This is a genomic window from Gordonia sp. YY1 (assembly GCF_009872315.1).
Taxonomy (GTDB): domain Bacteria; phylum Actinomycetota; class Actinomycetes; order Mycobacteriales; family Mycobacteriaceae; genus Gordonia; species Gordonia amicalis.
The window spans coordinates 57,204-113,169 of record NZ_WXYI01000014.1 but is presented as its reverse complement, the minus strand read 5'-3'; the positions used below and the strand labels follow the sequence as shown (position 1 = coordinate 113,169).

Below are 55,966 nucleotides of genomic sequence, written 5' to 3'. Positions count from 1 at the left end.
CCACCTGGTCCCGCCCGGCGACCCGGTCACGGTATCGCTCCTCGACGACGATCAGAGGATGGTCGAAGTCGTCGACGAGATCGCCGAGCACCTCGTCGCCCAGACGGTAGTTGACCGGGACGAAGGGCACGCCGGCCATCGCCGCGGCGAAGAACACCTGCGGATATCCGGGGCCGTTGCGGCCGAGATAGATGACTTCCGAGGGCGGACGCCCGACAGCGCCATCGGAGGGGAAGACCCGGAGATGACCGCCGCACCGCCACGGGCGGTGGCGACCACGTCGCCATGGGTGAGACCCGAGGCACGGTCGCCGAGCGCGACTCGATCACCGAGCCCGGATTCCACCATGTCCAGAAGAAGGCCGACACCCATGTTTCCGCCAATCCACGTGAGCTCACGAATGGTGCGCAGCGTCGAGCAGCGCACACCGCTCATCGTCGATGATTAAGTGTAATCAGTTCACCGTTTTGCGTCCCTCAGTTGAAGAGGTCGACCACGGATTCCGTCGCGAACCGACCCCACAGCATCTTCTTGGCAGCCGTCTTCATATGCCGGCGCCAGTGAGCCTCGGCCGCTTCGGCGTCGCGGGCCTCGACCAGCGTGATGAGCTTGCGGAATGCCCGGATCGTCTTCTTGAACTGCGCGGCGACCTCGCCGGTGTCCGTGGATCGGGATACGACACGCGACATGTGCGTCGCGACCACGTCGGCGAGAACCTGACCGATGAGTCCGATCGCCTGGTTGCCCGCGCGCTCCAGGATCAGATCGTGGAAGCGGAACGCGGTCCGCGACCACTGGTCGAGGTCGGCGGCATCGGCCCCGGCGTCGACCAGGTCCGCGAGTTCGTCGATCACCACGACGAGAGCCTTGAGGTCGTCGTCGGTCCGGCGTGCGGCGAGCATCCGAACCGCGGCCGGCTCGAGGACCATCCGGGCCTCGTACAGATCGGAGAGCGTGGTGTTCTGGATCTGCAGCAGCAGCCCGATATAGCGGGCGGCAACGGACACATCGGGCGAAACCACCTGCACGCCACCGCGCGAGCCGCGGCGGACGACGATGAGCGATTCGTTCTCCAAGATGCGGAATGCTTCTCGTAGCGTGGGCCGCGAGACATCGAACCGTTGTCCCAGCACGGTTTCCGGCGGCAACATGTCACCCGGCTTCAGCACCCCGCGCACGATCTGACCGCGCAGCTGTTGAGCGATGAGTTCAGCGGTCTTGGGGACCTGAATCCGCTTGGGCAATCCGTTCTCGTCGAACGAGCTGTTGGCCAATTCCCACACCTTCCGGAAGCCGGCGACTGCCGAGCGGGATTCAGCCTAGCACCCGGCCGAATAACACCCCGGTTTTGACCAAACCGACATGAAGATGATCACACCCATTGTACGGTTCAATCATCTAACTCATCTAGTGATCCTGCGGGACGCAGGGGAGGTACCCACAGCATGTCGGATGCATCAACCCAGAGCACACGTACCGGGCAGCTCTTCATCAACGGCAAATGGGTCGACGGCCGCGGCGCCGAGACGATCACCGTGATCAACCCCGCGACCGAGGCGGTGATCGGGACGGTGCCGCAGGCAACTGTCGCCGACGTCGAGGACGCGGTCGGCGCCGCACGAGCTGCGTTCGACGAGGGCCCGTGGCCGCGGATGTCCGTGCGCGAGCGAGGCGCGGTGTTGCGCCGGATGGCCGAGGGTTTCGCCGACCGCCGCGCCGAGCTGGTGGACCTCTCCGTCGCCGAAGCGGGATCCACCCGTGCGCTGGCGGAGTTCCTGCAGGTCGGCACCCCGATCGACCACTTCTTCGACCTCGTCGACCGCATACTCCCCGGCTTCGAGTTCGAGACCCCGCTGCCGCCGATGATCGGCAACGGCATCGGTCAGGGTGTGGTGGTCCGCGAGCCCTTCGGTGTCGCCGCCCAGATCACGCCGTTCAACTTCCCGCTGTTCCTGAACCTCTGCAAGGTCGCGCCGGCACTGGCCGCGGGCTGCACGGTTGTTCTCAAATGCTCGCCGTACACGCCGTTCGAGGCCCTCGTGGTCGGCGAGATCGCCGAGGCCGCGGGACTGCCGCCGGGCGTCCTGAACATCATCACCGGCGACGTCGAGGCGGGCGAAGCGCTGACCACCCATCCCGGCGTCGACATCATCAGCTTCACCGGCAGTGACACGGTGGGCACGAAAGTGTATGGGCAGGGGGCACAGTCGCTGAAGAAGGTGGTGCTCGAGCTCGGCGGCAAGTCGGCGAACATCCTCCTCGAGGACACCGATCTGGACAAGGTGATGCAGAGCGTGCTCGGGGGCTTCCTCACCCATGCCGGACAGGGATGCGCACTGATGACCCGCATCCTCGTGCACGAATCGCTGCACGACGAGCTCGTCGGCCGCGTCAAGATGGCGCTCGACTACGTCCCGGTGGGCGATCCGGCCGATCCCAACGTGGTGATGGGTCCGCTCATCCGTGAGGCCCAGCGCCCCCGGGTGGAGGAACTGATCCGGGTCGGCCAGCAGGAAGGCGCCCAGATCGCCTACGGCGGTGGACGACCCGCCGGACTCGACAAGGGGTTCTTCGTCGAGCCCACCCTCTTCGTGGGTGTGGACAACGGTATGAAGATCGCCCAGAGCGAGATCTTCGGCCCCGTCGGTGTGGTCACCCCTTCTCCTTCGATGCCGAGGCCGTCCGGATCGCCAACGACAGTCCGTACGGACTCTCCGGCGGCGTCTGGTCGGCCGACCCCGTACGCGCACACGGCATTGCCCGCCAACTCCGCACCGGCATGGTCGTCGTCAACGGCGGCGGAGGCGGATTGATGCCCGACGGACCGTTCGGCGGCTACAAGCACAGCGGCATCGGCCGCGAGTTCGGCGCGCATGGACTGTCGGAGTACTTGCAGCACAAGACGATTCAGTGGGCAGCCGGTCGATGAGGGTCGTCGTCGACCAGGACAGGTGCGGCGGTCACGGTCGTTGCATCGCCGTCGCACCCGATCTCTTCGACCTCGACGACGACGGAGTGAGTTTCCCGATCACCGAAGAGATCGGGACCGATCAGGAAGCAGCGGCCAAGGAGGCCATCGCCAACTGTCCGCAGAGCGCGATCCGCATCGAATGAGACCGTTACCGGTCATCGGGAGGACTGAACAAGCAATGTCGAGTTCACTTGGGGAGAAACCCGATTCGGGTGCGGTCGGGCAGACCTCACCGGATGACCGGTCGCCGCACCGGTGGCCAAGGAGTCGCCGCCGATCGTGTGGCTCGCCCGGCTGGGGGCGGTCTTCGTCGCCATCCAGGCCTACGTCTACATCCGGTGGATCTTCTCCGACTCCTTCACCCCCATTCCGACCGGCCCCGACGATGTACCGACCCACACGCTGGTCATCATCCGGGCGTCGGAGGTCATCTGCGTCGTCGGCGTGATCGCCTCGATCATCTGGCTGGTGCGCCGGACACGACGCGACGGACAGTTCCCCACCATCGGCGTCTTCATGATGGGCTGGCTGCTCACCTGCTGGCAGGACGTCGGCGTCAACGCGGTGGTACCCGTCTTCTCCTACAACTCGGCCTTCCTCAACATGGGCACATGGGGCGAGTTCGTTCCGGGTTGGGTCAGCAAGGGACCCGAGACCCCCGCCCCGATCCTGTACGAGCTGGCCGACTACATGCTCTTCCTCCCGCTGGCCGTCGTCGGCATCGACAAGGCCGTGAAGGCCGCGCGAGCACGCTGGCCGCGGCTCAACAAGGCCGGCATCATCGCGGCCCTGCTGCTGATCTTCCTCGTGCTGGACACCATGAGCGAGCAGATCCTGCAGCGCCAGGGGCTGTGGTCGTACCTGCGGGTGAACGAGACCTGGTCCATCTTCACCGGCACGCTCAACCAGTTCCCGCTGTACGAGGGCATCGTCTTCGGTTCGGTCGTCATGGTGGCGTCGATGTGCTTCTACCTGTTCCGCCGCGACGGCGACCGGCTGATCACCGACGCCGGCATCGAACGGCTCAAGATCACCCGCGGCGTCGCCGTCGTGCGCATCCTCGCGTTCTCGGCGGTGATGAACGTGATCCTCGCGGTCTTCTTCCTCGGCTTCAACCTGGTCAACATGCACGCCGACGTCGCGCCCACCGATGTACCGAGCTACCTGCACCAGAACATGTGCGGACTGGCCGAGAACCCGCCCTGTCCGCACCTCAAGTAGCCGAACGCCGAATCACGGGATGGCCGTCAGCGCTGCACGCCCAGCGCGACCGGCCGATCCGGGTCCGACGACCACTGCGAGAACGACCCGGGAAACAGGGTCGCGTCGATGCCGGCGACCGCCAGGGCGGCGATCCCGTGGGTCGCGTTGACCCCGGAGCCGCAGTAGACCACCACCTCGCGCTCGTCACCGGGTACGACGCCGACCTCGGCGAATCGGCGCCGCAGTTCGTCGGCCGAACGGAAGCGCCCCGTCTCGTCGATGTTGTCGACCGTCGGGGCGTTGACCGCACCCGGGATGTGTCCGGCCCGTGGATCGACCGGCTCGACGTCACCGCGATACCGTTCTCCCGCACGAGCATCGACGAGCAGCGCGTCACCGTCCGCTACGTCGTCGATCGTGGCGACCGGGAGGTTCCCGGCGGTCAGCGTGACCGTGCCGGCGCGCGGTCGCCCACCGTCTCCCGTCGTCGTGCGCAGACCCTCGGCACACCAGGGGCGAGACCACCGTCGAGCAGGCGGACGTCGGCGTGCCCCGCCCAGCGGAGCAACCACCATGCCCGCGCGGCCGCGAGGTTGCCCGAATCGTCGTAGACGACGACGGGCACGCCGTCGTTGATCCCCCACCGACGAGCGGCTGCCTGCAGATCGTCGATCGCGGGGAGCGGATGCCGGCCGCCGGCCGCCGGCCGGCCCGGACGGCGGGGCGGCCAACTCGGTGTCGAGGTCGACTTACACCGCGCCCGGAATGTGGCCCTGCCGGTAGTGCTCGCGACCGTCGGGGTCGCCGAGCCGCCAGCGCACGTCGAGGACGACCGGGGGCGTGCTCAGAAGATGTTCGGCCAGGTCGAGCGGCGCGATGAGGTACTCGTGCATGGCGCGAGGATACCGATCGGCAGAATGGTCCGGTGGCGCTCATCCCCGCGGTCTTGTTCGGCCTGCTCACCTTCTGGTTACACCGCCGGATCGTCCGCGCGACCGCACTTGCCCGGCCCTGGTCGATCGTCGCCGATGGTGCGCTGGTGGTGCTGTGGGCGCTGGCGCTCGTCGGGTTCGAGAGCGGACGATCACTGGATCCGTCGTGGGCGCGTCCCATCGGCACGATCGGACTGATCTGGCTCGCCACCTTCTTCTACCTGTTCCTCGGCCTGACGATCATCGGCCTGCTCTCGTTCGGGGCGCGCGTCATCCGTTGGGCGCGACGCCGTCTCGCGGGCGCACCGGACACCCCGCAGTCGGCCGCGCGCCGGTTGCGCCGGATGCGGATCGCGACCGCCGCGGTGGTCGCCGCCGCCGTCGGGGTCACCGGGTACGGGGTCGTCGAGGCGTCCCGGCCGCAGGTGATCGACGTCGACGCCACGCTCGCGAACCTGCCCGCACGGTTCGACGGCCTGCGGGTGGCGGTCGTCTCCGACCTGCACGTCGGCCCGGCGCGCGACGCCGACTTCACCCGCGGCGTCGTCGACCAGGTCAACGCGCAGAACCCTGATCTGGTGGTACTGGTCGGTGACCTCACCGACGGCACGATCCCCCACGTCCGCGACACCCTCGAGCCCATTGCCGGACTACGAGCCCAGCTCGGCGTGTACGGCGTCAGCGGAAACCACGAGTACTACTCCGACGACGGCGGACGCTGGCTGGATGTGTGGGAGGAACTCGGCGTGCGCACGCTTCGGAACGCGCGGGTACCGCTGACGGTCGACGGCCAGACCATCCAGCTCGCCGGCGTCCACGACGCCACCGCTCCCGAACCCTATGAGCCCGATCTCCCTGCCGCCCTGGCGGGCTCGTCTCCCGATGACTTCGTGCTCCTTCTGGCACACCAGCCCAATCAGGCCGTGGAGGCCTCCGGTCTCGGAGTCGATCTGCAGTTCTCCGGGCACACCCACGGCGGGCAGCTGTGGCCGGTCCGCTACCTGGTCCCGGCTCAACAACCCACGGTCACCGGTCTGGACACGGTCGGCGAGACCGTCATCTACACGACCCAGGGAGCCGGCGCTTGGGGGCCGCCTGTCCGCGTGCTCGCCCCGCCGGAGATCACGGTGCTGACGCTACGGACGAAGTCGTGACGTTCCACGTAGGCTCCACACGATGACGGAGTTCAGGTTGGACATCGGGGGACGACTGATAGCGGTTCGGGAAGCCGGAGAGTCGTCCGGACCTACCGTCGTACACTTTCACGGCACTCCGGGATCCCGCCTCGAGGCCGCCTTCGGCGATCAGATCGCCCAGCGCGCCGGGATCCGGGTGGTGAGTTTCGATCGCCCCGGGTACGGCGGGTCGGACCCTGCGCCGATCGGTCTCACGCCGGTCGCCCGCGATGCCGAGGCCCTGGCCGACCACCTCGGACTGGACCGGTTCGCCGTCTTCGGATGGTCGGGCGGTGGGCCCTTCGCGCTTGCCGCCGCAGCACTGATGCCCGACCGGGTGACCTGCGTCGGTGTGTCCGGCGGCCCCGGACCCGCGCTCGACGTGCCCGGGGCGCGTGAGCTGCTGACCGACAACGACCGGCTGGCACTTTCGCACCTGCCGGCAGATCCAGCTCGGGCGGCCGAGGTCTTCCTCGCGGGCAACCGGGACATGCTCGATGCGATGATGTCCGTTCGGACCGACCCGACAGCGCCCTGGATCGACTGGATGTGGGGCACCAGCGACGCCGCGGTCATCGCGGACCCCTCGGCAAGACAGACGCTCTTCGAGTCCTTTTCCGAAGCGATGAAAAGGGGTCCGGGTGCCATCGCATGGGACAACGTCGCATTCGTCGGTCCGTGGGATTTCCGGCTCGCCGACGTCTCGGCGTCGGTGTGTCTGTGGTACGGCGCCGACGACACGATGACGCCCCTGCCGAACGGCGAATGGCTGGCCCGCCACCTACCCGACGCCGATCTCACCGTCTTCCCGGGTGAAGGTCATCTGCTCCCGCTGAGACACTGGGACGCAATGCTTTCCGCGTTGATCGCCGAGTGAGGACCGTACCCGGACCGGAACGCGACATGCCCCGGCGACACGGTGCGGTCGGCGGGGCATGTGGCGCGTGTGCGTCAGCTGTTGATGTCCGACGGATGCGTCGCCAGCGGCGTCACCTTGATGTCCATGTACGGGAACAGCGGCAGACCCGACAACAGCGTGTGCAGCTCATCGTTGGAGTTGACGTCGAAGATCGAGTAGTTGGAGTATTCGCCGACGATCCGCCAGATGTGGGGCCATTTGCCGGATCGCTGGAGATCCTGCGAGTACGCCTTCTCCCGGGCGACCGTGTCGGCCCGGACGTCCGGGTCGAGGTCGTCGGGGATCTTGACATCCATACGGACGTGGAACAGCATCACTTCTCCGGATCGAGCACGAAGTCGTAGGCCACGGTGAAGCCACCCTTGCCGTCTTCCTTCGGGTCGAGCACGAGTTCGGGCTTGACCGCGCTGGCGACGTCGTCGTCGTTGTGCGGGTCACCGGGGAAGTAGAGCTGCGCGGTCAGCTGCTCGTGACCGGGCGCCGACACCTTGAGGTGCAGGTGCGCGGGACGCCACGGGTGCCAGCCGGCGGCGGCGATCATCTTCCCGCATGAACCGTCGGTCGGGATCATGTACGGCGCCGGGCGGATCGTGGTGATCTCGAAGCGACCCTCGTCGTCGGTGGTGAAGGTGGCCCGCAGATTCCATTCCGGGATGCCGGGCGCGAACTGGGAGTAGAAGCCGTCGTCGTCGGCGTGCCACAGCTCGACCTTGGCCCCGGCGAGCGGGGTGCCGTCGCACGAACGGACCTGGCCGTTCCACAGCAGCGGATCGCCCTTCTCGTCTTCGCGCATCGGCACCGAGCCCGTGGAGCCCTGGTCCGGCGCATTCGGCACGTAGTACGGGCCCTCGATGCTGCCCTTGTTGCCCTCGCGGTGCTCGGTGGCGACATCCTCGACGACGTGCTCGACCCAGACGTCGAGGAACAGCGGCCACTCGCCGTCCTCACCGACATTGATGAGCCACGCCTTGAGGGCGTTGTACTCGTCGTAGGTGACCTTGTGCTCGCGGATCGTCGCGTGCACGGCGGCGAGTACCTCGTTGATCAGCGTGGCCACGCGCTCCGGCGGGGTGTCCCTGACGGCCTCGAAGGGCGACTTGTCGGCGTGGAACCGTTCGGTTGCGGAGGCTCCGGAGGCTGCTGCGGTCGCGACCTCGTTCGGGTGCTCGGTGGTGGTCATGATCTTCTCCTTGTACTCACTGCTCGTGGGGCTGCCACGAAACGCTTTGTGGGAAAGCTCTTTCAGTTGTCGGTGCGGTAGCGGTCGAGTTTGGCCGGATCGATCTCGAAGCCGATGCCGGGTGCGGTCGACCGATGCAGATGGCCGTCGCGGATCTGGAGCGGTTCGGCGAGCAGGTCGTCGCTCATGTCGAGGAAGTTCGACAGTTCGCCCGCGTACCGCGACGTCAGTTCGAAGGCACTGCCGAAGGCGAGCGCACAGGCGGTGCCGACCTGGCCGTCGATCTGATTGCCCATGACCACCGGGACGCCGAGTCCCTCGGCGAGGTGATGTGTCCGGCGTGAGGTGGTGAAGCCGGTTCGGGCGGTCTTGATGCTGATCGCGGTGGCCGAACGACCGAGGATCTCCCGGGTCACGTCGGCGGGAGTGGGCACCGACTCGTCGGCGATGAACGGTACGTCGAGACGCTCGACGAGCCATCGGCGACCGAGCACATCCGCTGCGTCGCAGAGCTCTTCGGCGAACAGCAGATCGAGATCGGCCATCTCCTTCATCGCCCGCGCCGACTCGGCGGCGGTCCAGCCGCGGTTGCCGTCGACATACAGTTCGATCTCGTCGCCGAACCGCTCCCGCAAGGCGCGCACGACCGCCGTGTCGAGGGTCACCGGATGGCGGCCGACCTTCACCTTGAAGGTCCGGATGCCGTACGTGTCGACCATCTTCTCGGCCTCGGCGACCATCGCCGCCGGTTCGGCGAAACCGAGCATATGGCTGACCCGCATACGGTCGGTGAAGCCACCGAGCATGTCGCCGACGGGAAGTCCCTGGATCTTTCCCAAGGCATCCCAGATCGCCATGTCCACTGCGGATTTGGCGGCCGGGTTGCCGATCGTCTTGGCCAGGCGCGCCGCCACGACCTCACGTTCGAGCAAGGTGAGACCGACGACTGCCGGCGCGAAGATCGTGTTGATCACGGCGATGATGCCGTCCTGCGTCTCACCGTAGGTGAACGGGCGTGGTGGGGCCTCGGCCACCCCGATGACACCGACGTCGGTGTGCACGCGCACGAGCACGTGATTGGCGACCTGCACCTCGCCCGACGCGAACTTCAGCGGCTTCACGTAGGGAATCGCGAATGGAATCGCTTCCACCCGAGTGATCTTCATGGTTCATCTCCGTATCGAGCGCTCGCGTGAGCGCCGGCTTGGGTTGGTTCGACGGCGAAGGCGGCGGCGATGACGTCGGCCACCGCGGCCGTGACGGGGTCGTTGTTGCCGGCGCGCCAGGCCAGTGCGACCTCGACGGTGTCGGCGTCGACCAGGTCCCGGACGACGAGTCCGTCGAGCGGCAGCGAGCGCACGGACGCCGGCAGCACCGAGACACCCAGACCGGCCGCGACGAGAGCGAGGAGTACCGCGGTTCCCGGCGCCTCATGGGCGCGATGGGGCACGAAACCGGCTGCGCGGCAGGTCCTCATCGCCGCGTCGTTGACGGCGGAGTCGCGGCTGTCGTACATCACGAAGGGTTCGTTGCGCAGGTCGGTGACCGAGACGACCGGCTCGACCGCCAGGCGGTGGTCGATCGACACGGCGAGCACCATCGGCTCGACGTCGATGACCCGTGTCTCGATGCCCTCGCCGACCGCCGGCGGTCGCAGGACGCCGAGGTCGAGTGCGCCGGCGCGTAATGCGTCGCACTGGCTCGGGGTGAGCATGTCCGACTGGATGTGCAGGTCGACGTCCGGCAGCTCACGCTTGACCACCCGCGCGATCCGTGGCAGATGCGAGAACGCGGCGATACCGGTCAGTCCCACCCGAACCAGACCGCTCCGCCCGGCAGCGATCCGACGCACGCCGTCGACCGCATCGTCCACGCCCGCGAGGATTCGCTCCGCCTGACCCTTCAGGTAGGCCCCGGCCGGGGTCAGCGCCACCTGGCGGGTGGTCCTGGTGAAAAGCGTGACGTCGAGTTCGTTCTCGAGCTGACGGATGGCGTAGGAGAGGGCCGGCTGCGCGACGTGCAGCGACGCAGCGGCCTGACCGAAGTGACAGGTGTCGGCCACTGCGGCGAAGTAGCGCAAGTGCCGTAGCTCCATGACCTGGCCTTATCTCGATCTCGGTGGATGTCGGCCCCGGTGCTGTGACCGGGAACACGTCTCCACGGTAGGACCTCGCTTAGATACAGACAATGACCCGTTTTCCATTTATTGATGTCTTTTGTTTATCAATCTGGGCCTAGGTCAGGACTGGTCATTACCCCAGTGTGATCGGCACCACGTGGTGCCACAGTGCACATACAGCCCACATCTGGAGGAACACGACATGACCGCGTCCGTAACGGAACATCTGCACCACGTGAACTCGGTTCTCGGCGACGCGGTCGTCGACGACCGCGAGGCCGGCATCTACCGGGCCAACCGGCGGATATTCACCGACGAGGACATCTTCGAACTGGAGATGAAGCACATTTTCGAGGGCAACTGGATCTACCTCGCCCACGAGAGCCAGGTGGCGAACCCCGGTGACTACTTCACCACCTACATCGGACGGCAGCCGGTCGTGATCACCCGGGACAAGAGCGGTGAGCTGCACTGCCTGATCAACGCCTGCGCCCACCGCGGCGCGATGATCTGCCGCCGCAAGACCGACAACCGGATGACGCTCACGTGCCCGTTCCACGGGTGGACGTTCCGCAACGACGGCACCCTGCTCAAGGTCAAGGATCCCGAGGGCGCCGGATACCCGGACACGTTCGACGTCGACGGTTCCCACAACCTGACCAAGGTCGCACGTTTCGACTCCTACCGCGGATTCCTGTTCGGCAGCCTCAACGACGACGTGGCCTCGCTCGACGATCATCTCGGCGACACGCGTCTAGTCATCGACATGCTCGTCGACCAGTCGCCCGACGGCCTCGAGGTGCTTCGCGGTGCGTCGACCTACACCTACGACGGCAACTGGAAGGTCCAGGCCGAGAACGGTGCCGACGGCTACCACGTCACCGCGACCCACTGGAACTATGCCGCAACCACTTCCCGCCGCGGCACCGGCGAGTCCAAGAACGACACCAAGGCGCTCGACGCCGGCGGCTGGGGCAAGTCCGGGGGCGGCTACTGGTCGTACCCCAACGGCCACCTGTGCCTCTGGACCTGGGCGGCCAATCCGCAGGATCGCCCGCTGTGGGACAAGATGGACGACCTGAAGAAGACCCACGGCGACGCCAAGGGCGAGTTCATGGTGAAGGGTTCGCGCAACCTCTGCCTGTATCCGAATGTCTATCTCATGGACCAGTTCTCGACGCAGATCCGCCACTTCCGGCCGATCGCCCCGGACAAGACCGAGGTGACCATCTACTGCATCGCCCCCAAGGGTGAGAGCGATACCGCACGCGCGCACCGCATCCGCCAGTACGAGGACTTCTTCAACGCATCCGGGATGGCGACGCCGGACGACCTCGAGGAGTTCCGCAGCTGCCAGCTCACCTTCCGGGCCCAGGCGGCACCGTGGAACGACATGAGTCGCGGCGCGCAGCACTGGCTGACGGGTCCCGACGAGGTCGCCGATTCACTCGGCATGACCGGCGTCATCTCGGCCGGCGTGAAGAACGAGGACGAGGGTCTCTACCCCGTCCAGCACGGCTACTGGCTCGAGACCATGCGCGCCGCAGTCGCCGCCGAAGAGGCAGCAGCCGCCCAGACCAACGGCCGACGGTGAACCGGCCACAAGCGATTACGGGGAACACACGATGACCACCTCAGAGACCACATCCGGCGCCACCGGCACACCCGCGAGCAGCCGGGCGGACGGCGGAAAACTGATCACCCAGAACATGATCGAACAGTTCCTCTATCGCGAGGCGCGTTACCTCGACGACCGCGAGTTCGAGAAATGGCTCGACTGCTATGCCGACGACGTCGTCTACTGGATGCCGTCGTGGGACGACGCCGACCGGCTCACCGAGGACCCGCAACGAGAGATCTCGCTGATCTACTACGCCAACAAGGGCGGCCTGGAGGACCGGGTCTTCCGGATCCGGACCGAACGCTCGTCGGCGACGTCGCTACCCGAACCGCGGACCAGTCACAACATCTCCAACGTCGAGGTCATCGAGCGGCGCGGCGAACTCGTGGACGTCCGGTTCAACTGGCACACGATGTATTTCCGGTACAACGCCGTCGATCCGTACTACGGGACCTCGTTCTACACGATCGACTTCTCCGGGGAACAGCCGCTCATCCGGCGCAAGACGATCGTGCTGAAGAACGACTACATCCACCACGTGGTGGACGTGTACCACTTCTGACCCGAGCTCAATTCTGACCCGAGCCCACTTCTGACCCGACCCCACTTCGAGGAACCTCTCCATGACTGTCACCACCGACGCGGACACCGGCATTGGCGCCGGCACCGCCACCAGCCACCAGGTGGCGCTGTCCTTCGAGGACGGGGTCACGCGCTTCATCACCTGCCGCGAGGACCAGACCGTCGCCGACGCGTCGTACCGGCAGCGCATCAACATCCCTCTGGACTGCCGCGACGGTGCATGCGGAACGTGTAAGGCGTTCTGCGAGTCCGGAGATTACGACGGTGGCATCTACATCGAGGACGCGGTGTCCGACGCCGAGTCGTCGGAGGGCTATGCACTCCCCTGCTGTATGAAGCCGAAATCCGACCTCGTGCTGCAGATCGCGTCCACGTCGGATGTGGCGAAGACCCAGGCGGCGAGGTTCACCGGGACGATCGCCGGGCTCGACCGGCTCTCCGACTCGACGATGCGCCTGGAGATCCGCATCGAGAACCGCGGCGAGCTGGCGTTCCTGCCGGGCCAGTATGTGAACATCGAGATCCCCGGCAGCGATCGTGGCGACGGTGAACCGGTTAGCCGCTCGTACTCGTTCGCCAACGGCCCTCACGAGGACCGGCTGATCTTCCTGATCAAGCTCACCCCCGGCGGCGCGATGTCGACCTATCTCACCGACCGTGCGACACGCGGCGAGGAAATCTCCTTCACCGGTCCGCACGGGTCGTTCTTCCTGCGGGAGGCCACCCGTCCGGTACTGCTGCTCGCCGGTGGCACCGGGCTGGCACCGATCCTGTCGATGTTGCGGAAGATGCACGCCGACAAGAGCCTTCGCAAGGTCCACCTGATCTACGGCGTGTCCAGCGACACCGACCTGGTCGCCACCGACGAGATCGAGTACTTCGCCGACAAGCTGCCGGGCTTCACCTGGGACCACTGCGTGTCCGATCCGGCCGGCACCGCGGCGAACAAGGGCTATGTGATGAGCCTGATCCGGCCCGAACACCTCTACGACGGCGACGTCGCCATCTACCTCTGCGGTCCGCCGCCCATGGTCGAGGCCGTGCGCAAGCACGTGGCAGAGGTCGGGATCGAACCCACCGGCTTCTACTACGAGAAGTTCGCGCTCGCCGCGAAGCCGGCGACTGACCGTGATCGCACGGCGATGCCGGCGGTCGAGCCCGAACCGGAGGCGGGCAGCGTCACCGAAACCGAGGCGATCAGCGACGAGGCCGCTGCTCCTGCTGCCCCGACCCCGGTCGGTCGGGACGGTGACGACCCCATCCTCGAGGTCGCCGACGCCCGCGCCATCGCCGGCCGGATCGCCTTCCCGCCGACCGGTCTCGACACCTGGTCCGGCTCGAGACCCGCACCGCGCGAGGATGACTCGCTGGCCCGCATCGGTGGGCAACGGATGTGGGACGGACGGACCGGCGATGCCGGACTCGACGTCGACGCGGGTACGCTGCGTCCCGCCGGGACCGCACGGTCGATCGCCGGGCAGGAACTCTTCGCGCCCGACGGCATCTCGCAACTCCACGAGAGTGCGCCCAGCACAACCGAACCCGACTCCGTCGAGGCACCGCCGCTGCCCACCGTCGTCGGCTCACAGGGTTATCAGATCGGCGAGGAACACCCCGAGATCCACGAGTCCGACGCACTTTTCGAGGCACGCGCCGCGCTCGAACTCGGCGCTCTGGAGCTCACCTTCGGCCGGATGACCCATCAGCAGCTCACCGGCTATCGGCTGCTCGCCGAGGCCACGGTCCCCTACGTGGACGGCGACCGCTTCGTCGACGCCGCGCAGTACACCGAGACGAACGCGGCCTTCCACGACTACCTGTTCAGCCAGACCGGCAACGACCATCTCCTCGAGGCCTACAAGGCCCTCGGCGTGAAGGGCCGCATGACCGAGGTGCTGCGCAACGCGACCTGGTGCCACCCGCTGTGCGCACAGGACCACCTCGACATCGTCTCGGCGTTCGAGTCCGGCGACCACGATGCCGCCCGCGCGCTCATTTCGGCACACGCCGACCGGTCCAAGCAGACCATGCGCCGGGCGATGGCCGACGAGATGGCCTCGCGCCGGCCGCGTTTCATCACCCCGGGACGCTTCGCGAACAAGGTCGTCGTGATCACCGGTGCCGCACAGGGGATCGGCGAGCAGACGGCACGACGGATCAGTGCGGAAGGCGGTCGGGTCGTCCTCGCCGATCGTTCAGATCTGGTGGAGGAGGTCGCCCGAGACCTCGAGACCGCCGGTCCCGGTGCGGTGGCGGCGATCGCCGACCTCGAGACCTACGACGGTGCCGAATCGGTGATCCGGCGCGCTCTCGAAACCTACGGCCGGGTGGACGTGCTCATCAACAATGTCGGCGGGGCGATCAACTTCAAACCGTTCACCGAGTTCACCCACGAACAGATCCGGGCCGAGATCGACCGCTCACTGCTGACGACGCTCTACGCGTGCCGCGCGGTGCTGCCGTCGATGGTCGAACGCGGCGGCGGGGTGATCGTCAACGTCTCCTCCGCGGCGACGCGTGGCATCCACCGCATCCCGTACTCGGCGGCCAAGGGCGCTGTCAACGCGATGACCGCCTCGCTTGCCATGGAGTACGCCGAGTACGGCATCCGCGTGGTCGCGACCGCCCCGGGTGGGACGGAGGCCCCACCGCGTCGGATCTCCCGCGGTACCCCCGAACCCCGCAACGAGGTGGAGGCCGGGTGGTTCCGGGCCCACATCGATCAGACGTTGTCCTCGTCGCTGCTGAACCGGTACGGGACGCTCGACGAACAGGCCGCGGCGATCTGCTTCCTCGCCTCGGACGAGGCGGCCTACATCACGGGCAGCGTCCTGCCGGTCGCCGGCGGCGACCAGGGCTGACCACCCACGTCGGGAAGACGCGGGCGAGTCTGTACGACCCGGGGTCTGTGACCTGGGTCCTAGTATGGAGCGATGATGGTCACTGCCGTGTGCGTCGGGCGGGACCGTGAGGTCGATGCGCTGTGGTCGCGGCTGCGGCACGCGACGGGCGCGGAGTTCCTCGCCGTCTCCGGTGACCCCGGGAGCGGGAAGTCGACCCTGCTCACCCATCTGGTCGCGCGGCATCGCGCCGAGTCGCACGGTACCGACGACACCGGGGCGACCCTGTGGGCGCGCGTGTCACCGTGGCAGGCGTCGACGCCGGGTGCCCTGGTCCGGCAACTGCTGCAGGATCACTCACCCGCCGGCACAACCGATGTCGAAACACTGGTCGGCGGCCTGCTCGCCGCACTCGGCCCGGCCGCCGACACCCCGTCGCTCATCGCCATCGACGACGCCGATCTCGCGGACGAGATGTCACTACAGGCATTGCTCACGCTCACCCGCGACCATCGCGCCTGCCGGGTCCTCGTCGTCGCCACGACATCCCGGCCCGGGGCGCGTCTGGTGGGGCAACCCCTCGACGAACTGCGGCTCGAGGGCATCGACCCACAGGGCACCGCCGAGATCGCGGGCCGGCGGGGCATCGTGCTGCACCCCGCGATGCGGGAGGAGTTGACCCGTCACACCGCGGGCAACCCGCGCGACATCGTCGCTCTCCTCGACGAGGTGCCCGCCGGTACGTGGTCGCGCAGCGGCGCCCAGCTACCGGCCCCCCGATACGTCGTCGCGCAGGTCCGCGACCGGTTGCCCGACACCGGCGTACCCGCGCGCTCGCTCATCGAGGCGCTCGCCATCCTCGACGACGCCGAACCGCTCTCCACCGCAGTGGAACTCGCCGAGATCACCGACCCCTTGGACGCCATCGACGAGGCGCGACGCACCGGACTCGTCACCTGTGACGGGGCGCTGACACCGGCCGAGGCCCGACCTCGGATCGTCACGCCCCTCGTCCGTGCGGCAGTGCTCGAGGTCCTCGGGATGGGAGCGGTCGGCGAGGCCCATCGTCGTGCCGCGCAGATCGTCGCCGACCCCGCCCGACGACTCCACCATCGAGTTGCCGCGACGCCGACCGCCGATGCCGCACTCGCCGACGACCTCGCCGAACTCGCGCGCGCCCGCGGCGCCGACGGGGCGTGGGCCGAGGCGGCTGGCCTCTACCGCCAGTCCGGTCGGCTGACCCCCGACCCGCTCGAACGCGACACACGGGTGACACTCGCGGTGGATTCGCTTCTGGCCGCGGGTGATTGCACGGGCGCCGGCGCACTGGTCCCGACCGTCGAGAGCCTACGGGAGACGCCGCTGCGCAACGCGACCCTCGCCTACCTGGCGATCCTGCGCGGGCGTTCTGCGGAGGCACAGCTCCGCCTCGACCGTGCCTGGGGAATCGTCAACGTCGAACGAGAACCCGACGTCGCGGCCCTCATCGCGCAACGCCACGTGCTGCACAACCTGGTGCGCTGCCAGGGTTCCGAGCTCGTCGCCTGGGCAGATCGTGCGATGGAGATGGCCGGGGGCCGTTCGGCGGCACGGGTCGAGGCGGCCGTCATCCGTGGTCTCGGCCTGGCGTGGTCGGGTCAGCCGGAGGCCGCACGCGCCGAGTACGAGTCGGTCTCGGCGACCATCCGCTACGGCGCGCAGGCACAGCGAGCCGTCATGGGTCGCGGCTGGCTGCAGCTCGGACTCGACGAGATCGATGCCGCGCGTACGAATCTCGAGGCTGCGGTCTCGATGGCGCAGCTGGGCGGTTCGACGCGGATCTCGTTGTGGGCGCTGGCCTGGCTGGCGCGCGTGCAGTTCCTCACCGGGGACTGGGCCGATGCGATGCGCAGCGTCGAGGCCGGCCGGGCGCTCGCCCGTAGCAGTGGAATCGCACTCACCACACCGCTGCTGAACTGGACTGCGACGCAGATTCATTCGCTTCGCGGCGACTGGGAGGAGGCGCATCGCAGCATCGCCGCATCGGCCACGTCGATCGGCGACTACGAGATCATGCGGATACCGGAATTACTGGCGCGGGCGCAACTCGCCGAGGCCGCAGCCGATTACGGCAAGGTGCGTCGAATTCTCACACCGCTGGTGACGATGGCCGAATCCGTCCCCGCCCTCGCCGAGCCCGGGCTGTGGCCGTGGGTCGACGTCCTGGCCAACGCGCAGGTTCTCGAGGGCCAGTTCGACGAGGCCGACCGGTTGCTGCGCACCTACGAAGCCCGTTCCGCCGAACGCGGCCACCGGTCGTCGGCCGCCCGGATGAAGTACGCGCGGGGCCGCCACCTCGGTGCCACCGGAGACATCCACGGGGCAAGGAGGGCGTTCGAGGAAGGACTCGAACTCCTCGACGGACTGGGGTTGCGTTACGACCAGGCACGGGTGAACTTCGCCTACGGACAGACACTGCGACGCGCGGGTAAGCGCCGCGCCGCCGATGCCGTCATCGGTACCGCGCGAGACCTGTACCTATCGCTCGGGGCGACCAATTACGTCGACCGTTGCGACCGTGAACTCAAGGCAGGCGGACTGGCCGGGTCGCGAACCGAGAACCGGGGCTCGCCGAGAGACGCCGGCGAACTCACCCCGCAGGAGGAGGCCGTCACCGCACTGGTGGCGCGCGGGCTGTCCAACCGCGAGGTGGCGGCGGAGCTGTTCATCTCGCCCAAGACCGTGCAGTACCACCTGACCCGGATCTACGCGAAACTCGGCCTGCGGTCGCGGTCGGAGCTGGCGGCCTCGCGCCGTTGAGTGGCCGCCGGCTCAGACCGCGGCGTGCACCGCGGTGCGATCGGTGACCGGCGCTCCGGTCTTGGCCTCGACGATCTCGAGATCGACACCGGGAGCGAACTCCACGACCTCGAAACCTGTTCCCGCGACGTCGAACACACCGTGATCGGTGATCACCCGGCTCACCACGCCGCGACCGGTGAGCGGTAACGAACACGCCTCGAGGAGCTTCGGCTCACCCGCCTTGGTGACATGCTCCATCAGGACGATGACCCTGCCCGCCCCGTTGACCAGGTCCATGGCACCGCCGATCCCCTTGACGAGTGCGCCGGGAACCATCCAGTTCGCGAGGTCGCCGTTCATCGCGACCTGCATGCCGCCGAGGACGGCGACGTCCACGTGGCCGCCGCGGATCATCGCGAAACTGGTCGCTGAGTCGAAGTACGACGCCCCCGGCAACACCGACACGGTCTGCTTGCCCGCGTTGATCAGGTCGGGATCGACCTCGTCGTCGTACGGGAAAGGGCCGACGCCGAGGATGCCGTTCTCGGCGTGCAGGTAGATCCCCGAGTCGTCCGGCAGCTGGTCGGGGATCATCGTCGGCAGACCGATCCCCAGGTTGACGTAGTCACCGCGGGTCAGTTCCCGGGCCGCGCGGGCGGCCATCTCGGTACGGGTCCAAGTCATCTGAATCTCCTGGCTCAGTGCGCCGCGACGGGACGCTCGCGGACGGTGCGCTTCTCGATGCCCTTGCGAGCGGCCTGCTCGGGGGTCAGCTCGACGATCCGCTTCACGAAGATCCCAGGCAGATGGATCTCGTCGGGACCGAGCTCGCCGACGTCGACGACCCGTTCCGCCTCGACGATGGTGATCCGCCCCGACATCGCCGCGGGCGGGTTGAAGTTGCGTGCGGCCGCGTGGAATCGGCAGTTTCCGGCGGTGTCGACGACCGCCGCGCGGATCAGGGCGTAGTCGGTGACGATGGCTTCTTCGAGGACCATGTCCACCCCGTTGAAGGTGCGGACCTCCTTGGGCGGGGACGCTTCGGCCACCGAACCGTCGGGGTTGTACCGCCACGGCAGACCACCCTCCGCGACGAGGGTGCCCACGCCGGTCGGGGTGAAGAACGCCCCGATTCCGCTGCCGCCGGCGCGCATGCGCTCGGCCAGAGTGCCCTGCGGGGTGAGTTCCACGGTGACCTCGCCCGCGAGGAACTGGCGGCCGAATTCCTTGTTCTCGCCGATGTAGGAGGCGATCACCTTGTCGATCCGGCGGGCCTCGAGCAGCAGACCGAGGCCGGCGCCGTCGACACCGCAGTTGTTGGAGACGATCGTCAGGTTCTTCGCACCCTGCTCGAGGAGGGCGTCGATCAGGAACCCGGGGATGCCGGCCAGGCCGAAACCGCCGACTGCGAGGCTCGCGCCGTCGGGGATGTCGGCGACCGCATCCGCCGGCGACGCGGCCAGTTTGCTCACCGCACCGGTGGCGGCGGTCTCGTCGATGGTCATGGCTGCTCCAGGTGTTCGATCAGTGCGGGGTTGATGATGTCGGGCTGCTGAGCGTTGGCCAGGTGCGCCGAGTCCGGCACCACGAGCAGACGGCCCTGCTGCACGTTGTCGGCGATCTCCTCGAGTTTCGCCGGTGGGGTGGCCGGGTCGTCGGCGCCGGCGATGGCGAGCGTCGGCGCGACGATGGACGGCAGGTCGTCCCGCAGATCCATGGCCGCGATCACCTCGCAGCACGCGGCGTACCCCTCGGCCGGGGTCGCGGCCACCATGTCCTCGTGATACTTCCTCGACGCCTCGTATGTGCTCCGGTACTCCTCGGTGAACCAGCGCTGCACGACGGCTTCGGCAACTGCCCCGGTGCCTTGTGCCCGGACCGTCGCGGCCCGGTCGAGCCAGGCCTGGGCCGGGGGGAGTTGCGCGCCGGTGCAGAGGACGGCGAGACGCCGTACCCGTTCGGGATTGCGTGCGGCGACCCGCATCATGGTCATTCCGCCGAGCGAGAGGCCGACGAGATGTGCCTGCGTTATCTCGAATCGATCGAGGAGGGCGATCACGTCGTCGGCCAGATCGTCGATCGTGTACGGCCCCTGGGGAACCGGGGATTCGCCGTGCCCGCGGGTGTCGTACCGGACGACGCGGAAGCGGTCCTCGAGTGCGGCCAGCTGCGCGTCCCACATCCGGTGCGTCGAACCCAGCGAGTTCGACAGGATCACCGCGGGGCCGTCCTCGCGACCGGTGACGACGGCGTGCACCTCGACCGCGCCGGTCTCGCGCCCGCTCATCGGGTCGCCTCGAAGATCGCGGCGAGTCCCTGGCCGCCGCCGATGCACATGGTCTCCAGGACGTGGCGCGCCTCACGACGGCGCGCCTCATGGGCGGCGGTGGCCAGGATTCGCGCACCGGTGGCACCGATCGGATGCCCCAGGGAGATGCCGGAACCGTTGGGGTTCAGGCGTTCATCGCTCGCGTCGATCTTCCACTCGTCCAGGCAGGCGAGGACCTGCGCGGCAAAGGCCTCGTTGAGTTCGATCAGGTCGATGTCGTCGAGGGTCAGCCCGGCCCGTGCGAGCACGACGGCGGTCGCACTGACCGGACCGAGACCCATGGTCTCCGGCGCGCACCCGGTGACCGCCCAGGAGCGCAGTGCGAGAAGGGGGTCCAGACCGCTGCGTCGTGCGTGTGCACGCGTGGTCACGACACACATCGCCGCGCCGTCGTTCTGGCCGGAGGCATTACCGGCGGTGACCGTGGACTCCGCGTCGACCTTGAGCCGGATGGGACGCAGCTTCGCGAGCGAGTCCGCGGTGGCGTCGGCGCGCGGATGCTCATCCCGGTCGACGACCGTGGCGGGTTTCCCGCGGCGTCCGGGAATCGCGACCGGGACGAGTTCGTCGGCGAAGCGGCCTTCCTCATGGGCGGCGACGGCACGGTGGTGCGACCGTGCGGCGTACTCGTCCTGGTCGGCACGGGAGATGCCGTACTTCGCGCGGAGGTTCTCGGCGGTCTCGATCATCCCGCCGGGGACGGGGTGGGATTCCCCACCGGCGGTGAGACGACCGCGGTCGAGCCGGTCCATCAACTCGACGCCGCCCTGCTTGATCCCCGAGCGGAGTCCGAGTGCGTAGTGTTCGACCGTCGACATCGATTCGGCGCCGCCGGCGACCACGAGTCGCGCTCCGCCGGTCGCCACCGAGGACGCGGCGGTGAGGACGGCCTGCAGACCCGATCCGCACCGGCGGTCGACCTGCATGCCCGGGACGCCGACACCGAGCCCGGCATCGAGAGCGGCGATCCGGCCGATCGCCGGCGACTCCCCGCTCGCGTAACCCTGCCCGAGGATCACGTCGTCGATGTCTCCCTCACCCAGCCCGGTGCGCGCGGTCAGTTCCCGCAGCAGATCGGTCGCCAATCGGGTCACCGGCACGGTGGACAGCGCTCCGCCCATGCGGCCGACGGGCGTACGCAGGGGCGAACAGATCACGATGTCGGTGTCCGAGGTGCCAGAGGATGCCATGCCACCAGCGTAAGGACCTGCAGCGATATGGAGAAGTATCCATTTGTCGAGTTTTGATATCTCACACATATCAATCGGTAGAGTGGGTGCATGGAACTACGCCACCTGCGGTACTTCCGCGCGGTCGCCGAGGAACTGCACTTCGGCCGTGCGGCCCAACGGCTCCACATCGCCCAGCCGCCGCTGTCCCAGCAGATCCGGCAACTCGAGGACGAACTCGGGGTCCCCCTGCTGGTCCGGTCGACGCGCCGCGTCGAGCTGACCGCCGCGGGTGAGGACTATCTGCGTCAGGTCGAGGCGATCCTCGACTCCGTGGATGCCGCGGCCCGTCGCGCACAGCGCATCGCCGACGGCCGGCAGGGCAATCTGGCGATCGGCTGCGTGGGGTCGGCGACCTACTCACTGCTGCCCCGCTTCGTGCGCGCGCTGCGCGACGAGTTGCCCGACGTGGACGTGAGCGTCCGCGGCGAGATGCTGGCACCCGAACAGATCGGCGCGCTGGCGTCGGGCGACATCGACCTGGCGTTGCTGCGCATGCCCGTGGAGACACACGGTCTCATCGTCGAATCGATCCGGAAGGACCGGCTGATCGTCGCACTCCCCGCCGACCATCCGCTCGCCGACACCCCCGAGGAGCAGTTCGTGGAACTCGCCGCACTCCGCGGCGAGGACTTCATCTCCCATGTGGGCGGTGGTCGGTCGGTGATCGCCGGGGTCCTGGCCGCCGCGTCGGACCGCGCGGGCTTCGTGCCGCGTGTGCGCCACGAGGTCGAGGAGACGTCGACGCTCGTGACGCTGGTCGCGGCCGGACTCGGCGTCGCGATCGTGCCAGAGCCGACCTCGGCTCTCGGCGTGGCCGGCGTCGTCTACCGACCGCTGGCCGCACCGATCGACCACGTCGACCTGACGGCCGCATACGCCGCGGCCCGCCGAACCCCGCTCATCGAGCGGGCGGTGGCGGTGCTGCGTACCCTCTCCTGAACGCCGCACCTAGCCGCTGCCGAGCGAGCCAGCGCAGCGCAACCCCCGCTCCCTGAGGAGTGAGCTTGCGAGCGTCCGCCCCGTGCTCCCTGAGGAGCGAGTTTGCGAGCGTCCGCCCCGTGCTCCCTGAGGAGCGAGCTTGCGAGCGTCCGCCCCGTGCTCCCTGAGGAGCGAGCTTGCGAGCGTCCGCCCCGTGCTCCCTGAGGAGCGAGCTTGCGAGCGCAACCCCCGCTCCCTGAGGAGCGAGCTTGCGAGCGTCTCGAAGGGCCTGGCGAGAATCTCTCACCATGCCCTTCGAGGCTCGTCGCTATCGCTCCTCGCACCTCAGGGAGCGAGAGATCGGTTGCGACGCAGCGATGTTCGCGAACTATCAGCGGTGCGTGAAGTTCGGGTCCCGCTTCTCGACGAAGGCGGCCATGCCCTCGGTCTGATCGTCCGTGGCGAAGGTCGAGTAGAACAGGACCCGCTCTGCGTGGACACCCTCGGCCAGGCTCGACTCGAAGGCGCGGTTGACCGCGTCCTTGGCGAGCGCGGAGGCGATGAGCGACTTGGAGGCGATGACCTCGGCCACCTCGATCGCGGTGGCCAGGGCGTCCTCCTTGGGCACGACACGCGAGACCAGGCCCGCACGCTCGGCCTCGTCGACCTTCATCTGACGACCGGTCAGGACCATGTCCATCGCCTTGGCCTTGCCGACGGCGCGGGTCAGGCGCTGCGAGCCGCCGATGCCGGGGATGACACCGAGGTTGATCTCCGGCTGACCGAAGACGGCGTTGTCGCCGGCGATGATGGTGTCGCACAGCATCGCGAGCTCACAGCCGCCGCCGAGCGCGTAGCCGGTGACCGCGGCGATGATCGGGGTGCGCGCACGCGCCAGCTCGTCCCAGGCGCCGAAGAACTGCTCGTTGACGACGTCGGCGTAGGTCTTGGAGGACATCTCCTTGATGTCGGCGCCGGCAGCGAAGGCCTTCTCCGAGCCGGTGATCACGATGGCACCGATGCCCTGGTCGACGTCGAGTTCCTTCACGACGCCGACGACTTCGTTCATGAGCTCGGAGTTGAGGGCGTTGAGCGCCTTCGGGCGGTTGAGGGTGATGATGCCGACGCGGCCGCGGCGTTCGACGAGGATGGTCTGGTATTCGGTCACGTGATTCCTTCTTCCGGTTGTGGTGGTCGGTCAGGCAGTGACGTCAGGCAGGGAACGTCAGGTCGTGCGGCAGCGGCGCGAAGAACGCGTCGACGCCCGCCTCCGAGAATTCTGCCCAACTCGGGTTGCGGTCCTTGTCGATGACCTGTGCGCGGATGCCCTCGGCCATGTCGGGATGCAGGAGGCACCGGAGGGATACGCGGTATTCGCGCACCAATGTGTCCTCCAGGGTCGCGTCGGCCGCGGCCTCGCGCAGCGAGCGCAGCGTGACCGCGAGTGCGGTGGGGCTCTTGGCCGCGATGGTGTCGGCAGTCTTGGCCGCCGCCTCGGTGCCGACTGCGCGGCAACGGTCGATGATCTCCGAGATCGTTTCGGCAGCAAAGGCTTCGGCGATCCAGTCACGCTGCGCGGCGAGCTCCGACGCGGGAGCGTCGGTGGCGTACTGCTCGATCGCCGCGTCGACCCCGGAGGTCCCGATGGCCTCGATGAACGCGGGCAGCGAGTCCGAGGGGACGAAGTGGTCGGCGAGACCCATGGCCAGCGCGTCGGCGCCGCGGAGGTGAGCCGCGGTGAGGCCGGCGTAGAGGCCGAGCCCGTCGGGAACACGCGAGAGCAGGTGTGTGCCACCGACATCGGGGACGAATCCGATGCCGACCTCGGGCATGGCGAGGCGGGTGCGGTCGGTCACGATGCGGATGTTGCCGTGTGCGGAGACGCCGACGCCGCCGCCCATGACGATGCCGTCCATGATCGCGACGTAGCTCTTCGGGTAGCGGGAGATCGCGGCGTTGAGCCGGTACTCGTCGAACCAGAACTTCGCCGACGGCGAGTTCTCCGCGTCGACATCGGTCGAGTCCGGGTTCCCGCTGAGAGCGGAGGCGTCGCGATGGATCGCGACGATGTCGCCACCCGCACACAGGCCGCGCTCGCCGGCACCGTAGAGAACGACGGCCTCGACGGCGTCGTCACCGGACCAGGCGTCGAGGCGTTCCGCGATCTCGGTGACCATCTCGTGGTCGATCGCGTTGATCGACTTCGGACGGTTGAGGATCAGCGACCGCGCCGACCCGTTCTCCTCCGTCAGGACAGACGGGACCAGCACTGATTGTTCCGACACGACCGAAACTCCTCTCCACACCGACAGGCCTCCACAGATGGTTGCATATCCTAGTAACAGAGGCCAGACCCCGGGTGCCCCTCCATTACGAGGTTAGGGTGGCCTCATGGGCTACTCGAGAGCACGCGTCCGCGGGGTCGACGACCTGACGCCCAACCTGCGCCGCCTGACGTTCGACGTCGATGACCTGACCGGCCTGGGACTGCCCGGCGTCGCCGACGAGGCGGTGGGCATCTACTTCCCCTTCGAGTCGCACCGCTCGACCCCGGACATGGAGTGCCGGGACGGGACCTGGGCCTACTACGACACCGACCCCGCGCCGGCCGGGCGCAACTACTCGATCCGCGCAGCCGACCCCACGGCCGGCACCGTCGTCGTCGATTTCGTCATCCACGCCGCGGGACCGGCGACCACGTGGGCCCAGCGGGCCGAGCCGGGTCATGAGGTGGTTCTGACGCACGCGCGTAGTTGGTTCACGCCACCGGCCGGTACGAGCCGACTCGTCCTGGCCGCCGACCTCGCCGGACTCCCCGCCCTCGCCCGGATTCTCGAGGAACTCTCGTCGACCGTCGGCGTGACGGTGGTGGTCGAGGTGCCGGCGCCGACCGACCTCGCCTACCTACCCGAGCGGGAGGTCGAGACGATCACGCTGGTCGGCGGCAATGGACGGACGCCGAGCCGGCTCGCGCAGACGGTCGCCGAACTCGACCTTCCGGCACCAACTGACACCTCCGCGTACTGCTGGTTCGCCGGCGAGGCCGCCGAGTCACGTTCCGTCCGTAAGCATCTGCGCAGCGAGCTGCGATGGGGCCGTGATTCCTACGACGTGATCGGCTACTGGCGAGCGGACAGCGAACGCTGGACCCGACGCTATACCGAGCGCAGCACCGAACTGTTCGCGGTGTACCGGCAGGCGCTCGCCGACGGCAAGACCGAGAAAGAGGCGTCCGAGGAGTTCGACGAGGCGCTCGAGCGCGTCGGCCTGTAACCGACGATCCGGACCGCGCAACCGGCACTGCTCAGGTCCGGTCTGCCCGAGTTCGGGGACCGCGCTCCACGTTGCGGGTGATCCGCCGCAACAGCTCGATGAGGGTTTCGATCTCCTCGTCGTCGAGGCCGTCGAGCATCTGCCGTTCCGACTCGAGACGACGCGGGAACTGCTCTTCCACCAGCTCCCGTCCTTCGGGGGTGAGTGACAGCAGGACCACCCGCCCGTCACGTTCGAGCCGCTCGCGTTCGACCAAACCCATCTTGACCAGGCGCTCCACGTTCTTCGTCGTCGACGCCCCGGAGATCCCGGTGACCGAGGTGACCTCGCTGGCGCGCAACGGGTGATCGGCGCGCGCGATCGCACTCAGGACGTCGTATTCGACGCGGGTGACCCCACGCGGGTCGAGTTCGCGCTCGAAACGCGCCAGCGCGAGGGCACTGATCCGCGTGATGCGACCGATGACGTCGATGGGCCTGCCGTCGACCTCGGGATACCGGGCCTCCCACTCCGTGCGGGCCCGGTCGACGGCGTCCGGGAGGACTTGGTCACCGGGTCCGGATGCAGCGGAAGGAGTTGGCACGTGACACATCGTACTCGATCATTTCCAACTGTTTTATAGATATTTTACTTGAGAACTATTATGGTGGTCGAATGCCGTCCACCTTCAGCGGCACCACCCGCCGCAGTCGCCTGCAGCACTCGAGGAGGGCGCTCGCCCATTCGGTGTCGCCGTCGGCGTGGCGCGCGACGCTCGAGTTCCGGCGGGCGGACCCGACGTTCGCGATCGGCTTCCGCGTCGGCCTCGCCGGTGCCATCGCGCTCGTCGTCGGAGGACTCGTCGGCCATACCGAGGTCGCGGGCTTCGCCGCTCTGGGGACCCTGTCGTCGGCCTATCTCCGTTACGAGCCGTATCCGCGCATGGCGGGCAGGCTCGCCGGGGTGGCGTCGCTGATAGTCGCCTACACCACCCTGGGCGCCCTCCTGGGCGTGCTGGGCGTGTCGATCTGGGCGCAGATCCTGCTCGTCTCCGGGGGCGCCGGACTCGCCTTCTGGTTGTGCGCGGCGTTCCGCATCACCGGACCGGGCCCGGCCATCATGATCTTCGCCGCCGCCGGCGCCGCCGGATTTGCCCACACCGCAGCCGACGCCGTGACGGCCACGTTCGCGGCGGCATTCGGCGGGCTCGTGGGCTGGGTCGTGGCCATGGCGCCCGCACTGTCCCATCCGCACGGCCCGTCGCGGGTGGCCGTCGCCCGGGCACTCGCCGCCGTGTCGGGGATCGAGCACTACGGTCCGGGCTCGGTGGCCGCGGCTCGAGCGTCGATCGGGCAGGCACGCGAGGTGATCGCCCGGACCCCGGCACGACGCGTCGACGCCCATGTCGCCGAATTGATCTCATTCCTCGACGCCGCGGAGTCGGTGCTCGACAGCGGTTCTCACGACTCCCTGACCGCTCGGCGCGAGGACTTCTCCCACCTCGAAGCGGAACTGCGCAAGGTGCGGCCGAACCTCACTCCCCCGCGCGAGCGCACCGACGTGACCATGCCCGGAACCGCGCCGAAGAACACTCTGCGCGAATCACTCCGGGGATTGTCCGACCGGGAGATCGGAGTGAACGTCGCCCGGGTGACCACCGCGTCCCTGCTGGCCGGTGGGCTCGCCACCGCGGCCGGTCTCACCCACCCGCTTTGGGCGTCGATCGGTGCGCTCGCCGCGCTGCAGGGAGTCAACTATCGACACACGGTTCAGCGAGCCATCCAGCGCCTCGTCGGCAATGTCGGTGGCGCGGTACTCGCGGCGATCATCATCGCCGCCGGACTCGGATACTGGCCGCTCGTCGTGGTGATCGTCGTATGCCAGGGTGCCGCCGAGATGGTCGTGACCCGCAATTACGCCCTCGCCTCGGTTCCCATCACGGCAATGGCGTTGCTGGTCACCAGCATCGGCAACCCGGTGGGTGCCGACATCGGCGCGACCCGGGTGTTCGACACCCTCCTGGGCGTGATGATCGGTGTCGTGGTCGCGGCCGTCACGATCCGCCTCGACGACCGGCACCACCTCGACACCACGTGATGCTCCCCGGACAACTGCGGGTCTAGTACCGTGCGACCTGCCCGTCCTTGGGTGCGCGGTACATCTTCCACACCAGCTTCGGAATCCCGCGTACCGGCAGCGGCTTCGGCCAGTCCCGCGTGCGCATCAGAGCCTCGGTCCCGCCGTCGACGGTGATGACGGCGCCGGCCATGAAGTCGGCGGCCGGCGACAGCATGATCATCACCCACGCGGCGAGCTGCTCCGGGGTTCCATACTCGCGCACCGGAACCGGAAAGGACTTCACGCTCTTGGCCTGCGGGCTGTCGAGCTGGGATCGCAGCAGGGGCGTCATCACCGGGCCGGGCGCGATCACGTTGATCCGGATGCCCTCCCCGGCCCACTCCGGCTTGGTGCCCTGCCAGCGTGACCACTGGGTGACCGCGATCTTCGATGCCGCGTACGCGACCGGCGCGGTGACGCCGCGGCGTCGCAGGATCTGCCGGGTCGCCCCGGCGGTGTCGCCGTTGATGAGCCGCCGGATGGCACCGCGCGGCACCAGCGGTGTCACGGTCGTCGAATTGGAGCCGAAGACAACCACTTTCGCCTTGTCCGCAGCAGCGAGGGCCGGGCGCCAGGCAGTCAGCAGATCGGTGACGCCGAGGACGTTGACCTCGGTGATCATCCGCTCACGCCCCTTGCTCGGCCCCATCCCGGCGGCGAGGACCGCCCCGTCGAGCGTGCCGCCGGCCTTGGCGAGGACCTCCTCGGCGGCCTTCTGCCGACCGTGCGCGGTCGACAGGTCGGCGACGACGTCGGCATCGCGCAGATCGACGCCGATCACCGTGTGCCCTTCCGCGCGTAGGGATTCGGCCACAGCCGCGCCCATCCCCGACGCCGACCCGGTCACCGCGTACGTGCCGCCTCCAGTGGTCATACCATCCCTCTCTTGAATCTCTGATCGCTCTTGCTGTCACGCTGGCCGGCGCCGTGCCGGTCCTGCGTCCGTTCATAGGCGTCGTTGAACGCCCGCAACTCGTGGAGCAACGCCTCCGGGCTGCCCGGTGCGAGATCGGCGAAGACCTGCTCGAGTCGCTCGGCACGAAGCAATCCGTCCCGGCGGAAGGCCTCGCGTCCCGCATCGGTGGGACGGATCAGCTTGGAGAGCGAGTCCTCGACCTCGAAACGCTCGAGGTAACCGTGTTTGATCGCGGCATTGACCTGCCGGTTGACGGTCGACTGCTCGAGTTCGAGTTCTTCGGTCAGCTGGCGAAGCGTGCGCGGCCGACCGTCGGACAGAACCCACAGGATGGCGAAGGCGGACTTCTCCAGCCCGACCGACGGCGGGAGCAGCCCCTTGCGCCGGGACATACGCAGCAACTCGGCCACCAGGTCTCGGTGTACCGGCGATTGCCACGGCTCGTGGTCCTCGGACATTGCTCCTCCATCGCATCGACCAGGACAAATCTACTGTCCGGTTTGCCTATGTACGTTACATATGTATGCTGCATACCTCGAAGGAGGTCTCGCATATGAGCGAAACACAAGGCCAGTTACCCCAGGAGGGAACCGAACAGGCCCCCGCCGGCGCCGTCGGCAGCGTCGTGGCGCTCTGCTTCGGCGGACTCGTCGCGTCACTGATGCAGACCTTGATCATCCCGATCCAGCCGGATCTTCCGCGTCTGCTCGGAACCTCGATCGGCAATGCGTCGTGGATCATCACCGCCACCCTGCTCGCCGCGGCGGTCGCCATGCCCATCGCCGGTCGCCTCGGCGACATGTTCGGCAAGCAGCGCGTCCTACTCGCCAGCGCCGTCCTGCTGACCCTCGGATCGCTGCTGTGCGCAGTGGGCGATTCCCTCGTTCCGCTGATCATCGGTCGTGGCGTGCAGGGCCTCGCGATGGGTTTCATTCCGGTGGGCATGAGCTTGATCCGCGAGATCACCCCGCCTCACATCACGTCGATGGCCGTCGCCGCGATGAGTGCGACGCTCGGCGTCGGCGGTGCGATCGGTCTGCCTCTGTCGGCGTGGATCGTCGAGACGTGGGACTGGCATGCCCTGTTCTACGTCGCGACCGGCCTCGGTGTGCTCATCATCGCCGCGGTCCTGCTCCTCGTCCCGCGGGTCAACAACTCCGCCGGCGGCCGCCTCGACATCCCCGGTGCCGTCGGTTTGGCCATCGGCCTCTCGGCCTTCCTGATCGCGGTGTCGAAGGCCAATGACTGGGGCTGGACCTCGGGCAAGACCCTCGGCCTGGGCCTCGGCGGCATCGCCGTCCTCGTCGTCTGGGGAATCTTCGAGCTCCGCCAGAAGGAGCCCCTGGTCGATCTTCGGACGACGGCCCGGCCGGCCGTGCTGCTGACGAACATCGCCGCGGCCGCCATCGGTTTCGGCATGATGGCGCAGTCGATCATCCTGCCGATGCTGCTGCGGCTGCCCGAGGCGACCGGTTACGGCCTGGGCCAGTCGATTTTGGCTGCGGGTCTGTGGATGGCGCCCGGCGGTCTGATGATGATGTTCTTCGCACCGCTGTCGGGCCTGCTGATCAACAAGATCGGCGCGAAGTACACCCTCGCCATCGGCGCCGGCATCCTCGGCTGCGGCTACCTCTTCGCCTTCTTCCTCATGGACGCGGCGTGGAAGCTGATGCTGGCCTCGATCATCTGTGCCATCGGCGTGGGCGTCGGATACGCCGCCATGCCGACCCTGATCATGGGTTCGGTGCCGGCCACCGAAGCCGGCGCCGCGGTCGGACTGAACGGCCTGATGCGCTCGCTGGGCACCACCGTCGCCTCCGCCGTCATGGCCCTCATCCTGGCCAGCGCGACCATCTCGCTGGGCGGCACCGAGGTCCCCGACGAGTCGACGTTCACCTGGTGCTTCCTGATCGCGGCCGCCGCCGCCTTCGTCGGCGTGGCGATCACCCTGCTCATCCCCTCCAAGGGAAGAACATCGGGCATCGTCGAGGAGCAACCGGTACGCGCCCGTCACTGACCCTCCCCGAGATGCCAAGCGGCCCGGTGGTCCTCGTGATCACCGGGCCGCTTCGCGTCTGCTTCACAGGCCGCTACGTCGCAGCGTCACGCGGTACGTGTAGTGCTCGGGCAGGAAGTAGCTGATCGCGAGTTCGACGGCCCGCCCGCGTGAATCGGTGTAGAGCCGGTCGACGCGCAACACGGCGTGACCCACCGGACAGCCGAGCCGCCTTGCGGTCTCGGCATCGGCGGTGGTGGCCGTGATCGATTGCGCGCATTCCTCGATCGGATACTGCAGGTGCGGTTCGAGCAGACCGATCATCGTGTGCTCGCTCGTCGCACCTGTCTTCACCTCGGGCGCACCGATCACGAGCCGAGCCACCGACTCCGGCCATGACACGGTCGTGACCACGAACGGCACCCCGTCGTGGAATCGCTGGAACACGATCCGGTAGACGACGTCGGTGTCGAGCCGCAGGCGTCCGGCAGCCTCGAGATCGACTCGGCGCGAGGGTGATTCGAGGACCTGCATCTCGGTGTCGGTCGAGAGGTTCATCAGGTCGTCGATCGAGCCCAGTTGCCGCAGGTACTGACCGGCGTTCTCGGTCGCGAAGGTCCCACGGCCGGGTACGCGATACACCGAGCCCTCGGTGACCAGCTCGAGAAAGGCGCGGCGTACCGTCTGCCTGCTCAGGCCGTACTCCTGTGACAGTTCGGACTCGGTGGGGAGCCGTACACCCCCCTTGTAGCGGCCTTGGGCGATGTGCGATCGCAGTTCGGCGGCCAGCACCTTGTACGCCGGCTCGGACTGCCCGACCTCGCTCATCCCACTCCCCTGTTCGAGTACGGCTGCTCCTGACGAGTCGACGCCGTCAGATACCGCCCCGTGCCACGAGCTGCGCGGCGATCACGTTGCGCTGGATCTCGTTGGTGCCCTCACCGACGATCATCAGCGGTGCGTCGCGGAAGTACCGTTCGACGTCGAACTCGGTGGAGTAACCGTAGCCGCCGTGGATGCGGACGGCATTGAGGGCGATCTCCATCGCGACCTCGGAGGCGTAGAGCTTGGCCATGCCGGCTTCCATGTCGCACCGCTCGCCCCGGTCGTACTGCTCGGCGGCGTGCCAGGTGAGCTGCCGGGCCGCGGTCAGCTTGGTCGCCATGTCGGCCAGGTAGTTGCCGATCGACTGGTGCTTCCAGATGGGCTGCCCGAAGGACTCGCGCTGCTGCGCATAGGCCAGCGAGTCCTCGAGTGCTGCGGTCGCGACACCCAGTGCGCGACAGGCAACCTGGATGCGGCCGGTTTCCAGCCCCTTCATCATCTGGCCGAAGCCCTTGCCGGGTACGGCGCCGAGGATCGCCGACTTCGGTGCGCGGTACCCGTCGAAGGAGAGCTCGCAGCTCTCGACTCCCTTGTAACCGAGCTTGGGCAGGTCGCGCGAGACGGTCAGTCCGGGACCGTGTTCGACGAGGACGATCGAGATGCCCCTGTGCCGCGGCTGTGCGGCCGGGTCGGTCTTGCACAGCAGGGCGATCAGCCCGGAGCGTCGGGCATTGCTGATCCAGGTCTTCGCCCCGCTGATGACCAGCTCGTCGCCGTCTTCCTTGGCCACGGTCGACATCGCCTGCAGGTCGGAACCACCGCCCGGCTCGGTCAGCGCCATGGTTGCGCGCATCTCGCCGGTGGCCATCCGCGGCAGGTAGTTCTGCTTCTGCTCCTCGGTGCCGAACAGGGTCAGCAGCTTGGCGACGACGGTGTGACCGCCCATCGCGCCGGCCAGGCTCATCCAGCCGCGTGCGAGTTCCTGGGTGACCTGCGCGTAGCAGGGCATCGAGACCGGCGAGCCGCCGTACTCCTCGGGCACGGCCAGACCGTATATGCCGATCTGCTTCATCTGCTCGATCCACTTCTCGGGATATTCGTTGGCGTGCTCGACCTCCTGCACGGTCGGCTTGACCTCGCGGTCGATGAACGACCGGACGGTCTCGACGAGAAAGGATTCTTCCGCTGACAGCGTGCTCATGAAGGGGCTCACCTGTGTTCTTCGAGGAGGGCTGATTTGTACGGCCATTTTGTCGATAGGCCGTACCTATGTCAACCTTCCCATCGGACATCGAGGTCTGATAGAACCGTGAAGGCACGACTTTGGCCGCACATTTGAACCCGACATCCGGGTTGACACGATCACTGGGAGCAATGGTGCAGAGAAGACGAGGCGTCCTGGTGGCGCCGGCCTCCGACGACCGCAAGGCACGCAAGGCGCTGGCCTCCATCGCCGACGAGGTGGTCCTCGACCTCGAGGACGCGGTCACCCCGGCCAACAAGGACTCGGCGCGCACCGCCGCCGCCGAACTCGTCGCCGAGTTCGGGGCTGATCGCGCTGTCTCCCTGCGCATCAACGCCATCGACACCCCGTGGGCATCGGACGATCTGGCCGCCTGCGCCCAGATGCCGAACCTGACGTCGGTGGTGCTCCCCAAGGCCGACACCCCCGGTGATCTCCAGGAGGCCGACAAGCAGCTCGGCGATTCCGCCGTTCGTCTCCAGGCACTGCTCGAGACCCCTCGTGGGATTCGCGACGCCGGAACGATCTGCGCGGCCACCGACCGTCTCGACGCCGTTCTGATCGGTTATGCCGATCTCGGCGCGTCGCTCGGCCGGGCGTCAGGACTGCCGATGCGGACCTGGCACGTCGTACAGGACTCGGTCCTGCTCGCCGCACGCGCCGCCGGGGTGGACGTGATCGACGGCCCCCACCTCACCATCGCCGACGACGACGCGTTCCGTGACGCCAAGCGCTGGGTCCGCGACCTCGGCTTCGACGGCACCTGGGTGATCCACCCGGCCCAATTGGCAAGTGCGATCCAGATATTCACTCCGGACGCGGATGCCATCGAGGACGCGCGACGCGTACTCGAGGCACTGGAGAAAGCAGCCGCCGCAGGCGCCGGTGCCGCCGAGCTCGACGGCCGGATGCTCGACGAGGCCCTCGCCGTCTCCGCGCGCCGAGTCCTCGCGAAGGGAGCGGTCGATGAGTGAGCCGATCGCGGTCGGCGGGCCGTACTTCGACGAACTGACCCACGGGCAGGTGTTCGACGACGCACCGTCGCTGACGCTGACCTCCGGGCTCGCCGCGTCGCATCAGACGATCCTGGGTGACCGGCTACGCCTGTCCCTGGATGCACATCTGGCGGGCCGCGTGCTGGGCGAGGGCACGCTCGCTCATCCCGGCCTGGTGACCGACGTCGCGATCGGACAGTCGACACTGGCCACCCACCACGTGAAGGCCAACCTCTTCTACCGTGGGCTGCGTTTCCTCAGCTATCCGAAGATCGGCGACACCCTCACCACCGTGACCGAGGTGGTCGGGCTGCGGGAGAACAAGTCCAAGCCCGGTCGCGCCCCGACCGGTCTGGCCGCCCTGCACATGGTCACCACCGACCAGAACGGCGCCACGGTTCTCGACTTCTACCGCTGCGCGATGCTGCCGCTGTCCCCGGCCCCCGACCCGGGACGCACCGTGCACGCCGACGACCTGAGCGCCATCGGCCCCGGCGCGGATGCCGAACCGGCACTGCCCGACTGGGACCTGACCACCTACCGGTCATCGGTCCGCGGGCAACATTTCTCCCCCGAGCTGGCCGGACGCGTCTACCGCTCGAGCGCCGACGTGGTCTCCAGCGCACCGGAACTCGCGCGTCTGTCGCTGAACATCGCCGCCACCCACCACGACGAGCGAGTGGCCGGCAAGGCGGCCGGCGGACGGCTCGTCTACGGCGGACACACCATTGGACTCGCTCTGTCGCAAGCAAATCGGGCCCTGCCGAACCTCGTCACCGTGGTGGCGTGGGACTCGTGCGACCACACCGGGCCCGTCCGCGAGGGCGACACGCTCAGCTCGGAGATCCACGTCGAGGACGCCACCCCGCTCGACGGCGGGGGTGGAATCCTGCGCCTCCGATCGAAGGTCGTCGCCCACGGCGACCGTGACGACCAAGCAGGGGAGGACCGCGACGTCCTCGACTGGCGCTACCACGTCCTGATGGCCTGACCCGAACACCCTTTCTCGGAGGATCTTTCGCATGAGCACCACACCCCGCCCGCTGGAGGGCCTGCGCATCGTGGAGGTGTCGAGCTTCGTCGCGTCACCGTTGTGCGGTCTGACGCTGTCCCAGCTCGGCGCCGAGGTGATCCGCGTCGACCCCCTCGGCGGCGCCGCCGACACCAACCGGTGGCCGGTCACCGCCGACGGCAACTCCATCTACTGGACCGGCCTCAACCGCGGCAAGAAGTCGGTGACCGCGAACTTCCGGGAACCCGAGGGCCAGAAGCTGATCCAGGATCTCGTCACCGAGAGCGGGCCCGGTGGCGGCATCCTCGTCACCAACGCCGGCGGTCGTGCATGGATGAGTCACGAGACCCTGTCCGCGAAGCGCTCCGACGTCATCACCCTAGAACTGCTCGGACGCACGGACGGGACACCCGGTGTCGACTACACCGTCAATGCGGCACTGGGTTTCCCGGCGATCACCGGCCCAACCGACTACGCCGGTGTGGTCAACCACGCCCTGCCCGCGTGGGACGTGGCCTGTGGTCTGTACGCCGCCCTCGCGATCACCGCGGCGGTACGACGCCGCGACCAGACCGGTGCCGGCGCTCAGATCACGTTGCCGCTGGAGGACACCGCCCTGGCGATCGCGGGAACGCTCGGTTACCTCACCGAGCCGCAACTCGGCGGCGGTAGCCGGCCCGCGACCGGCAACGACGTCTACGGCACGTACGGAACGGATTTCGTCGCCTCCGACGGTGGCCGCTTCATGCTCGTCGCCCTCACCCCGCGCCACTTCCGGGACCTGGTCGCGATGACCGAGACCGGGGATGCGGTGGCAGCGGTCGAGAAGGCGCTCGGTGCGGACTTCACCGCGGAAGCAGACCGCTACACCCACCGCGGAATCCTCACCCCGCTGTTCGCCGCGTGGTTCGCCCGCCACTCCACCGCCGAGGTGGAGGCCGCCCTGGCGAAGAGTTCGGTGCTGTCGGAGCGCTACCGCACCTTCGACGAGGTGGTGGAATCCGGCGTTCTACAGAAGAATCCGCTGTTCACGGAACTGGACCAGCCGGGTATCGGCAGATACCTCGCGGGCGGTCTCCCGGCCCGGTTCGACGGTGAGCACTACTTCACCGGCCCCGCCCCGGAGTTGGGATCCTCGACAGGCTTCTGACTCCCCAACAGAGTGCGGGATCAGTGCCGCCTTCCGGCACTGATCCCGCACTCTGTTCAGGTCACCTGTGCGCCAGGTGATCCGGACGAGGTGCCGTACCGTCGAACGGTTCCTGTAGGGCATTCGACTTCGCGTTGAACACGACGAAGAGGTTGCTCCGCGGGTACGGGGTGATGTTGCCGGCCGAAGCGTGCAGGCAGTTGGAGTCGAAGTAGAGCGCCGAACCCGCGGGGCCGGTGATCGTGTCGATCCCGAGTTCGTCGGCGAGGGTCGCGACATCCTCCTCGTCCGGCGTGCCGAAGGGCGGACGGTACGAGGTCAGCGATTCCCGGTGGTAGCCATCGGGTGTCGCGCCGACGCAGCTGACGAACCGACGGTGCGAGCCGGGGATGATCATCAGCGGCCCGTTGGTGGACAGGTTCGGGGTGAGTGCCAGCGACACGCTGAGTGCTCGCGGTGCGGGCATCCCGTCCTCGGCGTGCCAGGTCTCGAAGTCGGAGTGCCAGTAGAACGGTCCACCGGCGAAGCCCGGCTTCAGGTTGATCCGGCTCTGGTGGATTGTGACCTCGTCGTCCAGGATCTGTTCGGCGACACCGCGGATCGAGTCGCGGTCGCAGATCTCGGCGATGATGTCGCTGAGGCGGTGCACCGCGAACAGCGAACGCACGTCGCCGTTCGAGGACTCACGGATGACCCGGTCGTCCTCCCCGAGTCGGTCGGTGATGTCGGACACCTCACGGAGACACGCGTCGATGTCGGCGGCCGACAGGACCTTGTTCTCGGTGTGGTACCCGCGGTCGGCATAGTGGCGCAGCTCGGGCGCCGACAGCGGCCCCGGGTTCCCCATGCTGCCCCACACGGTGTTGTGGGGTCGCGGTTCGATCTGGCTGCGGTGGGCGAGACGGGTCCGGTACACGTCGACGCCTCGGGTCAGGCTCTCGGTTCGGGCATTGCGGATATCGATGTTCTGGCTTGCTGTTTGAGTTACCACGATCGATTCGATCCTTTCCCTCATCCGGCAGGCCGCTCGGGACAGGGCATTCCGGCGGCAGGCAAGGTGATTGTGTTGTGCGCGAATCCGTCTCACGGGAACGGACCGCGAAAGATACGGCCGCACGAGGCACGCGATGATCTGCACGCACCTGACAGGGCCGTATGTGTGCAGCCTGCCAGGGAAATGCGGCCCCCCGCAACCATGCTGGTATGCCGGTTGCGAAGGCCGTGCATCGTCGCGATCTCAGATGTGTTGCAGGACCACGGTTGCGATCGACGACGGTTTGCCCGACGAATTCGCCGATATGACGCGCACCACGGACAGGCTTCGGCCACGGTGCAGGGTCTCCGACGTGAAGGTCGTGGTGTCGGCGGCGTTGCACGGGCGGACATAGCTGATGTCGATGCTGGTGGTGCGCAACTGCCCGTCCGCCTCGACCGACGACATCGCCGCGAGTTCGGAGGCGCAGATCAGGATTCCGCCGTGCACGCTGCCCATCCCGTTGGCCGAGAGGAAGGTCGGGGGCATGGTCAGAACGCCGGGCGCGGTGGGGACCAGGCCGAGCTGGTCGCGAACCGGGCTGGCCGGCGCGTCGAGCACGTCGGCAGTCGCATGTGCACCCGGTGAGGTCGGGGCGTCGATGAGGTGGGACCGCTGGACGATCGTCGCGATCGTGCGACCGGAGGGATCCGAGATCCTTCCGGTGGTCATCGCGCCCCGCTCGTCGCGGGCGACGAGTTCGCCGGTGACGTCGAGGACCGTCCCGTCGAGCGGCGGGTCGGCGACGAAGTCCATCCGGATCCCGAGGGACACCGGCCAGCGTCCCTCGGGGCTACCCGCGTCCACGACATATCCCGTCACGTCGTCACAGACGACGGCCAGCGCCGCCCGGGTGACGCCGGCGGCGGGATCGGCGAGCCACGGCCCGGTCTCGATGCGGGCCTCACCGCGTTCGGCGGACATCGAGAGTCCCCTGATCCGCAGCATGACCTCGGGTCCGCCGAGGTAGAAGTCAGACGAAGTCGTCGGCATGGAACGAACTTACTCAGCGTCGGGAATCGGCGTACTCCAGGATCACGTCGACGGCCCGCGCCGCGCTCTGGCAGGCGCCCTCCATCGTGGTGGTCCAGTCTGTCCTGGTCCAGTCGCCGGCGAGGGCCAGACCGTCGACGGTGGTGCGCTGGTCCGGCCGGATTCCCGCGGTACCGGGACGCTGGGCGAACGTCGATTTCGGCATCCGGACCACGTGACTGTGGATGACCTGCGCGTCCGCGGCCTGCGGGTAGTACCTGCGCAGCATGTCCATCTGGATGTCGGTGATCTCGGCGTTGGTCTTGCCGATCAGGTCATACGACGCCGACACCGTCGTCGAGTAGAACCAGTTGTCCTTCGGTTCCCGTCCGTGCATGCGCTGACGGTCCCAGACCTGTTCCAGCACTCCCTCACCGCCGTGGAGGATCTCACCCCAGTCGGTCATCCCGATCGACCGGTCGAGGTAGAGGTTGACGCTCACGATCGGGACGGGCGTGAGGTTGTCGACGGCCTCGTAGATCCGTTCGTGTCCCGGGACCTGGTCGAGCAGCCCCTTGACGCTCCACACGGGTACCGCGCAGATGACCGCATCCGCCGCGACCTTCTCCCCGTCGGCGAGTGTCACCCCGGTGACGGTGCCGTCAGCAACGTCGATCGTCGAGACCACGGCGCGATGCCGGACGTCGACGCCGGCGTCGGCGAAGCGTTTCTCCGCGCCCGCGATGAACAGGGTGTCGAGGTCGACGGTCGGGAATCCGATGGAGACCGGGGTGCGGGTCGCGAGAGCGCGCCGCGCACCTGTGACGAGCAGATCGGCGGGCACCTTCGCCGACGAGATCTCGGTCTTGTCGCCGGTCAGGCCGATGACGATGCCATCCCACAGTGCGTCGCGTGCCGACTGTGGCATGCCGATGCGGCGGAACCACTCGTCGGCGGTCACCTCGTCGAGCCACTCGGGCTGGCGGAACGCGTGCCGGATCAGCCGTGCCTGGGCGATCGCGGTCCGCACGCGGTCCACACCGGTCACCCCGGGGAGGTCGCCGATCGCGGCACGCAGTCCGGTCACGCCGCCGAACGCCGACTTGCGGGTGGCGCCGCCGGGCATCCGGAACGTCATGTGTCCCGGGAACTCGACGTGTTCGCGGGTCCCGACGCTCTCGAGGTACCGCATGAGGTGTTCGTATCCGCTGGCGAAGACGTGTTGCCCGTTGTCGGGGACGTCGTCCACCGCGGCCAGCGGCATCGAGATGGTGCGGCCACCGAGCGAACCGCGCCGCTCCAGGAGCGTGACCCGCTGCCCGGCCTCCGCGAGCCACACCGCCGACGCCAGACCGGCGAGTCCCCCACCCACGACAACGCAATGCATGCGCCACAGCGTATCGGCCAGCGGTGACCGATGTGAGATGGTTCGACCGTTGCGTCTCAGTTCGTCATCCTGACGTTCCTGGCAGCACGCGGTCACTGCGCTACCGGCGGGCGAGCACCGGTCAGCCCGGCAACGTCTCACCACCGATCGGGGCGAGCACCTCGCCGGTGTAGTAGGACGACAGCTGCTCGGCCGCGAAGAACACATAGGACGGCGCGATCTCATCGGGTTGGGCGGCTCGGCCCATCGGCGCCTGCGTCCCGAAGTCCTTCACGGCCTCGGCCGGCATCGTCGCCGGGATCAGCGGGGTCCACACCGGTCCGGGCGCGACGCAGTTGACGCGGATCTTCCTCTCCAGCAACGACTGTGCGAGCGAATAGGTCAACGCCAGGACCGCGCCCTTGGTCGCCGAGTAGTCGATGAGACTGTCGTTGCCGCGCAATCCGTTGATCGACGAGGTGTTGATGATCGCGCCACCACCGGTGAGGTGGGGCACGGCGGCGCGGGTGGTGTGGAAGAAACTGTGGATGTTCACGTCGAACGTCCGGTACCACTGTTCGGGGTCCACCTCGAGGAAGTCGTCGACGACCTCCTGGTAGGCGACGTTGTTCACCAGGATGTTCAGCCCGCCGAGCTCGGCGACGGTGCGTTCGACGACGTCGGCGCAGTGGGCCGGGTCACCCAGGTCGCCGCGGTAGGCGCGCGCCTTGCGACCCTCGGCCTCGATCAGCGCGACGGTGTGGCGCGCGTCCTCGTCCTCGTCGAGGTACGCGATCGCGACGTCGGCCCCTTCCTTGGCGAAGGCGATCGCGGTGGCCCGGCCGATACCCGAGTCGCCGCCGGTGATCAGCGCCTTCTTGCCGGCCAGCAGGTCGCGGCCGCGGTACTCGCGCATCTCGTCGCGCGGACGGTCCGGCATGTCCCCGGTCTCGCCCGGGTAGGGAATCGTTTTCGCTTCGTGTGGGGAGTTGCCCTGATCGGTCATCGTCGTCGGTTGCCCGCTGTGCCGCAATCGAAAACCTGCTACCGCGTTCAGGGATTCTCGTCGGGGATCTCCTGATCGAGTTTCTCGTCGAGCGTCTCTCCCTCACGCTGCTCGCGGGCCGTCGTCCCGGTACGGTCACTGGCCGACTAGTCCTCCGGCGGGTCCATCCCGTCCTCGAGCGGATCGCGGGCGAGATGGTCCTCGTCGAGGTCCTCGGCACCCACCGTCGAGGTCAGATCGGGGTTGACTCCCTCCGTCGCCGCAGTCGCGTCGGTGCTCTCACTGTCGGTGCTCACCACGACCTCCTCAATCTTCTCGGGAAACGATCTCGTCGGCGACAGGTACGTTCGCCACGGCACCGTGCCTACCCGAGCACCGAACGACCAAAACAAGAGCGTTGACCTGCTTGTTCGTCCATGTCTCCGATCGGTCCGCGACACGGGTCGGGCCAATTCTTGCCGCTGATGAAACCCGGGTAAGCTCATATCTCGCCCGAGACCGCCGGCGCTGTCGTTTTTGCGTGCCTTCTTAGCTCTAGGGGTGACCGTGCCAAAGACCAACAACATTCCTGCCGATGATTCTCGGATTCGTCACGTCGGCAGCTTCCGGTTCCTCTTCGACACCGAGGAGTGGTGGTGGTCCGACGAGGTGGCCGAGATGCACGGTTACCAGCCAGGTGAGGTCACCCCGACCACCGAGCTGCTGGCCGGTCACAAGCATCCCGACGACCGCCACGCCTTCGACGAGATGGTCGCGACGATGCTGAGCCGACGCACGCCGTTCTCCAGCCGTCATCGCATCATCGATACCTCCGGCACGGTCCATCACGTCGCGGTGGTCTCGCAGCAGATCATCGACGAGCACGGCGTACCCATCGGAGCCGAGGGCTTCTACCTCGATCTGACCGGGTACGACGAGCAAACCGTCAAGTTCCAGGTCGACGAGCACGTCGCCCGCTTCCGCGAGAACCAGGGCGTGATCGAACAGGCCAAGGGCATGATCTCGATGGCGTATGGGGTCAGTCCCGAGCGCGCGTTCGAGGTGATGCGCTGGCGTTCGCAGACCGCCAACGTCAAGGTCAACGAGCTGGCCAAGAACATCGTCTCGGGCGTCCACAGGTACGTCGTGCTTCCCGACCCGGTGCGACAGTCCTTCGACCACCTCCTCCTGAACGCTCACCAGAACGAGAACTGAGACCTTCCCGACACGCATCGTCGTCGGGTTTCACAATCGTCGTACCGGGGTATCCGCAAGCCAACTGCCGCTCTCGGCAATTCTGCGGTGAAGACGCCGCAATCCTGCGGACCCGGTTGAGCCAACAGCCGTTCATGTCTCGAAGTGAACGGATGGAACAGTGGACGGACGTGTTATCGGGCAGCTCGGCGGTGCGGCAACCCTCGAGAAGGTGCACAGCTCACGGACGACGCGGTCGAGCACCGCGCACATCCGCGTCGCTTCCGTCCCGCAGTCGCATGTCTACGTCCGGCATCTCTCGCCGGTGAACGGGTCGGTCAGCCTCCTGGACACCGGTGCCGTGTCGGTGACCCGGCTGCCCGACCCGGTGCCTGCTGACGGCGCCAAGGTGCCCGGCGGATGGTGGCCGCCGTTGATGCTCGACCCGCGGTGGATTGCCGAGCACCACAACGAGTTCGACGTGTTCCACATCCACTTCGGCTTCGACGCCGTCGAACCGTCGGTGATGGCCGACGTCCTCGGTGAACTCGACCGTCACGACAAGCCGCTCGTCTACACGCTGCACGACCTCCGCAACCCTCACCACCCGGAGCCCGGCGCCCACGAGGAGGTCCTCGACCTCCTCGTCCCGGCCGCGGACGAGGTCATCACGCTGACCCCGGGTGCGGCCCAACAGATCTCGCAGCGTTGGGGTCGGTCCGCGGCGGTACTCCCGCACCCCCATGTGGTGCCGCCCGCCCGGTTCGCCCCCCGCGAGGCACCGACCGACGAGTTCATCGTCGGCGTGCACGCCAAGAGTGTGCGCGCCAACATGGACCCGCTCCCCGTCATCATGACCCTGCTGGACGCCGCCTCCGACTATCCGGACATGACGATTCAGATCAACCTCCACGACGAGGTCTTCGTCCCCGGGAACCACTGGTACAACCCGGACTTCGGCACCGCCGCACTCGCGCTGTCGCGCCACCCGTATGCCCGCGTGCGGGTGCACGAGTACTACACGGACGATCAGCTGTGGGACTACCTCGGCAAACTCTCGGTCTCGGTCCTGCCCTACCGGTTCGGTACCCACTCGGGGTGGCTGGAGGCCTGCCACGACCTGGGCACCGCGGTGATCGCGCCCAGCTGCGGCTTCTACCACGAACAGCAGGAGTGCTTCACCTACGACTTCACCGAGGACCATTTCGATCCGGAGTCGCTGGTTGCCGCACTGGCGCAGGCATATTCCGCTCGTCCGGCACCGGCGATGTGGCGCGATCGTCGCGCACAGCGGCTGTCACTCGCCGAAGCCCACGCGGGCCTCTACACCCGGGTGCTGCATGAGTGAGTCGCTCCGAATCGCCGTTGTCGCGTCCAGCCGGTACCCGATCGCACAGCCCTTCGCCGGCGGCCTCGAAGCCCACGTCTGGCATCTGACGCGGGCGCTGACCCTTGCCGGTCACGAGGTCACGCTGTTCGCGGGAGCCGGCAGCGACCTGCCGGTCGAGTCGGACCGATTACGTGGCGACCTGTTCGAGCCGTCGGCGGCGGCTCGGTCGGATGTGTCGATGCCGCCGATCGAGGTGCTGCACGATCATCACGCCTATCTGTCGCTGATGCTCTCGTTCACCCGGAACCCGGATGACTTCGACGTCATCCACAACCACAGCCTGCACTACCTGCCGGTCGCGATGGGTCCAGCCGTCGACACTCCGATGGTCACCACCTTGCACACCCCGCCCACGCCGTGGCTCGAATCGGCACTGGCGCTGGCACCGGATACCAGGTGCGTCGCGGTGAGCCGGCACACCGCCCACGCGTGGTCGCATGTTCTCGGTTCGATACCGGTGGTACACAACGGTGTTCAGCTGAATCACTGGCCGATCGGCACCGGCGGTGACGACCTGGTGTGGTTCGGCCGACTCGTGCCGGAGAAGGGCGCCCACCTCGCGATCGAGGCCGCCCGAATCGCCGGTCGTCGGCTCCGGCTCGCCGGACCGATCAGCGACAAGACCTACTTCCGTGATCACGTCGCGCCGGCCCTCGGCGACCAGGTCAGCTACGAAGGTCATCTACACCAGCACGAACTGGCCCGGCTGGTCGGGTCGTGCGGCGCTGCGCTCGTCACACCGGTGTGGGACGAGCCCTACGGACTCGTCGTCGCCGAATCCCTCGCCTGCGGAACACCAGTGGCGGGATTCGCTCGCGGCGGCATCCCGGAGATCGTCGGTGACACCGCCGGCATGCTGGTCCCGGGCGATGATGTCGTCGCGCTCGCGGAGGCCGCCGAGAAGGCATTCACGATCGACCGACGGGAGGTGCGCCGGCGCGCCGAGCAGCATTGTTCCGACATCGCGATGATCGACCGGTACACCGACATCTACACCGAACTCGTGGCCGAGCGAGAGCGCCGAGGCTCCCGCCGACTTGCCGGGGCGTTCTCGGCATGATCGGCTATTACGTCCACCATCAGGGTCGCGGACACTGTTCGCGGGCCGCCGCCATCGCCGCGCGCTTACAGACCGACATCGTCGCACTCACGAGCGCCGAACTGACCGATCCGGCCTTCGACGAGGTCGTCGTCCTGGACCGCGACGACGCCGATCCCGCTCCCTCCGACATCGACGCCGGCGGTCTGCTGCATTGGGCGCCTCGGCACGACGCCGGGTTGCGCAACCGGATGGCCCAACTGGCGGATTTCGTCGCGACGCGGCGGCCGGCCGCGATGGTCGTCGACGTGTCGGTGGAGGTCACTCTGTTCCTCCGGCTGCTCGGCGTACCGGTCGTGGTCATGGCGATGCCGGGCGTGCGCGACGATCTTCCCCACCAACTCGCCTACCGCGCCGCCGACGCCATCATCGCTCCCTGGCCCGGCGACCTGTACCAGCCGGACTGGCTCGTCGAGCACCTGTCCAAGACGGTCTTCACCGGCGGCATCTCCCGCTTCGACGGCCGGCCACAGGTCGCCCACCCGACCTTCGCCGCCGACATCCTCGTTCTCGGCGGGGCCGGCGGCAACGCCGGGGCAGCGCATCCGGCGATCGGCCTGGCCGACGCATTCCCCGATCTCAAGGTGGTGGGCCTCGGCCCGGCCTTCCGAACCTGGGTCGACGACCCGTGGCCGTTCCTGTGCAGTGCCCGCCTCACCGTCATCGGCGCTGGGCAGGGGAGTGTGGCGGATGCCGCCGCGGCTGGACGTCCCGCTGTCGTCATGCCGGAGGACCGTCCGTTCGCCGAGCAGCGCGCCACCGCGAACACTCTCGCGCGTTCCGAGCTCGCTCTGGTCGCCTCGACGTGGCCCGACATCGACCGTTGGCGATCGATCGTGGATTCGGTCGGTGATTCCGAACCGGCGTGGTCCCGGTGGCAGACCGCCGGCGCCGCCGAACGGGCGGCCCGCGCCATCGAAGCGGTGGCGAGATGACGACCGGAAGTGCAGAGGAGACCGTCGCGGTGATCACCATCGTGTCGGGACGCCACCTGCATCTGCGCCGGCAACTCGAGGCGTTCGAGCACTCGACCGCGCGACCCGACGTCCACATCGTCGTCGCCATCGATGACCCCGACATCGATGGGGTCGTCGCCGATTCGGCTCCCGCGGCGCATCCGACGCGGGTCGTCCACGTCGAGAAAGAGGAGTCCGGCACGTTGCCGCTCGCCGATGCTCGCAACACCGGCGCGCAGGCCGCCATCCACGCCGGGGCAACCCTGCTGGTGTTTCTGGACGTCGACTGCATCCCCGGGCCGGACCTGGTGCAGCGTTATCTCCGCTCATGCGCTGCGACACCAGAACTGCGTCTCCTCTATTGCGGGCCCGTGACCTACCTGCCACGCGACCAGGAGGTGTTCGACGCACGAGAGCTCCACCACTTCACCGACCCACATCCCGCGCGTCCGGTGCCTGGGCCGTGCCAGACTCAACTGTCCTCCGAGATGACACTGTTCTGGTCGCTGTCCTTCGCCGTCCGCTCGATCGACTGGCTCAGGATCGGCGGGTTCCACATCGGTTACCGAGGCTACGGAGGAGAGGACACCGACTTCGCGATGTGCGCCGCACGCAACGGCTTTCGCATCGCCTGGGTCGGCGCCGCCCACGCGTACCACCAGCACCATGCGGTGTCGGACCCGCCCGTCGAGCACCTCGAGGACATCCTCCGCAATGCGCGAGTGTTCCACCGGCGGTGGGACCGATGGCCCATGGAGGGATGGTTGAACGCCTTCGCGCGACAGGACCTCATCACCTACGACGAGACCGTCGACGACTGGCGCCGGACTACGGTCGAACGGTTGAGCAGATGATTGGCCGGACTTACTTCCGGACCTTCGAGAACCTGATGGTCACGTCGCGAGTCGCCTCGGCGGGCGACGATTCCGCGTAACTGATCGCGTGGGTGTCGGTGACGGTCTGGACGACTCGCCATCCGAACGTCGACTCGTCCAGCTCGACGCCATCCACGAGCTGACCCCGGACCTCCCCGACCACGCCGTTGGAAGCGAGGTGCAGAGTGACCTCCATCGAGGAGCTCTCGGCTGCTGCGGAGATTATCTGTGAGCAGATCTCGTCCACCGCGACCTTCGCGTCGATCACGTCGTCGAGCGACCAGTCGTCGATGTACAGAGCCGTCTCGACCAGCGCGCGCACCAGCGCAAGTCGATCAGTGGCCGCCGGGACCCGCAGCACCGTTGGCAGACTGCCTTCGATCGATAGCTGGGAAGTGGCGTCGGAGTCGGTCATCAAGTGAGTCTTCTTCGCACGTCGATATGAGTGGATCTTCATCGGTCTGCTCATGAATGCCCCGCGATGGTCTCGTCCAAACCGTGGTTGTTCAGCCGACATGCTGATCGTGCTCCCCGAAACACGTCTTCCGACGTTAGCAGAGGCGTCAACTGAATCGACTGCACCCGCCGACCCCAGAACGCGACGTCCACCCGCCCTCATCTGGGACAACGGCCGACGGCCGCAACGGCGACGTTTCAGCGCGAGGCGCCTGCGGTACCCGACGGACACAGTCACATCGGAGTTCACCACCACCTGGCGAAGGGACAGCTATGCCAGATCTCACACCTGAACGGGAGGTCGCCTCGCGCGAAGCCATCGCCCGACGACCGGCCCGGAAGTCGCGCGGACTCAACGCCATCGGTCTTCTCGGAATCTTCTGTCTCGGACTGATGCTGGTGCTCGGCGGTATGGCGATCGCGGCCGGTGCCGGCGACCGGGACGCGACCGTCTGGCTCGCCATCGGCGCCGTCATCGCCGGTCTCCTCGCGGTCGGCCTCCTCATGGGCAGCCGAGTTCTCCTGCGGCGGCGGGCAGGTCGCGACGGCGAACGAGCCCACCAGGATCCGATCCAGCCCGAGACCACGGCCGAGGAGGCCGAGCGCTACGAAGAGCGGTACCACGGTTTTCCCGTCGACCACGACGGCAAGCACGAACGGGCGCGGGTAGAACGCCGCGAAGACCACAACGACCACGGAAAGGCCTGAAAGCATGCGCGCAGTGACCTGGCAGGGCAAGCGAAACGTATCGGTGGAGACTGTGCCCGATCCGAAGATCATCGAACCGACGGACGCCATCATCAAGGTCACCTCGACCAACATCTGCGGTTCCGATCTGCACCTCTACGAGGTGCTCGGTCCGTTCATGAACGCGGGGGACATCCTCGGCCACGAGCCGATGGGGATCGTCGAGGAGGTCGGTTCCGACACCGGGGATCTACGGGTCGGGGATCGCGTCGTCATCCCGTTCCAGATCTCCTGCGGCTCATGCCAGTTCTGTAATGACGGATTCATGACGCAGTGTTCGACCACCCGCGTCACCGACCAGGGCACGGGGGCGGCACTCTTCGGCTACTCGCAGCTCTATGGCTCGGTGCCGGGCGGGCAGGCGGAGTATCTCCGTGTGCCGCAGGCACAGTTCACCCACATCAAGGTGCCGGTGGAGAACCCGGATTCCCGCTATGTGTACCTGTCGGACGTTCTCCCGACGGCATGGCAAGCCGTCGAGTACGCCGAAATCCCCAGCGGCGGAACGGTGACCGTCCTCGGACTCGGACCCATCGGTGACATGGCCGCACGTATCGCCGCCCACAAGGGCGCGCGGGTGATCGGCGTAGATCGCGTGCCCGAGCGCATCGCGCGTGCACAGGCGCGCGGCATCGAGACGGTCAACATGGACGACGTGGACGATGTCGGCGAGGCGATTCGCGACCTCACCGGTGGACTGGGCACGGACTCGGTCATCGACGCCGTCGGCATGGAAGCCCACGGTTCACCACTGAACAAGGCCATGCAGACCGTCGTTGGTCTGCTCCCCGACGCGATCGCGCGTAAGGCGATGTCGGAGGCGGGTCTCGACCGGCTGGGCGCGCTCTATTCCGCCATCGACATCGTCAAGCGCAGCGGGACGATCTCCTTGTCCGGCGTGTACGGCGGTGCCGCCGACCCGTTGCCGATGCTGACGATGTTCGACAAGCAGATCCGGCTCCACATGGGACAGGCCAACGTGAAGCGGTGGGTCGACGACATCCTTCCGCTGCTGACGGATGAGGACCCGCTCGGTGTCGACACCTTCGCGACGCATGAGCTCCCGCTCGGCGAGGCACCCGACGCCTACGCCAAGTTCCAGCGCAAGGCCGACGGGATGGTCAAGGTCATCCTGAAGCCCTGACCGAGACCGAGGGCCCGCGCCGATGCCTCCGGCGCGGGCCCTCGGTACCCGAGCGTGTGACCGCAGTTGGTGGACCGCAGTGGTTACGCGTGCTTGAGCAGGGGCTCCTCGTACTCGTCGTCGGCAACCTCTTCACGCAGCGTGTCGAGAATCCGGGTGAGAAGCCTCGACACATGCATCTGTGAGATCCCGACGTGCCGGGCGATCTCACTCTGGGACATCGAACGGAAGAACCGCAGGGTGAGGATCGTCCGTTCGCGTTCGGTGAGCCGCTTGAGCGCCGGCTGGAGGGTCACGAACTCCTCGATCATGTCGAGTCGCTCGTCCTCGTCACCCAGAGTGTCGGCGAGCGTCCAGCCGTCGGTGGACGAACCCGCCTCGGCATCTATGGAACTCGCTGTGTACGCCGACCGCGCGACCATCCCTTCGATGACCTCGCTGACCGGTAGTCCGAGGTGCTCGGCGATCTCACTCGGCCGCGGTGACCTACCGAGGGATTGCAAGAGCTCCTCGCTGGCCTTCGCGATGTTGAGTGAGGCCTCCTGCGCACGGCGTGGCACTCTGATCGACCACGTGCTGTCACGGAAATACCTCTTGACCTCACCCATCACCGTCGGAACGGCAAAGGCGAGGAAATTGTTGCCACGCTCGACATCGAATCTGTCGACTGCGTGCATGAGACCGATCCGCGCCACCTGGCGGAGATCGTCGACCGGTTCACCACGATCGGAGAACCGTCGTGCGACATGATCGGCGAGCGGTAGACACCGCTCGATCACTTCGTCGCGTTTTTTCGCACGTAAATCGTCATCGCGTTCACTGCGGATCTCACGCAGTATCGGGAGGACGTCGCTGTAATCGTCGTGCTCGGCGCGTTCTTGTGCCGCCATTTGTCACCACCCAGACGTTCTGATCTTGCGACCGATGGGCTGACTACTGCCCCATCTAGCATGGATTGCGATGTGCGCACGCGACTCGACGCACATCGCTACTAGACAACCACGTTCTACGGCGCAGGTCCAGCTACGGCGTCTCACGATGCGGGATTCCGAAACCTACGAACGTAACCTTCTCGACCTTGTTCGGCACTCGAAACACCCGTAGGGTTGGTAGAGCGGTTCAGGTAGGAGCTGCACAGTAATAGCGAGAGGGCACCCAGGGCTCCTCGGCTCACGCGACATCACGGTTTATCTCCATTCAGGACGATCGTGAACTTGGGGTCTCGCGCCGTCACCGGCGTCGGACACTGACCGGGCTCGATCGTCGATCGATCGCTCGGCACGCTTCCTACTGAGACGAGCAATCCATGCCACTCACCACCTCGACAGTCTTCCGTTCGGCGTTCGACACCGGCAGAGGGCCGTCGACAACCACACCCAGGCGCTTCGATTCCGCGAAATCCTATTGTGTACAGCGCTTTTCCGGCAGCGTCGACCGTGAAACGGCCGCCGACTTCGCGGCCGCCCTCGACCGCGTCGCGCGTGATCGAGTCCATGGCGTCGTCCTGGACTTCTCCGCGGTGAACTTCTTCGGCACGATCGGACTCGTACTGCTCCAGACCTTCGTCGACGACGCCACCGAGCGATCGATTCCCGTTGTCCTGGTTGGCGAACGAACCGTCAGCCGTCCACTGGAGATCTGCGGGATGACATCCTACGTACGGGTCTTCGACACCGTCGACGACGCCGGACGCCAGCTCACCGAAGGTGAGATCGGTCCCAGTGCAACGGAATTCGCTACCTTCGAGTAGAACTCCGCCGGCTCGCCCCGGCAGGTCACCTCTTCAGGGTGATCTGCCGCGCTATCTCGACGAGCTTGGTGTTCGATTCCTGGGACAGCTTCTTCAACAGCTCGAAAGCCGCCACGGCATCGATGCTGAAACGCTCCATCAGGATGCCCTTCGCCTGGCCGATCACATCGCGGTTGGCGAGGGCGCTGTGGAACTGATGGTCCTTCTTGATGGTGTTCCAGGCCAACGCGGCGTGGGTGGCGTAGACAACGCCGATGTCCTCGGCGTGTAGGTCGAAGACCTGCGGCTCATCCGCGAAGAGGTTGAGCGCACCGATCTTGTTCTGATTGGCGAAGAGTTGGAAGGACAGCACGGAACGGATCGGCACCTCGTCCATCGCGCGACTCCGGTATACCGGCCACCGCTCGTCCTTCTCGAGATCGTCGACGCGGACAACCCGGTCGTGGAGGGCAGCCGAAAGGCACGGTCCCTCACCGACCTCCGCCTGGATGCGATCATGCAATTCTGCGATCTCGTGCGTCGAACCGAAGGACTCGATGGATCGTCGATCCGTCGCGACCGTGAGTCCGGCGTATTGGGCACCGGGGATCTCCGACACCGCACCCTCGACGATGGTCTTGGCCACCAGTTCGTCGTCGGCGTCGTCCCCGTGCAGCTCCCGAGCCATCTCCGCGATGCGGAGATGGACGTCGTCGTTCGCGTCGGTCACGATCGAACTCCTTCCCGGCGGGCGGGGCGTAGCGGGACCGTCCATGGCCGCCGTGACTATACGAACCCGAGTACCCAACGTACCGCCTGCAAACCCCCTGAACGGGGTTTCAGTGCACTGGACGATCTCCACCCGTCCAGCTCGCAAATCCACCCCTTTTCCGCAACGTCACCCCCGAGTGGGTGGTATGGCGGAAAAGGGGTGGGACTACCTCAGCGGAACGCGGTTTCGCCGGTGAGGGCACGTCCGATGGTGAGCTGGTGGACCTCGGAGGTGCCCTCGTAGGTGAGGACGGACTCGAGGTTGTTGGCGTGCCGAATGACCGGGTACTCGAGCGTGATGCCGTTGGCGCCCAAGATGGTTCGGCATTCGCGGGCGATCTTGATGGCCTCTCGGGTGTTGTTGAGCTTGCCGGTGCTCACCTGTTCGGGGGTGATCTCGCCGCGGTCCTTCAGACGGCCGAGGTGGTAGGCCAGCAGATGCCCTTTGCCGACCTCGAGTGCCATGTCGGCGATCTTGGCCTGGGTGAGCTGGTACCCGGCGAGCGGCTTGTCGAAGACCTCGCGGGACCGGGCGTAGTCGATGGCGGTCTCGAGGCAGTCGCGGGCGGCGCCGATCGCACCGAAAATGATGCCGAACCGGGCCTCACCCAGGCTGGTCAGCGGGCCGCGCAGGCCCTGTGCCTTCGGCAGCACGGCGGATTCCGGCAGGCGGACGTTGTCGAGGACGAGTTCGGAGGTCACGGACGCGCGCAGCGACATCTTCTTGTGGATCTCCGGCGCGGAGAACCCGGGGGTGTCGGTGGGGACCACGAAGCCGCGGATGCCCTCATCGGTCTGGGCCCACACGACCGCGACGTCGGCGATCGAGCCGTTGGTGATCCACATCTTGGTGCCGTTGAGCAGCCAGTCACCGCCGTCGCGCTTGGCGTTGGTGCGCATGCCGGACGGGTTGGACCCGAAATCGGGTTCGGTCAGGCCGAAACATCCGATCGCGTCACCGGCGGCCATGCGCGGCAGCCACTCGTTCTTCTGCTCCTCCGAACCCCAGTGGTGGATGGAGAACATCGCGAGCGAGCCCTGCACCGACACCAGGCTGCGGATACCGGAGTCGACGGCCTCGAGTTCGAGGCAGGCGAGACCGTAGGCGGTGGCACTCATGCCCGGGCAGCCGTAGCCCTCGAGGTGCATACCGAGCGCGCCGATCTGACCGAGTTCCTTGGCGATCTCGCGGGCCGGGAGTCTCGCGTCCTCGAACCAGTCGGCGATGTGCGGCCGCAGACGCGCGTCGGCGAAGTCGCGGACGGTGTCGCGGATCGCGATCTCGTCGGCGTCGAGCAACGAGTCCAGGGCGAAGAGCTGGGTCAGAGTGCTGGGGCGAGACATCGGAACCTCCGGGGAGTCGGGCGGCGTAGAACTGATCCTACAAGTCCGTCGAGAACGTTTGCGAGAACGTTTGCATGGACTAACGTAAGGGGTCCGACGCGCAGCGTCAACAGAGGCACTCGACAGGAATGGGGACCAGCGTGGCCGGTGGTCAGCGGACGCCGACGCTCAAGGAGATCGCCCGACGCGCGGGGGTCCATGTGTCGACGGCGTCCCGGGTGCTGCGACAGTCGGAACCCGCCGACGGCTGGTCGGAGTCGGCACTGAGGGTCCGCGAGGTCGCCGACGAGCTGGGCTACCAGCGCAATCTGTGGGCGGCGAGTCTCCGCACCCGCAAGACCACCACCCTCGGCGTCGTGATGACCCGACTCACCGACGGCGTGGTCGCCACGACCTACCAGGGCATCGAGCAGGAGGCGACCCGCGCCGGCTACTCGGTGCTCCTGTCCAGTCCGCCCGACGACCCGGAAGCCCAGCGTGCGGCTATCGAACTGCTCGTGGGACGGCAGGTCGACGGTCTCCTCCTCAGCGGATTGCATCGCCCGGGCCGGAAGTTCATCGCCTCGTTGCGGGTCGGCGACGTACCGATGCTGACCCTGACCCGGCACGCAGACGCCGGACTCCCCTTCGTCGGCGGCGACGACGTGCGCGGCGGCGCCCTCGCCGCACGGCACCTGATCGATCGCGGGTACACCGACCTCGCCGTCATCGCCGGTCCGGCCCACGCGACGACGGCAACGGATCGACTCGCCGGCTTCCGGGCCGAGACCACGGCGGCAGGTATCGAACTTCCCGACTCTCGGGTCGTCGCATCGAGTTTCGAGGTGCGCGGCGGCACCGAGGCCGGGCAGGTTCTGCTCGACGCACCGAACCGGCCGCGGGGGATCTTCGCGGTGTCCGACACCATCGCCGTCGGTGTGCTCGGCGTCGCCCGCGACCTCGGACTACGTGTCCCCGAGGACCTGGCCCTCGTCGGCTACAACGACATCCCGATCGCCGCGCAGCTTCCGGTGCCGCTCACCACGATCCACTCCCCCGCCCTGGAGATCGGGCAGACCGCGGTGCGCGGGTTGCTCGATCTGATCGCGGGACGCGACGTCGAGTCGCGGCGCCTGCCGGTCGAGCTGATGGCACGCGGAACCACCTGAAAGCCGCGCGCCGCGTATCAGAAATGCTGCGCGCCGCCGTCGATCGAGATCTCCTCGGCGGTGATGAACTTCGACTCGTCCGATGCCAGGAAGGCCACCACGCCGGCGACCTCGTCGGCCTCGGCGGCGAACTGGTTGAGGAATGTCATGCCCATCCCGGCAAGGCGCGGGTTGGCCTTGTTCGTCTCCTCGATGCGTTCGACCATGCGGCCCGAGCCCATCGGCGTGATCACCGCGCCGGGATGGACGGTGTTGACACGAATGTCGTGCTGCCCCAACTCCGCGGCGAAGGCGCGCGACATCCCGACGAGCGCGTGCTTGCTCGTCGTGTAGTGAACCATGAACGGCTGCAGCTTCTTCCCGGCGAGCGAACTGATCAGGACGACCGATCCCCCGCCACGGCCGATGAGGTGGGGAGCCGAGGCGGTGACGGTGTTCCAGACGCCGGTCACATTGATGTCCATGGTGTCGCGAAAGCTCTGCGGGGTCACCTCGTCCCAGGTCTCGGGGATGCAGATACCCGCGTTGGCGACGACGACGTCGAGCCCGCCGAGCTCCTCGACCCCATCGGCAACCGCCGCCCGAAGACCGTCGAGATCTCTTGTGTCGCAGCGGGTGAGAATGGCCTTGGCGCCGAGGTCCTCGACCAGACGCTGGGTCTCGGCGAGATCGTCCTCGGTGGCCGGATCATACGGAACGCCCGGAAGCGGTCCGACGACGTCGACGCCGATGATCTGTGCCCCCTCGGACGCGAGCCGTACCGCGTGGGCTCGCCCCTGTCCTCGGGCGACGCCCGTGATGAACGCAACCTTGTCCGCCAAACGCGCCATGCCGATCCTTGTCTGCCGTAGATGTCGGGTCCGTGATCAGTCGACCGACTGCATACTGGCCGACCCTACCGACGACGGCCGGACGCGAAGTGGTTTCCCCCACTCACCGGTACGCGACGGCCCGATCAGGGATTGACCGCCGCGGCATGTGCCGAGTCGAGCGCGAACCGATTCTCGTCCCATCCGTCGGCGAGCGGGCCGAAGAAATGGAAGCGCACCCTCTTCACGCGGTAGAGCCACCGCCCGTCCTGCTTGACCAGCTCGTCGGTGTAGCGACCGGCAGCGATCGACGCGACACCGTCGAGGACGCACGGCTGCCAGAGAAATGACCGGGCAACAGCCGTGTCATCGTCGATCTCGATCTCGAGGTTGGTGATGAAGTGCCAGAACGAGGTGAGGCCGCCGTCGGCGAGACCTGCGAAGAAGGCGCGCATCTCGATCTTGCCCCGCGGGTTCGACAGGCCGTCGAACTCACCGTCGTCCGTGAACAGAGTCATCAGGTCATCCCAGTTCCCGTCGTCGAGGTGACGGCAATATCGCGCGTCCAGTGCGCGGATCGCCTCGAGATCCTCGAGGCGCGTCAACCGCGCGGCCAGATCGGGTTCGGTGCTCATGCTCATGCTCCAGAGTTCGTCGACGGACAGCGCAGCATATTAACGATTGTTCACGTGATCCACACCATAAGCCGGGTCGCCTGAGAGCGTCAACCAACCCGCGATCCGCTTCCTTGCTGGTGGAACCGCACCGCCCTACCCTGAGCGGATGAACACCCGATCGCCATCGGCCACCGCCGCATCCCGCGACCGCATCCTCGACGCCGCGCTCGACGAGTTCTTCACCGCCGGATTTCACGGCGCGACGATGCGCACCATCGGTAATCGCGCTGGTTGCAGCGCCGCAAACGTGTACAACCACTTCGAGAACAAGTCCGATCTGCTGGTCGAGATCCTCCGCACCGCGAGCGACGAGCAGTTCACCGCGACCCGCAACGCGATCCGCCGGGCCGGCAAGGACCCCGTCGAACAGTGGCGCGCAGCCGTCGTCGCACACGCCCTCTACACCGCGCAGAAGCCGCGCGAATGTCTGGTCGCGAACACGGAACTGCGCTACCTGGGCGAGATCGACCGCAAGCGTGTCGTCGGCTCGCGCGACGCCCAGGAGCAGCAGTTCATCGACATCGCCGAAAGAGCGGTCGATCAGGGGCTATTCCACATCGACCGCGTACACCAGGCTGTCACCGCGGTTCTCCTGATGTGCGCCGGAATCCCGGTGTGGTTCCGCCCGGACGGGCCGCGGACCGCGTCCGAGGTCGCCGAGGACTACGGCCAGTACGCCCTCAACCTCGCCGGATACCGCCCAGACGTCGGTCAGGCATTGACCGCGGGCTGACCCGGTGCTCTAATGGTGAACGCACGTTAATGAGTGGCCGGCGAGTACGACCCGGTTCACTCCGGCCCGCATTCACCAGGAGAAGGCCATGACCCATCGGCCGTCACAGCCCCGGACCGACAGCCCGCGATACCTGACCGAGGATCGGATCGCCATCCGCGACCTCGCCCGCGACTTCGCCATGAAGCAGGTGCTGCCGGTCGCCAACGAGCTCGACCCCGTCCAGGGG

55 protein-coding genes and 2 pseudogenes (2 of these 57 only partly in view) are annotated in these 55,966 nt (G+C 67.4%); 28 read left to right on the top strand and 29 right to left on the bottom strand.

Features of this window, described 5'->3' with window-relative positions; translation table 11 throughout:
* Positions 1–157, bottom strand: partial view of a class I adenylate-forming enzyme family protein gene (locus tag BPODLACK_RS17425; protein ID WP_236577706.1) — the 5' end (the start) only. The gene continues 815 nt to the left of window position 1, outside the view; the window shows 157 of its 972 coding nt (coding positions 1–157); the start codon lies at positions 155–157; its stop codon lies beyond the left edge, outside the window.
* 128 nt (positions 158–285) lie between these two features.
* Between BPODLACK_RS17425 and BPODLACK_RS17420 the strand changes: the two genes are divergently transcribed.
* Entirely contained in the window at positions 286–444 is a 159-nt protein-coding gene (locus tag BPODLACK_RS17420; RefSeq protein WP_159405810.1) for a hypothetical protein, read from the top strand.
* 32 nt (positions 445–476) lie between these two features.
* Here BPODLACK_RS17420 and BPODLACK_RS17415 read toward each other — a convergent pair whose 3' ends face one another.
* The gene (locus BPODLACK_RS17415; RefSeq protein ID WP_006438015.1) at positions 477–1,283 is read right to left on the bottom strand and encodes a FadR/GntR family transcriptional regulator; all 807 of its coding nucleotides are present in this window, start codon (positions 1,281–1,283) and stop codon (positions 477–479) included.
* 162 nt (positions 1,284–1,445) lie between these two features.
* Here BPODLACK_RS17415 and BPODLACK_RS17410 point away from each other — a divergent pair.
* From BPODLACK_RS17410 to BPODLACK_RS17400, 3 genes and pseudogenes are all read left to right on the top strand, one after another.
* A pseudogene (locus BPODLACK_RS17410) lies at positions 1,446–2,929 on the top strand (aldehyde dehydrogenase family protein).
* The gene (locus BPODLACK_RS17405) at positions 2,926–3,114 is read left to right on the top strand and encodes a ferredoxin (protein ID WP_006438018.1); all 189 of its coding nucleotides are present in this window, start codon (positions 2,926–2,928) and stop codon (positions 3,112–3,114) included. The pseudogene BPODLACK_RS17410 and the gene BPODLACK_RS17405 overlap by 4 nt, the downstream one beginning before the upstream one ends.
* Before the next feature lie 112 nt (positions 3,115–3,226).
* On the top strand, positions 3,227–4,192 hold the full coding sequence (locus tag BPODLACK_RS17400; protein ID WP_236577705.1) for a spirocyclase AveC family protein: 966 nt from the start codon (positions 3,227–3,229) through the stop codon (positions 4,190–4,192).
* A gap of 26 nt (positions 4,193–4,218) precedes the next feature.
* On the opposite strand, the pseudogene BPODLACK_RS17395 reads toward BPODLACK_RS17400, so the two are convergent.
* Positions 4,219–5,067 (bottom strand): annotated as a pseudogene (locus BPODLACK_RS17395) (sulfurtransferase).
* Positions 5,068–5,099: 32 nt separating this feature from the next.
* On the opposite strand from BPODLACK_RS17395, the gene BPODLACK_RS17390 reads away from it, so the two are divergent.
* Both BPODLACK_RS17390 and BPODLACK_RS17385 read left to right on the top strand, forming a co-directional pair.
* Positions 5,100–6,260: a metallophosphoesterase gene (locus tag BPODLACK_RS17390; protein WP_159405809.1), complete on the top strand. Its 1,161-nt coding sequence runs from the start codon at positions 5,100–5,102 to the stop codon at positions 6,258–6,260.
* A 22-nt stretch (positions 6,261–6,282) separates the two neighbouring features.
* Positions 6,283–7,158, top strand: coding sequence for an alpha/beta fold hydrolase (locus tag BPODLACK_RS17385; protein WP_159405808.1), 876 nt, complete (start codon positions 6,283–6,285; stop codon positions 7,156–7,158).
* A gap of 74 nt (positions 7,159–7,232) precedes the next feature.
* On the opposite strand, the gene catC is transcribed toward BPODLACK_RS17385, so the two are convergent.
* From catC to BPODLACK_RS17365, 4 genes are all read right to left on the bottom strand, one after another.
* The gene (gene catC, locus BPODLACK_RS17380; protein ID WP_159405807.1) at positions 7,233–7,514 is read right to left on the bottom strand and encodes a muconolactone Delta-isomerase; all 282 of its coding nucleotides are present in this window, start codon (positions 7,512–7,514) and stop codon (positions 7,233–7,235) included.
* A complete protein-coding gene (gene catA, locus BPODLACK_RS17375) occupies positions 7,514–8,380 on the bottom strand; it encodes a catechol 1,2-dioxygenase (protein WP_006438024.1) in 867 nt (288 codons plus the stop codon). Before catA ends, catC begins: the two co-directional genes overlap by 1 nt.
* A 62-nt stretch (positions 8,381–8,442) precedes the next feature.
* Positions 8,443–9,546, bottom strand: a complete 1,104-nt coding sequence (locus BPODLACK_RS17370; protein ID WP_006438025.1) for a mandelate racemase/muconate lactonizing enzyme family protein — start codon at positions 9,544–9,546, stop codon at positions 8,443–8,445.
* Complete coding sequence (locus tag BPODLACK_RS17365; protein WP_006438026.1) at positions 9,543–10,475, bottom strand: LysR family transcriptional regulator; 933 nt, start codon at positions 10,473–10,475, stop codon at positions 9,543–9,545. Before BPODLACK_RS17365 ends, BPODLACK_RS17370 begins: the two co-directional genes overlap by 4 nt.
* A gap of 226 nt (positions 10,476–10,701) precedes the next feature.
* Between BPODLACK_RS17365 and benA the strand changes: the two genes are divergently transcribed.
* The 4 genes from benA to BPODLACK_RS17345 all read left to right on the top strand — a co-directional run bounded on the left by benA (position 10,702) and on the right by BPODLACK_RS17345 (position 18,341).
* Positions 10,702–12,093, top strand: coding sequence for a benzoate 1,2-dioxygenase large subunit (gene benA / locus BPODLACK_RS17360; RefSeq protein ID WP_024499691.1), 1,392 nt, complete (start codon positions 10,702–10,704; stop codon positions 12,091–12,093).
* A gap of 31 nt (positions 12,094–12,124) precedes the next feature.
* Positions 12,125–12,682 (top strand): benzoate 1,2-dioxygenase small subunit, encoded by a 558-nt coding sequence (gene benB, locus BPODLACK_RS17355; protein ID WP_006438029.1) that lies wholly within the window; start codon positions 12,125–12,127, stop codon positions 12,680–12,682.
* Positions 12,683–12,743: 61 nt separating this feature from the next.
* A complete protein-coding gene (gene benC, locus BPODLACK_RS17350) occupies positions 12,744–15,563 on the top strand; it encodes a benzoate 1,2-dioxygenase electron transfer component BenC (protein WP_159405806.1) in 2,820 nt (939 codons plus the stop codon).
* Positions 15,564–15,635: 72 nt separating this feature from the next.
* Positions 15,636–18,341, top strand: coding sequence for a helix-turn-helix transcriptional regulator (locus BPODLACK_RS17345; protein ID WP_159405805.1), 2,706 nt, complete (start codon positions 15,636–15,638; stop codon positions 18,339–18,341).
* Between the two features lie 12 nt (positions 18,342–18,353).
* On the opposite strand, the gene BPODLACK_RS17340 is transcribed toward BPODLACK_RS17345, so the two are convergent.
* Genes BPODLACK_RS17340 through BPODLACK_RS17325 form a run of 4 tightly spaced genes read right to left on the bottom strand, consistent with a single transcriptional unit; the run spans position 18,354 to position 21,842 of the window.
* Entirely contained in the window at positions 18,354–19,007 is a 654-nt protein-coding gene (locus tag BPODLACK_RS17340; protein WP_159405804.1) for a 3-oxoacid CoA-transferase subunit B, read from the bottom strand.
* Between the two features lie 14 nt (positions 19,008–19,021).
* The gene (locus BPODLACK_RS17335) at positions 19,022–19,828 is read right to left on the bottom strand and encodes a CoA transferase subunit A (RefSeq protein ID WP_159405803.1); all 807 of its coding nucleotides are present in this window, start codon (positions 19,826–19,828) and stop codon (positions 19,022–19,024) included.
* Entirely contained in the window at positions 19,825–20,610 is a 786-nt protein-coding gene (gene pcaD, locus BPODLACK_RS17330; protein ID WP_159405802.1) for a 3-oxoadipate enol-lactonase, read from the bottom strand. The genes BPODLACK_RS17335 and pcaD overlap by 4 nt, the downstream gene beginning before the upstream one ends.
* Positions 20,607–21,842 (bottom strand): acetyl-CoA C-acetyltransferase, encoded by a 1,236-nt coding sequence (locus BPODLACK_RS17325; protein ID WP_159405801.1) that lies wholly within the window; start codon positions 21,840–21,842, stop codon positions 20,607–20,609. The genes pcaD and BPODLACK_RS17325 overlap by 4 nt, the downstream gene beginning before the upstream one ends.
* A 90-nt stretch (positions 21,843–21,932) precedes the next feature.
* Here BPODLACK_RS17325 and BPODLACK_RS17320 point away from each other — a divergent pair, with 90 nt between their 5' ends.
* The gene (locus tag BPODLACK_RS17320; RefSeq protein WP_159405800.1) at positions 21,933–22,823 is read left to right on the top strand and encodes a LysR substrate-binding domain-containing protein; all 891 of its coding nucleotides are present in this window, start codon (positions 21,933–21,935) and stop codon (positions 22,821–22,823) included.
* Positions 22,824–23,193: 370 nt separating this feature from the next.
* On the opposite strand, the gene BPODLACK_RS17315 is transcribed toward BPODLACK_RS17320, so the two are convergent.
* Positions 23,194–23,970, bottom strand: coding sequence for an enoyl-CoA hydratase (locus BPODLACK_RS17315; RefSeq protein ID WP_006438037.1), 777 nt, complete (start codon positions 23,968–23,970; stop codon positions 23,194–23,196).
* A 43-nt stretch (positions 23,971–24,013) separates the two neighbouring features.
* On the bottom strand, positions 24,014–25,087 hold the full coding sequence (locus BPODLACK_RS17310; RefSeq protein WP_024499688.1) for an enoyl-CoA hydratase/isomerase family protein: 1,074 nt from the start codon (positions 25,085–25,087) through the stop codon (positions 24,014–24,016).
* Between the two features lie 106 nt (positions 25,088–25,193).
* On the opposite strand from BPODLACK_RS17310, the gene BPODLACK_RS17305 reads away from it, so the two are divergent.
* Positions 25,194–26,075, top strand: coding sequence for a siderophore-interacting protein (locus BPODLACK_RS17305; RefSeq protein ID WP_024499687.1), 882 nt, complete (start codon positions 25,194–25,196; stop codon positions 26,073–26,075).
* Positions 26,076–26,106: 31 nt separating this feature from the next.
* Here the strand turns inward: BPODLACK_RS17305 and BPODLACK_RS17300 are convergent, their stop codons facing one another.
* On the bottom strand, positions 26,107–26,658 hold the full coding sequence (locus BPODLACK_RS17300) for a MarR family winged helix-turn-helix transcriptional regulator (RefSeq protein WP_024499686.1): 552 nt from the start codon (positions 26,656–26,658) through the stop codon (positions 26,107–26,109).
* A gap of 71 nt (positions 26,659–26,729) precedes the next feature.
* Between BPODLACK_RS17300 and BPODLACK_RS17295 the strand changes: the two genes are divergently transcribed.
* Entirely contained in the window at positions 26,730–28,151 is a 1,422-nt protein-coding gene (locus BPODLACK_RS17295) for an FUSC family protein (protein WP_159405799.1), read from the top strand.
* Positions 28,152–28,173: 22 nt separating this feature from the next.
* On the opposite strand, the gene BPODLACK_RS17290 is transcribed toward BPODLACK_RS17295, so the two are convergent.
* Positions 28,174–29,046, bottom strand: coding sequence for an SDR family oxidoreductase (locus tag BPODLACK_RS17290; RefSeq protein WP_024499684.1), 873 nt, complete (start codon positions 29,044–29,046; stop codon positions 28,174–28,176).
* Complete coding sequence (locus BPODLACK_RS17285) at positions 29,043–29,546, bottom strand: MarR family winged helix-turn-helix transcriptional regulator (protein ID WP_024499683.1); 504 nt, start codon at positions 29,544–29,546, stop codon at positions 29,043–29,045. Before BPODLACK_RS17285 ends, BPODLACK_RS17290 begins: the two co-directional genes overlap by 4 nt.
* Before the next feature lie 95 nt (positions 29,547–29,641).
* On the opposite strand from BPODLACK_RS17285, the gene BPODLACK_RS17280 reads away from it, so the two are divergent.
* Complete coding sequence (locus tag BPODLACK_RS17280; RefSeq protein ID WP_159405798.1) at positions 29,642–31,105, top strand: MFS transporter; 1,464 nt, start codon at positions 29,642–29,644, stop codon at positions 31,103–31,105.
* A gap of 63 nt (positions 31,106–31,168) precedes the next feature.
* Here the strand turns inward: BPODLACK_RS17280 and BPODLACK_RS17275 are convergent, their stop codons facing one another.
* Both BPODLACK_RS17275 and BPODLACK_RS17270 read right to left on the bottom strand, forming a co-directional pair.
* Positions 31,169–31,912: a GntR family transcriptional regulator gene (locus BPODLACK_RS17275; RefSeq protein ID WP_159405797.1), complete on the bottom strand. Its 744-nt coding sequence runs from the start codon at positions 31,910–31,912 to the stop codon at positions 31,169–31,171.
* Positions 31,913–31,958: 46 nt separating this feature from the next.
* On the bottom strand, positions 31,959–33,110 hold the full coding sequence (locus tag BPODLACK_RS17270; RefSeq protein ID WP_024499680.1) for an acyl-CoA dehydrogenase family protein: 1,152 nt from the start codon (positions 33,108–33,110) through the stop codon (positions 31,959–31,961).
* A gap of 173 nt (positions 33,111–33,283) precedes the next feature.
* Here BPODLACK_RS17270 and BPODLACK_RS17265 point away from each other — a divergent pair, with 173 nt between their 5' ends.
* From BPODLACK_RS17265 to BPODLACK_RS17255, 3 genes are read left to right on the top strand one after another with little or no spacing between them, the layout of a single operon-like run.
* Positions 33,284–34,126: an HpcH/HpaI aldolase/citrate lyase family protein gene (locus BPODLACK_RS17265; protein WP_236577704.1), complete on the top strand. Its 843-nt coding sequence runs from the start codon at positions 33,284–33,286 to the stop codon at positions 34,124–34,126.
* Positions 34,119–35,138, top strand: coding sequence for a MaoC family dehydratase (locus BPODLACK_RS17260; protein WP_159405796.1), 1,020 nt, complete (start codon positions 34,119–34,121; stop codon positions 35,136–35,138). The genes BPODLACK_RS17265 and BPODLACK_RS17260 overlap by 8 nt, the downstream gene beginning before the upstream one ends.
* Positions 35,139–35,169: 31 nt before the next feature.
* The gene (locus BPODLACK_RS17255; RefSeq protein WP_024499677.1) at positions 35,170–36,309 is read left to right on the top strand and encodes a CoA transferase; all 1,140 of its coding nucleotides are present in this window, start codon (positions 35,170–35,172) and stop codon (positions 36,307–36,309) included.
* Between the two features lie 61 nt (positions 36,310–36,370).
* Here the strand turns inward: BPODLACK_RS17255 and BPODLACK_RS17250 are convergent, their stop codons facing one another.
* From BPODLACK_RS17250 to BPODLACK_RS23615, 5 genes are all read right to left on the bottom strand, one after another.
* Complete coding sequence (locus tag BPODLACK_RS17250; RefSeq protein WP_096274698.1) at positions 36,371–37,300, bottom strand: phytanoyl-CoA dioxygenase family protein; 930 nt, start codon at positions 37,298–37,300, stop codon at positions 36,371–36,373.
* A gap of 246 nt (positions 37,301–37,546) precedes the next feature.
* Positions 37,547–38,335: a PaaI family thioesterase gene (locus tag BPODLACK_RS17245; RefSeq protein WP_159405795.1), complete on the bottom strand. Its 789-nt coding sequence runs from the start codon at positions 38,333–38,335 to the stop codon at positions 37,547–37,549.
* Positions 38,336–38,348: 13 nt separating this feature from the next.
* Positions 38,349–39,908 carry an FAD-dependent oxidoreductase gene (locus BPODLACK_RS17240; protein WP_328722440.1) on the bottom strand — a complete coding sequence of 520 codons (1,560 nt, stop codon included), beginning with the start codon at positions 39,906–39,908 and terminating at the stop codon, positions 38,349–38,351.
* Positions 39,823–40,686: an SDR family oxidoreductase gene (locus tag BPODLACK_RS17235; protein ID WP_024499673.1), complete on the bottom strand. Its 864-nt coding sequence runs from the start codon at positions 40,684–40,686 to the stop codon at positions 39,823–39,825. The genes BPODLACK_RS17240 and BPODLACK_RS17235 overlap by 86 nt, the downstream gene beginning before the upstream one ends.
* 146 nt (positions 40,687–40,832) lie before the next feature.
* Complete coding sequence (locus BPODLACK_RS23615; RefSeq protein WP_232513026.1) at positions 40,833–40,982, bottom strand: hypothetical protein; 150 nt, start codon at positions 40,980–40,982, stop codon at positions 40,833–40,835.
* Between the two features lie 250 nt (positions 40,983–41,232).
* Here BPODLACK_RS23615 and BPODLACK_RS17225 point away from each other — a divergent pair, with 250 nt between their 5' ends.
* The 5 genes from BPODLACK_RS17225 (at position 41,233) to BPODLACK_RS17205 (ending at position 46,158) form a co-directional block, all read left to right on the top strand.
* Positions 41,233–41,880 (top strand): PAS and ANTAR domain-containing protein, encoded by a 648-nt coding sequence (locus BPODLACK_RS17225; protein ID WP_159405826.1) that lies wholly within the window; start codon positions 41,233–41,235, stop codon positions 41,878–41,880.
* A 160-nt stretch (positions 41,881–42,040) separates the two neighbouring features.
* Positions 42,041–43,207: a glycosyltransferase gene (locus tag BPODLACK_RS17220; RefSeq protein ID WP_024499671.1), complete on the top strand. Its 1,167-nt coding sequence runs from the start codon at positions 42,041–42,043 to the stop codon at positions 43,205–43,207.
* Positions 43,200–44,309 (top strand): glycosyltransferase family 4 protein, encoded by a 1,110-nt coding sequence (locus BPODLACK_RS17215; RefSeq protein ID WP_159405794.1) that lies wholly within the window; start codon positions 43,200–43,202, stop codon positions 44,307–44,309. Before BPODLACK_RS17220 ends, BPODLACK_RS17215 begins: the two co-directional genes overlap by 8 nt.
* Positions 44,306–45,283, top strand: a complete 978-nt coding sequence (locus BPODLACK_RS17210; protein WP_159405793.1) for a hypothetical protein — start codon at positions 44,306–44,308, stop codon at positions 45,281–45,283. Before BPODLACK_RS17215 ends, BPODLACK_RS17210 begins: the two co-directional genes overlap by 4 nt.
* Complete coding sequence (locus tag BPODLACK_RS17205; RefSeq protein WP_159405792.1) at positions 45,280–46,158, top strand: glycosyltransferase family 2 protein; 879 nt, start codon at positions 45,280–45,282, stop codon at positions 46,156–46,158. Before BPODLACK_RS17210 ends, BPODLACK_RS17205 begins: the two co-directional genes overlap by 4 nt.
* 10 nt (positions 46,159–46,168) lie before the next feature.
* On the opposite strand, the gene BPODLACK_RS17200 is transcribed toward BPODLACK_RS17205, so the two are convergent.
* Entirely contained in the window at positions 46,169–46,594 is a 426-nt protein-coding gene (locus BPODLACK_RS17200) for an anti-sigma factor (RefSeq protein ID WP_024499667.1), read from the bottom strand.
* A gap of 314 nt (positions 46,595–46,908) precedes the next feature.
* Here BPODLACK_RS17200 and BPODLACK_RS17195 point away from each other — a divergent pair, with 314 nt between their 5' ends.
* The gene (locus BPODLACK_RS17195) at positions 46,909–47,343 is read left to right on the top strand and encodes a hypothetical protein (protein ID WP_024499666.1); all 435 of its coding nucleotides are present in this window, start codon (positions 46,909–46,911) and stop codon (positions 47,341–47,343) included.
* 4 nt (positions 47,344–47,347) lie between these two features.
* The gene (locus BPODLACK_RS17190; RefSeq protein ID WP_159405791.1) at positions 47,348–48,526 is read left to right on the top strand and encodes a zinc-dependent alcohol dehydrogenase; all 1,179 of its coding nucleotides are present in this window, start codon (positions 47,348–47,350) and stop codon (positions 48,524–48,526) included.
* An 83-nt stretch (positions 48,527–48,609) separates the two neighbouring features.
* Here the strand turns inward: BPODLACK_RS17190 and BPODLACK_RS17185 are convergent, their stop codons facing one another.
* On the bottom strand, positions 48,610–49,416 hold the full coding sequence (locus BPODLACK_RS17185) for a SigB/SigF/SigG family RNA polymerase sigma factor (protein WP_159405790.1): 807 nt from the start codon (positions 49,414–49,416) through the stop codon (positions 48,610–48,612).
* A gap of 416 nt (positions 49,417–49,832) precedes the next feature.
* Here BPODLACK_RS17185 and BPODLACK_RS17180 point away from each other — a divergent pair, with 416 nt between their 5' ends.
* Positions 49,833–50,276: an STAS domain-containing protein gene (locus tag BPODLACK_RS17180; RefSeq protein ID WP_024499663.1), complete on the top strand. Its 444-nt coding sequence runs from the start codon at positions 49,833–49,835 to the stop codon at positions 50,274–50,276.
* A gap of 25 nt (positions 50,277–50,301) precedes the next feature.
* On the opposite strand, the gene BPODLACK_RS17175 is transcribed toward BPODLACK_RS17180, so the two are convergent.
* Both BPODLACK_RS17175 and BPODLACK_RS17170 read right to left on the bottom strand, forming a co-directional pair.
* Positions 50,302–50,985 (bottom strand): GAF and ANTAR domain-containing protein, encoded by a 684-nt coding sequence (locus BPODLACK_RS17175; protein ID WP_159405789.1) that lies wholly within the window; start codon positions 50,983–50,985, stop codon positions 50,302–50,304.
* Between the two features lie 212 nt (positions 50,986–51,197).
* Positions 51,198–52,370 carry an acyl-CoA dehydrogenase family protein gene (locus BPODLACK_RS17170; protein WP_159405788.1) on the bottom strand — a complete coding sequence of 391 codons (1,173 nt, stop codon included), beginning with the start codon at positions 52,368–52,370 and terminating at the stop codon, positions 51,198–51,200.
* Positions 52,371–52,498: 128 nt separating this feature from the next.
* On the opposite strand from BPODLACK_RS17170, the gene BPODLACK_RS17165 reads away from it, so the two are divergent.
* Positions 52,499–53,518: a LacI family DNA-binding transcriptional regulator gene (locus BPODLACK_RS17165; protein WP_159405787.1), complete on the top strand. Its 1,020-nt coding sequence runs from the start codon at positions 52,499–52,501 to the stop codon at positions 53,516–53,518.
* 17 nt (positions 53,519–53,535) lie between these two features.
* Here the strand turns inward: BPODLACK_RS17165 and BPODLACK_RS17160 are convergent, their stop codons facing one another.
* Positions 53,536–54,348, bottom strand: coding sequence for a mycofactocin-coupled SDR family oxidoreductase (locus BPODLACK_RS17160; RefSeq protein ID WP_024499659.1), 813 nt, complete (start codon positions 54,346–54,348; stop codon positions 53,536–53,538).
* 125 nt (positions 54,349–54,473) lie between these two features.
* Positions 54,474–54,962, bottom strand: coding sequence for a nuclear transport factor 2 family protein (locus tag BPODLACK_RS17155; RefSeq protein WP_159405786.1), 489 nt, complete (start codon positions 54,960–54,962; stop codon positions 54,474–54,476).
* A gap of 148 nt (positions 54,963–55,110) precedes the next feature.
* Between BPODLACK_RS17155 and BPODLACK_RS17150 the strand changes: the two genes are divergently transcribed.
* Together BPODLACK_RS17150 and BPODLACK_RS17145 are read left to right on the top strand one after the other, a co-directional pair.
* Positions 55,111–55,737 carry a TetR/AcrR family transcriptional regulator gene (locus BPODLACK_RS17150; RefSeq protein WP_159405785.1) on the top strand — a complete coding sequence of 209 codons (627 nt, stop codon included), beginning with the start codon at positions 55,111–55,113 and terminating at the stop codon, positions 55,735–55,737.
* A gap of 88 nt (positions 55,738–55,825) precedes the next feature.
* On the top strand, positions 55,826–55,966 hold the start of the coding sequence (locus BPODLACK_RS17145) for an acyl-CoA dehydrogenase family protein (RefSeq protein WP_159405784.1). Its footprint extends 1,053 nt past the window's final position; 141 of the gene's 1,194 nt are visible here — the first part of the coding sequence; the start codon lies at positions 55,826–55,828; its stop codon lies beyond the right edge, outside the window.

Bases quoted from the DNA above. Each gene is read 5' to 3' on its own strand.
- BPODLACK_RS17290 (WP_024499684.1), bottom strand. From the start codon at position 29,046: ATGACCACTGGAGGCGGCACGTACGCGGTGACCGGGTCGGCGTCGGGG.
- BPODLACK_RS17165 (WP_159405787.1), top strand. From the start codon at position 52,499: ATGGGGACCAGCGTGGCCGGTGGTCAGCGGACGCCGACGCTCAAGGAG.
- BPODLACK_RS17305 (WP_024499687.1), top strand. From the start codon at position 25,194: ATGGGCTACTCGAGAGCACGCGTCCGCGGGGTCGACGACCTGACGCCC.
- BPODLACK_RS17190 (WP_159405791.1), top strand. From the start codon at position 47,348: ATGCGCGCAGTGACCTGGCAGGGCAAGCGAAACGTATCGGTGGAGACT.
- benB (WP_006438029.1), top strand. From the start codon at position 12,125: ATGACCACCTCAGAGACCACATCCGGCGCCACCGGCACACCCGCGAGC.
- BPODLACK_RS17385 (WP_159405808.1), top strand. From the start codon at position 6,283: ATGACGGAGTTCAGGTTGGACATCGGGGGACGACTGATAGCGGTTCGG.
- BPODLACK_RS17285 (WP_024499683.1), bottom strand. From the start codon at position 29,546: ATGTCCGAGGACCACGAGCCGTGGCAATCGCCGGTACACCGAGACCTG.
- catA (WP_006438024.1), bottom strand. From the start codon at position 8,380: ATGACCACCACCGAGCACCCGAACGAGGTCGCGACCGCAGCAGCCTCC.
- catC (WP_159405807.1), bottom strand. From the start codon at position 7,514: ATGCTGTTCCACGTCCGTATGGATGTCAAGATCCCCGACGACCTCGAC.
- BPODLACK_RS17365 (WP_006438026.1), bottom strand. From the start codon at position 10,475: ATGGAGCTACGGCACTTGCGCTACTTCGCCGCAGTGGCCGACACCTGT.
- BPODLACK_RS17200 (WP_024499667.1), bottom strand. From the start codon at position 46,594: ATGACCGACTCCGACGCCACTTCCCAGCTATCGATCGAAGGCAGTCTG.
- BPODLACK_RS17370 (WP_006438025.1), bottom strand. From the start codon at position 9,546: ATGAAGATCACTCGGGTGGAAGCGATTCCATTCGCGATTCCCTACGTG.
- BPODLACK_RS17170 (WP_159405788.1), bottom strand. From the start codon at position 52,370: ATGTCTCGCCCCAGCACTCTGACCCAGCTCTTCGCCCTGGACTCGTTG.
- pcaD (WP_159405802.1), bottom strand. From the start codon at position 20,610: ATGAGCGGGCGCGAGACCGGCGCGGTCGAGGTGCACGCCGTCGTCACC.
- BPODLACK_RS17295 (WP_159405799.1), top strand. From the start codon at position 26,730: ATGCCGTCCACCTTCAGCGGCACCACCCGCCGCAGTCGCCTGCAGCAC.
- BPODLACK_RS17265 (WP_236577704.1), top strand. From the start codon at position 33,284: ATGGTGCAGAGAAGACGAGGCGTCCTGGTGGCGCCGGCCTCCGACGAC.
- BPODLACK_RS17280 (WP_159405798.1), top strand. From the start codon at position 29,642: ATGAGCGAAACACAAGGCCAGTTACCCCAGGAGGGAACCGAACAGGCC.
- BPODLACK_RS17185 (WP_159405790.1), bottom strand. From the start codon at position 49,416: ATGGCGGCACAAGAACGCGCCGAGCACGACGATTACAGCGACGTCCTC.
- benC (WP_159405806.1), top strand. From the start codon at position 12,744: ATGACTGTCACCACCGACGCGGACACCGGCATTGGCGCCGGCACCGCC.
- BPODLACK_RS17325 (WP_159405801.1), bottom strand. From the start codon at position 21,842: ATGGCATCCTCTGGCACCTCGGACACCGACATCGTGATCTGTTCGCCC.
- BPODLACK_RS17160 (WP_024499659.1), bottom strand. From the start codon at position 54,348: ATGGCGCGTTTGGCGGACAAGGTTGCGTTCATCACGGGCGTCGCCCGA.
- BPODLACK_RS17180 (WP_024499663.1), top strand. From the start codon at position 49,833: ATGCCACTCACCACCTCGACAGTCTTCCGTTCGGCGTTCGACACCGGC.
- BPODLACK_RS17155 (WP_159405786.1), bottom strand. From the start codon at position 54,962: ATGAGCACCGAACCCGATCTGGCCGCGCGGTTGACGCGCCTCGAGGAT.
- BPODLACK_RS17405 (WP_006438018.1), top strand. From the start codon at position 2,926: ATGAGGGTCGTCGTCGACCAGGACAGGTGCGGCGGTCACGGTCGTTGC.
- BPODLACK_RS17205 (WP_159405792.1), top strand. From the start codon at position 45,280: ATGACGACCGGAAGTGCAGAGGAGACCGTCGCGGTGATCACCATCGTG.
- BPODLACK_RS17345 (WP_159405805.1), top strand. From the start codon at position 15,636: ATGATGGTCACTGCCGTGTGCGTCGGGCGGGACCGTGAGGTCGATGCG.
- benA (WP_024499691.1), top strand. From the start codon at position 10,702: ATGACCGCGTCCGTAACGGAACATCTGCACCACGTGAACTCGGTTCTC.
- BPODLACK_RS17215 (WP_159405794.1), top strand. From the start codon at position 43,200: ATGAGTGAGTCGCTCCGAATCGCCGTTGTCGCGTCCAGCCGGTACCCG.
- BPODLACK_RS17335 (WP_159405803.1), bottom strand. From the start codon at position 19,828: ATGACCATCGACGAGACCGCCGCCACCGGTGCGGTGAGCAAACTGGCC.
- BPODLACK_RS17275 (WP_159405797.1), bottom strand. From the start codon at position 31,912: ATGAGCGAGGTCGGGCAGTCCGAGCCGGCGTACAAGGTGCTGGCCGCC.
- BPODLACK_RS17340 (WP_159405804.1), bottom strand. From the start codon at position 19,007: ATGACTTGGACCCGTACCGAGATGGCCGCCCGCGCGGCCCGGGAACTG.
- BPODLACK_RS17240 (WP_328722440.1), bottom strand. From the start codon at position 39,908: ATGTGTTCTTCGCGGCCGAGCAGCTGTCGTCCTACTACACCGGCGAGG.
- BPODLACK_RS17195 (WP_024499666.1), top strand. From the start codon at position 46,909: ATGCCAGATCTCACACCTGAACGGGAGGTCGCCTCGCGCGAAGCCATC.
- BPODLACK_RS17255 (WP_024499677.1), top strand. From the start codon at position 35,170: ATGAGCACCACACCCCGCCCGCTGGAGGGCCTGCGCATCGTGGAGGTG.
- BPODLACK_RS17270 (WP_024499680.1), bottom strand. From the start codon at position 33,110: ATGAGCACGCTGTCAGCGGAAGAATCCTTTCTCGTCGAGACCGTCCGG.
- BPODLACK_RS17245 (WP_159405795.1), bottom strand. From the start codon at position 38,335: ATGCCGACGACTTCGTCTGACTTCTACCTCGGCGGACCCGAGGTCATG.
- BPODLACK_RS17260 (WP_159405796.1), top strand. From the start codon at position 34,119: ATGAGTGAGCCGATCGCGGTCGGCGGGCCGTACTTCGACGAACTGACC.
- BPODLACK_RS17210 (WP_159405793.1), top strand. From the start codon at position 44,306: ATGATCGGCTATTACGTCCACCATCAGGGTCGCGGACACTGTTCGCGG.
- BPODLACK_RS17420 (WP_159405810.1), top strand. From the start codon at position 286: ATGGGTGAGACCCGAGGCACGGTCGCCGAGCGCGACTCGATCACCGAG.
- BPODLACK_RS17150 (WP_159405785.1), top strand. From the start codon at position 55,111: ATGAACACCCGATCGCCATCGGCCACCGCCGCATCCCGCGACCGCATC.
- BPODLACK_RS17235 (WP_024499673.1), bottom strand. From the start codon at position 40,686: ATGACCGATCAGGGCAACTCCCCACACGAAGCGAAAACGATTCCCTAC.
- BPODLACK_RS17320 (WP_159405800.1), top strand. From the start codon at position 21,933: ATGGAACTACGCCACCTGCGGTACTTCCGCGCGGTCGCCGAGGAACTG.